Consider the following 57671-nt stretch of genomic DNA (forward strand, 5'->3'; position numbering starts at 1 on the left):
CTTCGCCGGATAGGGCGTGGTGGTGTAGAGGTTCTCGAGCGTCTCCTCGTTCGGATAGACCGCCGGATCGTCGATCACGTCCTCGACCAGGAATTCCTGCGAGGCCTTGTTGCCGTTGGCATAGTAGACATAGTTCGAGGCCGCAGCGATGTTCTCGGCATCCATGATGAAGTTCAGGAACGTGTGCGCCCCCTCGGGGTTCGGCGCATCGGCCGGGATCGCCATCATGTCGAACCACATCAGCGCGCCCTCGCTGGGCGCGTTATAGGCGATCTCGACACCGTTGCCGGCCTCCGCGGCACGGTCGCGCGCCTGCAGGATGTCACCCGACCAGCCGAAGGCCACGCAGATGTCGCCATTGGCCAGCGCGTTGATGTATTCCGAGCTGTGGAACTTCTGCACGTAGGGCCGCACGCCCATCAGCACCTCTTCGGTCTTGGCGATCACGTCGGGATCATGGCTGTCGGGGTCCTCGCCGATATATTGCAGCGCGGCGGGGATCAGCTCGACCGGCGCGTCCAGGAAATGCACGCCGCAGCTTTGCAGCTTTTCCATGTTCGCCGGGTCGAAGATCAGCGACAGCGAGTCCACGGGCGCATCCTCGCCCAGCACCTCGGCCACCTTCGCGGTGTTCACGCCGATGCCGGTGGTGCCCCACATGTAGTTGATGGCATATTCGTTGCCGGGGTCGTATTTCGCGGTCCGCTCTTCGATCACGTCCCACATGTTGTCCAGGTTCGGCAGCTGCGACTTGTCCAGCTTCTGGAATGCGCCCGCCGCGATCTGGCGTTGCAGGAAGGTGCCAGACGGCACCACCACGTCATAGCCCGAGCCGCCGGCCAGCATCTTGGTCTCCAGCACCTCGTTGCTGTCGAACACGTCATAGACCAGCTCCAGCCCGGTCTCTTCCTCGAACTTCGCCAGCAGGTCCTCGTCGATATAGTCGGACCAGTTGTAGACGCGCACTTCCTGCGCCATGGCGCTTGTCGCGCCCAGCGCCAGAACGGCGGTCATGGTCAGAAACTTCTGTGTCATTCGGTATCTCCCCTTGGTTCGATGCCTGTCGCATCTTGGCCCCGGATTTGATCAAACAAAACCGGACATGGCAATATGGTAATGCTTTCATGCAGCCGCTAAACTCGCAAGGTGATTGCGAGGATCACCGCGACGGAAAGCATACCCTATGAGCAAACCCGCCCAGAAAATCGGCACGGACAGCGCGGAAGCGGCCCGTGTTCCGGCGCACGAGTTGATCTATCGCGAGCTGCGCGCGCTGGTGCTGTTCGGAGACCTGGCGCCGGGGCAGGCGGTCACCATCCAGGGGCTGACCGACCGACTGGGCGCGGGCATGACCCCGGTGCGCGAGGCGATCCGCCGCCTGACCGCCGAGGGCGCGCTGGAGTTCCGCGGCAACCGCCGCGTGGTGGTGCCAACCCTGACCGCCGACAACATTTCCGAGCTTATCCTTGCCCGCCAATGGCTTGATCCGCACCTTACTTTACGGGCGACCGAGCGTGCGGGTCTGGAAGACCTCGACCACCTGACCGCGCTCGACCGCGATCTGGACGCCGCCATCGACGGGGGCGATCTGCGCGCCTATCTGGAGCTGAATTACGCCTTTCACGCGCATATCTACACCATCGCCGACGCCCCGATCCTGGCCGACTTGGCCGAGGGGCTGTGGCTGCGGTTCGGCCCTTCCCTGCGGGTCGTCTGCGGGCGGATGGGCACCCAGAACCTGCCGGACAAGCACAAGGACATGCTGGACGCCATGCACGCCCGCGATGCCGAAGGCGCGGCCCGCGCCATCCGCGAAGACGTGATCCAGGGAATGGAGCAGGTCCGCGTTTCCCTGGAGCAGAACGCGCGTCCGACCTGATTCGATTGACTCTGAATAATTTGATCATATTCTGGCACAAACGGACCGGCCCGCCCCGTCCGATCCTCCGATCACGAAAGGTACCGCCATGACCGCCATCACCAATCATATGCCCACCGCCGAGCTTCAGGCGCTGGATGCCGCGCATCACCTGCATCCCTTCACCCACGGTGACGCGCTCAACAAGAAGGGTGCGCGCGTCATCACCCGCGCCAGGGGTGTGACCCTGACAGACAGCGAAGGGCACGATTATCTCGACGCCATGGCGGGGCTCTGGTGCGTCAATATCGGCTATGGCCGCGACGAGCTGGCCGACGCCGCCGCCCGCCAGATGAAGGAACTGCCCTATTACAACACGTTCTTCCAGACGACCCACGTGCCCGCCATCGCGTTGGCCGACAAGCTGGCGCAGCTGACGCCGCACGACCTCAATCACGTCTTCTTCGCCTCCTCGGGGTCCGAGGCGAACGACACCAATATCCGCCTCGTGCGCACCTACTGGGAACAGAAGGGCCACCCGGAAAAGAAGGCGATCATCAGCCGCAAGAACGCCTATCACGGCTCTTCGATGGGCAGCGCCTCGCTTGGCGGCATGTCCGCGATGCACGCCCAGGGCGGGATGCCGATTCCCGACATCCACCACATCGACCAGCCCTATTGGTACGGCGAGGGAAAAGACACTGATCCAGCCGAATTCGGCCTGGAACGCGCCCGCCAACTCGAGCAGAAGATCCTTGAACTGGGCGAAGACAAGGTCGCCGCCTTCATCGGCGAGCCGGTGCAGGGCGCCGGTGGCGTGATCGTTCCGCCCGAAACCTACTGGCCGGAAATCCAGCGCATCTGCCGCAAGTACAACATCCTGCTGATCGCCGACGAGGTGATCTGCGGCTTCGGGCGCACCGGCAAGTGGTTCGGCTCGGAAACCTTCGACATCAAGCCCGACGTCATGACCATCGCCAAGGGCGTCAGCTCGGGCTACGCGCCCATCGGGGGCTCGCTGGTCAGCGACGAGGTGGCCGAGGTGCTGAACGGCTGCGAGTTTGCCCACGGCTACACCTATTCCGGCCATCCGGTGACTTGCGCCGTGGCGCTGGAAAACCTCCGCATCCTCGACGAGGAAGGCATCGTCACCCGCGTCGGGTCCGAGACCGCGCCTTATCTCAAGGAAAAGTGGAAAACCCTGGCCGATCACCCGCTGGTGGGCGAGGCGGCGATCTGCGGCATGATGGGCTCCATCGCGCTCAGCCCCGACAAGGCCAGCCGCGCCAGGTTCGCCGCCGAGGCCGGCACCGCCGGTCTTATCTGCCGCGAGCATTGTTTCTCGAACGGCCTGATCATGCGCCACGTGGGCGACCGCATGGTCATCTCGCCGCCGCTGGTCATCTCCAAGTCCGAGATCGACACCCTGGTCGAACGCGCGAACATCGCGCTCGACCTCGCGCACAAGCAACTGAAAGATGAAGGTCTGATGAAGGCGGCGAGCTGAGCCGTCCGAAATGCCGTGGCGCAGGTCAGCACCGTGCGCCACGGTAACGATCGGGTCCTCAAGCGGTCCACCGACGGCATACCACTCAAATACCGACGTGATACCGACGCGGTTTTTATAACCCCGCCGGCGTTAACCAAGGCTCTCGCCGGCCGAGTCGCGTCAGTCCTTGACGAACATCTGCCGGGGCATGTTGCACAGGCATTCCGCCGGGCCATCCTCGTTGATCAGGATCGTCTCGGTCGTCTCCAGCCCCCAGGTATCCATCCACAGCGCGGGCATGAAATGGAACACCATGCCGGGTTCCAGCACCGTCTCGTCCTCCAGCCGGATCGACGCCGTCCGCTCGCCCCAGTCGGGCGGATAGCTGACGCCGACGGGGTAGCCCATGCGCCCTTCTCGCTTGATCTCGTACTTGGCCAGCACGTCCAGAAGCGCCTGCGCGATGTCGCAGGTCCGGTTGCCGGGCCGCGCCGCGTCCAGCCCCGCCTCGATGCCTTCCAGCTGCGCCTTTTCGGCGTCGCGAATGTCCTGCGGCGGCTCGCCGCCAAGGAACACGGTGCGGCACAGAGGCGCGTGATAGCGGCGGTAACACCCTGAAAGCTCGAAGAAAGTCGCCTCGCCCGGCTGCATCGGGTTGCCGTTCCAGGTCAGGTGCGCCGCGGTGGCGTCAAGGCCCGAGGGCGTCAGCGGCATGATCGCCGGATAGTCGCCCCAGTCGTCATCCACGCCCTCGATCCCGGCCTTCAGAATGCTGGCCACAAGGTCGTTCTTGCGCAGTCCCGGCTCGGCCATGTCGATGGCGGTGCGCATGACCTTTTCCGAGATGCGCGCCGCCTTGCGGATCAGCACCAGTTCTTCCTCGGACTTCACGATCCGCTGCCAGTTCACCAGCGTGGTGGCGTCGACGATCTTTGCATTCGGCATCTCGGCGCAAAGCACGGCATGGGCCTTGGCGGAGTAGTAGTAGTTCTCCATCTCCACCCCGATCGTCGCCGTCTCCAGCCCGTACCGCTTGAGCACTTCTGCCAGGTCCTGCATCGGGTGCCGCTCGGTCGACTGCACGAAATGGTCGCCATATCCGAGGATGAAATCATTCTCCATCCAGCAGGTCCTGCGACCCCCCAGCATGTCCATGTGTCGGCCCCACCACAGGGGCGGGCCGTCCATCGTCAGGATCGCGCCTTGGTGCACGTAGAAGGACCAGCCGTCATAGCCGGTCAGCCAGTTCTGGTTGGACGGGTCCGTGATAAAGACCGCATCAAGCCCGCGTTCTTCCATCGCGGCCCGTGCCCGCTTGAGGCGGCGGTCGTACTCTACGGGGGTGAAGGGCAGGTCTTTCATGGTCTGATCGCTCCTCGTCTTGGTCGGGCCGGACAGCACGTGCCGGGATGCCCCGAAGGTGCCTGCTGAACGACAGGAATGCACGAAAAAAAACTTGATAGACAGAACCTTGGTGGGGTCCCGGAATGGCCGCTTGCGGGCGCCCTTGCCCGATGCAAGCACTGTGAACAGGGGACCAACAGGCCAGCGATGCGTCATCAGGCAGGAAATCTGACTTAAATCCCGGCGACCTTGGTTAATTTTCCTTCGGAGATGCCTGCTGTGGAAAAACTCAATGAGTTTGCTTGCATCGCCGGCGGAAACTGGCTTTATTTCCAGCTAAACGCGGAACAACCGCGACGAAAAAACATATGGGGAGACACTCTTGACCGAATCGCAAGCGAGCGATGCGTTTGTCGCATTTGATCGTGTTCAGAAAAGCTACGATGGCGAAACGCTGGTCGTGAAGGACCTGAACCTTTCCATGCCCAAGGGCGAGTTCCTGACGATGCTGGGGCCGTCGGGGTCCGGCAAGACCACCTGTCTGATGATGCTGGCGGGATTCGAAACCGCAACGCATGGCCGCATCCTGCTCGACGGGGTGTCGATCAACGATATCCCGCCGCACAAGCGCGGCATCGGCATGGTGTTCCAGAACTACGCCCTTTTCCCGCACATGACCGTGGCCGAGAACCTCAGCTTTCCGCTGGAGGTTCGCAAGATCGGCAAGTCCGATCGTGAAGCCAAGGTAAAGCGCGCGCTCGACATGGTGCAGATGGGTGCCTTTGGTGGCCGCCGCCCGGCACAGCTTTCGGGTGGTCAGCAACAGCGGATCGCACTGGCCCGCGCGCTGGTGTTCGAGCCGGAGCTGGTTCTGATGGACGAGCCCCTTGGTGCCCTCGACAAGCAGTTGCGCGAGCACATGCAGTTCGAGATCACCAAACTGGCGCATGATCTGGGCATCACCACGGTTTACGTGACGCACGACCAGACGGAGGCGCTGACCATGTCGGACCGCGTCGCGGTGTTCGACGATGGCCGTATCCAGCAGCTGGCGCCGCCGGACGAGCTGTACGAGAGCCCGCAAAACAGCTTTGTCGCGCAGTTCATCGGCGAGAACAACACGCTGGAGGGCACCGTAAAGCAGATTCAGGGCGGTCTCGCGCAGGTGCAACTGGACGATGGCGGAATCATCGATTGCAAGCCGGTCAACGTCAGCGAAGTGGGCGAGCGTACCCGCGTCTCGATCCGGCCGGAACGTGTAGAGTTCGACAAGAAACGTCTCAAGGAAGGCACCCACACGATCAAGGCCGAGGTGCTGGAATTCATCTACATGGGCGACATCTTCCGCACCCGTCTGAGCGTGGCGGGCAACGACAACTTCGTGATCAAGTCGCGGAACGCGCCGGACCAGACACGGCTGACACCGGGTGAAACAATCGAGATCGGCTGGCTGCCCGAGGATTGCCGCGCACTGGATGCGAACTAGGAGTTTTTAGGGATTCGGGCGGGCCATTGCGCCGGCCCGGATAGAACGAGGTCCGCATGTTGTTCCCGTGACATGGGGCCCGAAAGGTAAACGGGAGTACTTTTGGGAGTATGACATGAAACTGACGAAAACACTTATGGCGACGACCGCACTGACGGTTGCTGCCGCGTCGGCTCAGGCACAGGAAATGGCCGACTCGATGACCGTCGTGTCCTGGGGCGGCGCCTATCAGGCGAGCCAGCAGAACGCCTACACCGAGCCGTACAAGGAAATGAACGAAGGCCTGGAAGTGATCTGGGACGAAAGCTCGAACGAGGCCGTGGCCAAGCTGCGCGCCATGGACGAGGCCGGCAACATCACCTGGGATGTCGTCGACGTCGTGGCCGCTGACGCGCTGCGCCTGTGCGACGAAGGCCTGGCGATGGAAATCGACCCCGAGGAAGACCTGGCCGCCGCGCCCGATGGCACCTCGGCCGAGGAAGATTTCGGCGAACTGCTGGTGGGTGACTGCTTCATCCCGCAGATCGTCTATTCGACCACCTTCGGCTATCGCACCGACATGGTGCCGGAAGGCGTGGAAGCGCCCAACGACATCTGCGACGTGTTCGACCTGGAAACCTATCCGGGCAAGCGTGCGCTGGAAAAGCGCCCGATCAACAACGTCGAATGGGCGCTGCTGTGTGACGGCGTCGCCAAGGAAGAGGTCTATGACGTCCTGGCCACCGCCGAAGGTCAGCAACAGGCGCTGGACAAGCTGGCAACCATCAAGGACGAGGTGATCTGGTGGTCCGCCGGTGCCGACACGCCGCAGCTTCTGGCCGATGGCGAAGTGTTCATGGGTTCGACCTACAACGGTCGTCTGTTTGCCGCCATCGAAGAGCAGGATCAGCCGATCGGCATGATGTGGGACGCGCAGGTGTTCGACCTGGACGGCTGGATCATCCCCGAGGGCCTGCCCGAAGATCGCCTGGCACGCGCCAAGGACTTCATCATGTTCGCGACCGACACGCAGCGTCTGGCGGACCAGGCCAAGTACATCTCGTACGGTCCGGCCCGTGCCTCCTCGGCACCGCTGGTGGGTCAGCACGCGGAACTGGGCATCGACATGGCGCCGCACATGCCGACCGACCCGGAGAACGCGCAGAACACGTTCCTCTACAACTACGAGTTCTGGGCTGACTACCGCGACGACATCGACGCCAAATTCCAGGCGTGGCTGGCGCAATAAGCGGTTCGCTTAGAGATACCTGGAAGGGCCGTCCGCGGCCCTTCCACACGGACAATAAACAAAACAACAAACTGCCGACGGGGACTTTATGAGCGATGTGACTGACGCCACGACCGGCAAGGCGGCGCCCACGCCCGATGACGGGCTGCGCATTGCGGACAGCAACGAGGGCGGGCCTGTTCTGGCTGCCGACGGTACGCCGCTGAAGAAAAGCCTTTCGCGGACCTTGCGCCGCCAGAAGATGCGGGCGTTGCTGCTGATCGCTCCGCTGCTGATCTTCGTCCTCGTAACCTTTATCGTTCCCATTGTCTCGATGCTGCTGCGGTCGGTCGACAACACGATCGTGCCCGATACCCTGCCGCAGACGGTCAGCGCGATTGCAGAGTGGGACCCGACCGCAAGCGACCTGCCGGACGAGCCTGTCTACGAGGCGCTTTACTACGATCTGTTCCTGGCCTCCGAGGCCAAGGAGCACACCAAGCTGGGCACGCGCCTGAACTACGAACTAACGGGCTTGTCCTCGCAGTTCCGGTCTGTCGGACGCGACCTTGACGAGATCGGCGAAGACCAGATCGACGCGCTGGAAGACCTGGCCGAGGACACCTGGGACAACGAGACGTTCTGGTTCGACCTGATGCGGGGCGGAGAGAACGCCGAGGAGAGCGACCAGTCCGTTCTGGATGACGCCCGGAAGCGGCTTCAGGTCCTGACAGGCGACAGCTATTCTGGCGGAACCGGCTTCCTGCCGGGGGCGGAGATTTCCGCGCTTCTGCCGCGCACCGCCTATGAATACGCCAGTTTTGCCGTCTATACCGCCATCGCGGAAGAGGATGTCGTCGCCGAGGAAGAACCCTGGGAAGCGGTCAAGATCGCTCTGATTCAAGAGTTGCAGGCCGGTGCCGATGTGGCCTCCTACAGCGGCTTCGGAGCAGAGCAGCTTGTTGCGGCGCAGGAGATGCTGGCGGAACAGCCGCAGCCGAATTTCAAGGACGCGTTTCTGGAGATCGACAAGGGTTGGGGCAACCCGCTCACCTGGAAAACGCTGAGCGTTTACAAGGCGTCCTACACGCCGGGGTATTTCCTGAATGCGGCGGATTACCAGCTGGGCTTTGACGGTGTCGAGGCGCGGCCCGCGAACCAGCAGATCTACATCAAGCTGTTCATGCGCACGCTCTACATGTCGCTGATCATCACCGGCAGCTGCATCCTCTTGGGCTATCCGGTGGCGTGGATCCTGGCCAACCTGCCGCTGCGCACGGCGAACGTGCTGATGATCCTCGTGCTGCTGCCGTTCTGGACCTCGCTTCTGGTGCGGACTTCGGCCTGGAAGGTACTGTTGCAGCAGCAGGGGGTGATAAACGAGATCCTCGTGTGGCTGGGCTTCGTCGATGACGCGAACCGATTGATATTGATGAACAACGCGACCGGCACGATCATCGCCATGACGCATATCCTGCTGCCGTTCATGATCCTGCCGCTCTATTCGGTGATGAAGACGATCCCGCCGTCCTACCTGCGCGCGGCGAAGTCGCTGGGCGCGACGAACGTCACGGCCTTCCGGCGGGTCTATTTTCCGCAATCGGTGCCGGGTATCGGGGCGGGGTCGATCCTCGTGTTCATCCTGTCGATCGGGTACTACATCACGCCAGAGATCGTGGGCGGCACCGACGGTGTCTTCATCTCGAACCGGATCGCCTATCATATCTCCAGCTCGCTGAACTGGGGTCTGGCGGCCGCGCTGGGAACGATCCTGCTGGTCGTCGTTCTGGTGCTCTACTGGTGCTACGACAGGATCGTTGGCATCGATAACGTCAAGTTGGGGGGCTAGGTCATGACCGATCAAGACGATGGCTACACAGTCACCATTCCGCGCCCGCCGCTGACCGGGTTCACCTTGCCGCTGACGGCGGTTCTGGGCGCCATGTTCGGCTTTGTCGCGGGCAACGTCTATGGCCAGCCCTGGCTTGGCGCACTTGTCGGCGCGGTCATCGGCGCCGGCATTGCGGCACTGGCGCACCAGATGTCGGGCCAGCGCACGCAGACCCGGTGGGGTATCATCGCCGCCTTCGCCATTGCGGGCTTTTTTGCAGGCGGTCTGGGTGCGGCGATATCCGGTGTCATCATCGGAGCCGTGCTCAGCTGGTTCGCGTATTGGCTCGACACCGGCGATTACCGCAAGAACGTGCCAATCTATTACACGCCGGGCCAGGTGTTGTGGCACAACACGTTCCTCTTCATCTGCGGATTCGTGTTCTTCTTCCTGATCGCTCCGCTCATTCCGGTGATGTGGCTGAGCTTCAACGCCGAGAACTTCTTTACCTTCACGCCCGAGATGCTGAACTTCCAGGCCGAGGGCTATTCGCTGAAGCACTACCGCGACTTCCTGGGCACCGACGAGTGGATGACGCCGCTGAAGAACTCGCTGATCATCGCGCCCTTCGCGACGTTCATCTCGGTCAGCCTCGGCACGCTGGCGGCCATCGGCCTGTCGCAAAGCCATGTGCCCGGGCGGCAGGCGATCATGGCAATCCTGATCTCGCCGATGATCGTTCCGTTGATCATTTCGGCCACCGGGATGTTCTTTTTCTATGCACCTCTGGGCAACTGGCTGGAAGCGAACCTGGGGCTGGACCAGGCTTTTGTCGGGTATGTGAAGGTGATCCTGGCACACGCGGCGCTGGGCGTGCCGTTCGTGATCATCACGGTGACGGCCACGCTGGTCGGCTTCGACCGCTCGTTGACGCGGGCGTCGGCCAACATGGGGGCGAACCCGGTCACGACCTTCTTCCGGGTTCAGATGCCGCTGATCCTGCCGGGGGTGATCTCGGGCGGGCTCTTTGCCTTCATCACATCGTTTGACGAGGTGGTGGTGGTGTTGTTCGTCGGTTCGGCGCAGCAACAGACCCTGCCGTGGCAGATGTTCACAGGCCTGCGCGAGCAGATCTCGCCGACGATCCTTGCGGCGGCCACGATTCTCGTGACGATCTCGATCCTGTTGTTGACGACGGTAGAGCTGTTGCGCCGCCGGTCGGAGCGCCTGCGCGGGCTGAGTCCGGGCTGAACCTGACGATAGCTTTACGGAAAGCCGGGCCTGCCTGCCCGGCTTTTCTTTTGCTCAAGGTACAAGAGCGCGCACGTGATCGATTACCGTGCCGTCTGGCGCTTCGCATTCGGCAATAACGCGTTCAGCGAATCTCGGCGTTGCACGTTGCGTCGCCTGCGCTTCGGCCTTACGGCGCAGATCGTCGAGCGATGAAAGCGGCAACCCGGCGTTCTTCGCGGCCCGGGCCAGCTCTGGGGCAGCGGAGGAAATGGCGATCCCCTCTTCCGTGACCACGGCGCCGACCGTGTCGCCCGGCGTGGTGAGACAGGTCAGCCGTTCGATCAGCTTGGGAAATCCGCCGGCGCACAGCGGGGTCGTCACGATGGCCAGTTTCGCGCCCGCCGCGGTGTCGGCATGGCCGCCAGAGCCACCGATGATACGCCCGTCGCTGGCGCAAGTGACGTTGACGTTGAAATTCATGTCGACTTCTGCCGCGCCGAGGATCATCACGTCAAGCCGGGAGGCCGCACTGTCGGGGTTGGCTGGGCTCGCGTAATCCCACGCGGACATCGCGTGATGCGCGGTGTCATTGGCATAGGAGGCCACGGCGGCTCCGTCGAAAGCCTGAACGTCGAGCAGGTGTCGGAAGAGACCGGAATGCAGCATCTCCACAAGTGGCCCGGTGATGCCGCCCGCCGCGAAATCGCCAACCACGCCGCGTTCGGCCATGACGGGCGCCAAGCTGCGGGCGACGGCAAGAGATGTCGCGCCGGCCCCGGTCTGGAAACTGAAACCGTCCCGCAGAAGGCCGCTGCAGGCAATGAGGCGGGCGGTCAGGTCGGCGATGGCCTGACCCTTGGCAGACGGCGCACGGGCGGTCGTTCCGGAGGCCACCTGTCGCGCGTCACCGATGCTGTCCACGGTGACCACGAGATCGACCTGCTCGGCCGGGATGCAGATACGCGGCAGGTCATAGACGTAATGATCGGTGACAGCCGTGACGAAGCGGGCATGGGCGGCATCCACCATCGCATATCCCAAAGGGCCGCAGGCGTTCGGGCCCGTAGCGCCGCCGAGGTTGCGTTCGGTATCCACCGCCGGTGTGGCGATGAAGGCCGTGTCGATTTTCAGTCGGCCTGAGGCAATGGCCTCGGCTCTGCCACCATGGGTTTGCAGGCGGACTGGATGAGGCAGAAGACCGCGCTGCACCGCCTCGGCGAGGGGCCCGTTGATGTAGGACGTGGTGATCCGCGTGACGATCCCGTCTTCAAGGAACGGGATCAGGGCCGCATGGCAGGGAAAGAGCGAGGATGGCGCGATGTGTAGGTCGCGCAGGCCCTCTTCGGTGCAGGTCTGCAAGACCTCGCGCATCACGTCGTCGCCGTTCCGCAGGTGATGGTGAAACGACAGCGTCGCACCGTCCCGCAGGCCAGCGGCCCCGATTGCGGTACGCACGCTCACGCGCCGTCATGCCACGCGAAGGCCAAGACCTACGCGCGCACCAGTTTCTCGTAGCTCTCCGCGATGTCGCGGGTCAGCGCGCCGACCTCGAAATTGTAGTCGCCGATCTGGCCAACGGGCGTCACCTCGGCGGCGGTTCCGGTCAGCCAGCACTGCTCGAAGCCTTCCAGCTCCTCGGGCATGATATGACGTTCGTGCACCTTGACCTGACGGTCCTTCAACATGCCGATGACGGTCTGCCGGGTGATGCCGTTGAGGAAACAGTCGGGGTCGGGCGTATGCACCTCGCCGTCCTTGACGAAGAAGATGTTGGCGCCGGTCGCCTCGGCCACGTAGCCGCGATAGTCGAACATCATCGCGTCGGAACAGCCTTTCGCCTCGGCGGCGTGCTTGGAAAGGGTGCAGATCATGTAAAGACCGGCGGCCTTGGCATGGCTGGGGATGGTTTCGGGGCTGGGACGTTTCCACTTGGAGATGTCGAGCTTGGCGCCCTTCATCTTGGCGTCGCCGTAATAGGCGCCCCATTCCCAGGCGGCAATGGCCAGGCGCACGGGGTTGCGGGCCGATGCGACGCCCATGTCCTCGCCGGCACCGCGCCACGCGACCGCGCGGACATAGGCGTTGTCGAACCCGTTGGCCTGAAGGACCTCCATCTTGGCAGCCTCGATCTCGTCGACGGTGTAGGGGATCTCGAAATCAAGCTGGCCGGCGGAATAGTGCAGGCGTTCCGAGTGCTTGCGGCTCTCGAAGATCTTGCCGTTGTAGCACCGCTCGCCTTCGAAGACGGAACTGGCGTAGTGCAGGCCGTGGGTCAGGATATGCACGTTCGCGTCCCGCCATTCGACCAGTTTGCCGTCCATCCAAATCTTGCCGTCGCGATCATCATACGCTGCCATTTCCGCCTCCTCAGCCTGGCCTCTTTCCATTTATTGCGCTGGAAACGTCCGAAGTGGACATAAAATTGCGCAGAAACTGCGATTCGCTACCAGTTTGATCTTGGAATGTCAACAAGGCTGACTTATCTTGGCGTCGTATGTGACGGGAGGGCGAAGATGGCCGAAGCGCATGGCGGCGAAAATCTGTTGTTCCTGACCGACGAACAGTTGCGACAGGGCATCGAGGCGATGTTCTTTGCCTATCGCGGTTTCACCGCCGATCCCGACCGTATCCTGGCCACGATGGCGTATGGCCGCGCGCATCACCGCGCGCTTCATTTCATCGCACGCCGTCCCGGCACGACGGTGAACAATCTTCTGGGTATTCTGGGGGTTACCAAACAGTCTCTGAATCGGGTCTTGCGTACACTGATCGAGGATGGACTGGTCGAAAGCCAGCAGGGCAAGACGGACAGGCGTGAGCGTCATCTGACGCTGACGGACAAGGGGCGCGGACTGGAACAGACGCTGTCCGATGCACAAAGAGCCCGGATGCGGGCGGCCTATCGCAAGGCGGGACCGGAGGCCGTGGCGGGTTTCCGGCAGGTGCTCGAAGCGATGATGGACCCGGATATGCGGCGGAAGTATCATGCGATCCGGGAGGCTGACTCATGAACGATCCGGCGCCGCACCTTCTGATCGTCGATGACGACGAGCGCATCCGCGACCTGTTGCGCAAGTTTCTTGCGCGAAACGGGTTCCTGGTGTCCGTGGCGCGTGATGCGGATCATGCGCGCCGCGTGCTGTCGGGGCTGGAGTTCGACCTGATCGTGATGGACGTGATGATGCCGGGCGAGGACGGCGTTTCCCTGACGCGATCGTTGCGCGAAACGATCGACACGCCGATCCTTCTGCTGACTGCAAAGGGAGAGACGGAGGAGCGCATCGCCGGACTGGAGGCCGGTGCGGACGACTATCTGCCCAAGCCCTTCGAGCCGAAGGAACTACTGCTGCGGATCAACGCGATCCTGCGCCGGATGCCGGAGGCCGAGCCCGAACATGCAGCCCCCAAGGTTCTGAGCATGGGGCCTGTGCGGTTCGACATAGAGCGGTCCGAGCTGATGCGCGGCGAGGACATGATCCGGCTGACGGCGACGGAGGTCCAGCTGATGCGGATCTTTGCAGAGAACCTGCGCGAGCCGGTGAGCCGCACCAAGCTGGTCGAAGACCTGGGCCGCGACAGGGGCCAGGCGCAGGAGCGGGCCGTGGACGTCCAGATCACGCGCCTGCGGCGCAAGATCGAGTCCGATCCGAAACAGCCGCGATACCTGCAAACCGTGCGTGGCGAAGGCTATATGCTGGCGCCGGACTGAGACGTGATCTGGTTGTGCGGCTGCGCCGCGCAGGTTTGATGAATTGGGGGCCAGCCCCCAGGGTTGAAGCGCAGCTTCAACCGAACCCCCGGGATATTGACGGCCAGAGGAAGAAGCGGTTCGGTCCGCGGGCCCGTTGTGCTCTTGATAGACTCGGGGCGGGGTTGTATCTGACACTCATGATACGGGTTTTCGACATGGACGATCGTGCGCGCCTGCCCTGGCGGTTTTTTGGCGCGGCACGCACGGTTCTGGCGCGTCTATAGGGCGGTGCCCTTCGACGAATTGTTATGAATTTCCACTGACACGACGGGAGAGGACCGATGTCCCCCAAGACACTCTATGACAAGATATGGGATGCCCACCTTGCGCACGAGGCCGAGGATGGCACCAGCCTGCTTTATATCGACCGGCATCTCGTGCACGAGGTGACGAGCCCGCAGGCCTTTGAAGGGCTGCGCATGGCGAACCGCAAGGTGCGCGCGCCGGACAAGACCATTGCCGTGCCGGACCACAACGTGCCGACCACCGAGGGGCGCGAGAATCCCGAGGCGATGCCCGAGGACAGCCGCACCCAAGTGGCCGCGTTGGACAAGAACGCCAAGGATTTCGGCATCCATTATTACCCGGTCAGCGACGTGCGGCAGGGCATCGTCCACATCGTCGGCCCCGAGCAGGGCTGGACACTGCCGGGCATGACCGTGGTCTGCGGCGACAGCCATACGGCCACACATGGTGCTTTCGGTGCGCTGGCCCACGGCATCGGGACGTCCGAGGTGGAGCATGTGCTGGCCACCCAGACGCTGATCCAGACCAAGTCAAAGAACATGAAGGTCGAGATCACCGGCAAGCTGCGCCCCGGAGTGACCGCCAAGGACATCACCCTGTCGGTCATTGGCCGCACCGGCACCGCGGGCGGTACGGGTTATGTCATCGAGTATTGCGGCGAGGCCATTCGCGACCTTTCGATGGAAGGGCGGATGACCGTCTGCAACATGGCGATCGAAGGCGGCGCACGCGCAGGCCTGATCGCGCCCGATGAAAAGACCTTCGAGTACATCAAGGGCCGGCCCCATGCGCCGAAGGGCGCACAGTGGGAAGCCGCCATGGACTGGTGGAAGACGCTCTATTCCGATGACGATGCGCATTGGGACAAGGTGATCACGATCAAGGGCGAGGATATCGCGCCGGTGGTCACCTGGGGCACCAGCCCCGAGGACGTGCTGCCGATCGACGGAGAGGTGCCTGCCCCCGAAAGCTTTACCGGCGGCAAGACCGACGCGGCCCGGCGTGCGCTGGAATACATGGGCCTTACGCCCGGTCAAAAGCTGAAGGATATCGAGATCGACACGGTCTTTATCGGGTCCTGCACCAATGGCCGGATCGAGGATCTGCGTGCGGCAGCCGAGATCCTGAAAGGCAAGAAGATCAAGGTGAAGCGGGCAATGGTCGTGCCCGGATCGGGGCTTGTGCGCGCCCAGGCCGAGGAAGAAGGGCTGGCCGAGATCTTTACCGAGGCCGGTTTCGAGTGGCGGCTTGCAGGCTGTTCGATGTGCCTGGCGATGAACCCCGACCAGTTGCAGCCGGGTGAACGGTGCGCGGCCACGTCGAACCGCAATTTCGAGGGCCGGCAAGGCCGTGGCGGGCGCACCCACCTGATGAGCCCGGCGATGGCCGCGGCGGCGGCGGTGACCGGCAAACTGACCGACATCCGGGAGATCGTGTGATGGAAAAATTCGTGAAACTGACCGGCGTCGCGGCGCCGATGCCGCTGGTCAATATCGACACCGACATGATCATTCCCAAGCAGTTTCTGAAGACGATCAAGCGGTCGGGCCTGGGCGTGAACCTGTTTGACGAGATGCGGTACGACGACGATGGAAACGAGATTCCGGAATTCGTGCTGAACCAACCGGCCTATCGCGAGGCAAAGATCATCGTGGCCGGGGACAATTTCGGCTGCGGGTCGAGCCGCGAGCATGCGCCCTGGGCGCTGCTGGATTTCGGCATCCGCTGCGTGATCTCCACCAGCTTCGCCGACATCTTCTACAACAACTGCTTCAAGAACGGCATTCTGCCCATCGTTCTTCCGCAGGAAGAGGTCGACAAGCTGATGGACGATGCGGAGCGCGGATCGAACGCGGTGCTAACCGTGGACCTGGAGCGCCAGGAAATCACCGGCCCGGATGGCGGCACAATCGGCTTCGACGTCGACCCCTGGCGCAAGCACTGCCTGCTGAACGGGCTCGACGATATCGGACTGACGATGGAAAAAGCCGCGTCGATCGACGCGTTCGAGGCCAAGGCCGCGACGCAACGCCCCTGGGTTTGACCCCGCAAGGAAAGCGATGTACCGGCTGCCATGCGCGGCCGGTGCAATCTTGAGATTAAGAGGTTAATCAAAAGCACATCTAATATTAATGAATTATTGTGGGGGCTTAGCTTGAACCCCCCACATCTTGCGTGTGAACACAACGGCGCCTCAAATCCGTCAGCTTATTGATGCAAACCGGCACCACCCTCACCATCAAATCGCCGAAAATTCTAAGTCTAACGAACTGGTGTCTTGAGCCGGATGGTGAAAGAAGGCAGAAATTGGGCAAGAATGAGGCAAGCCGTCATAATCGACGGACCCGAATTGGAACAATGTCGCGGCATCGAACCGTGGCAGGCCAGTTGTAAGGGAACCGGGCAGTGGTTTCGCAGATCATCAGCGCGCTGACGCGTGCAATACTCGTGGCCTTGCTGGTGGCAACACCGGCGCTTGTGCTGCCGTCGGTCGCGACGGACACCGCACAGATTGTCGTGGTGATCGCGCTGCTGTTCTCGTTGCTCACCTTCATCGAGTATTTCGGCCGCTATCCGAGCATTGTCGAATTCCGGTTCGCTCCACCCTTCAATCGTTTGAAGTTCCTCGCACTGGCGCTTGTCGTGGTGGTGCTTTCGTTGATCGCGCGCGGCAAGATCGAGCCCAGCCCGATCACCCTGATCCTCACCTACTTCGCGCAGACCCTCGGCAATGCGATGGATTTCCCGTTCTCGCCGGTGCGATTGGTCGTGCTGATGCTGCCGCCGGATGCCAGCCTGGACCTTGCCAATTCCGTGCGGATCGCGGCCGCCGTGGCCTATAGCGTGTCACTGGTCATGGTGCTGGTCTTCGTTATCTTGGTGCGGCTTCTTGGATGGCCCATGCGCAACGGCGCGTTCAATGTGTGGGTCAACCTGCCCTTGTTCGATCCGACGCGCGGCGGCGACATCGTTGACAGGCTGCGACGCGACTCGGGTCTTAACATTGTGTTAGGAGCTTTGCTGCCATTCTTGATTCCGGCAATCGTGAAGGCGGCGTCCCTGGTGATCGAGCCGGTGTCGTTTCAGAGCGAACAAACATTGATCTGGATGATGACCGTATGGGCTCTTCTTCCCGCAAGCATTCTCATGCGTGGTATCGCATTGATGCGCGTGGCCGAGCTGATCGAGGAAAAGCGCCGCCGGGTCTATGCAAAGGCGGAAGGGTTGCAGAACGCCTGAGCGCTGGGCTTCTGGCCCTGATTGCGGCGATCTCACCCGCGGCGGCCGAAACCACCGTTCGTATCGCGACGTTCAACACCGAACTCGCCCGCGAGGGCCCGGGATTGCTGTTGCGCGATATCCTGTCCGAGGACGACCCGCAGGTCGAGAGCGTGGCCCGGCTGATTGCACGGGCAACGCCGGACGTCATCGCGTTGCAAGGTATCGACTACGACCACGATCTGATTGCAGCACGCGCCCTAGTGCGGCGGATCTCGGCGCACGGGCACGATTTGCCGCATGTTTTCGCGCTGCGGCCCAATACGGGCATGACGACCGGACTGGATCTCGATGGCGATGGACGAAAGGGCCGGCATAGGGATGCGCAGGGTTACGGAACATTCGCGGGGCAGGGCGGGATGGCGGTTCTGTCACGGTTTCCCGTCGTCGCCGAGGATGTGCGCGACTTCAGTGACATCCTGTGGCGCGACATGCCGGAAGCGCTTTTGCGACTTGAGGACGGTACGACACTCTTGCCGGATCGTGTAAAGAAGGTTCAGCACCTCTCGACCGTGGGACACTGGGTCGTGCCGGTTCGGATCGAGGACCAAACGCTGCGTCTCTTGACCTTTCATGCCAGCCCGCCGGTGTTCGACGGGCCGGAAGATCGCAACGGGCGGCGCAATCATGACGAAATTGTCTTTTGGCTGAAATATCTCGATGGCGCTTTCGGTGCCCGACCCCAGCCGCCCTTCGTGCTGGCAGGGGATGCCAATCTCGACCCGGTCGATGGGGCGGGACGCAAAGCAGCGATCCGGCGGTTACTTGCAGACGACCGGATGGTCGACCCCAAGCCGATGCGACCGGCCGGTGTGGCGCAGGGCAACGGACATGACGGCGACCCACGACTTGATACGGTGGACTGGCCAGGTCCCGATCCGGGGTCTTTGAGGGTCAGCTATGTTTTGCCTTCGGCGGATCTGGAGGTCCTGAAGGCGGGGATCGTCACTGACGCTACGAATGGGTCCGTGGAGGACGCCAGTCGTCACGGACTTGTCTGGGTCGATCTCTTGCTGAAGTGACACGAGCGGCATCGTGTAGGTCGGGCTGTTCTGCGCCAAGGCGCGACGACCTGGGTGAGCGCCTCGTCCAAGGGTGTATCCCGATAGTCCGGACATAGTTCGGCGAGGCGTTCGGATTGCAGGCTGTGCGGCAGGTCCCAGAGATATCGCATCTCGAGCAACCCGCGCGCCAGCGGCCAGAACGGCGCGGCCAACCGCAGGGGAAGCCAGCTCATCCGGTGTACCTTGATATCGTAGTGGAGAGCCTGCGATATGTGCTGCGCGAACTGATGGCCGGTTATCGCGTAGCCGGGGAATACGACCTCCTCGAACTGGCCGAGACTGGTCTTGCGACGGGCAAGTTGTTCCGCGGCGCGGGCCAGATCGGGCAGGAAGGCCCATGCGTGCAAGGCGTCCGAGTCACCCGGATAAAGCAGCTGACCCCGGCTTGTGCGTGACATCAAGACCTTGTCGAGCCATCCGCCGTCACGCTCGATGTCGAGGAAATCCCCGGAACGCAGAAGAATCGTCTGTACGCCGCTGTCGCGGTAGCTTTGCTCGACCTGTTTGCGAATACGCCCCAGCGCTGTAGGAGGCGCCTGACGCGTCGTTTCGGACCATGGTTTTGCGGTGTCGCGCCCGTAGACATACACGTTCCCGGGAAGAAGCACGGCAGCCCCGCTGGAACGGGCGGCGGCCTGAATCCTCGCGTGAAGACTTGGAAGCTCCCGCTCCCAGAGATGATAGGGCGGGTTCCAGGCGGCGACGATGATATCGGTGCCCTGCGCCTGCGTCATCAGGTCGTCATGGGCGCGATCAAACAGCCGCACGGTCCAGCCCGCGTTCCAGAACGCTTCGGCCGCGTGACGCCCGAACCGTCCGGTGGCGCCGAGAACAAGAACGGTCTTCTGCATCAGATCGCACCTCGTGCTGCTTGGATTGACCCAAGGTTAGATAAATACCCAGGAATAGGAATTGCCAAAATTTGCGCATTCGCTATTCATTCGTGAATGGTAAGTCGCATATCAGATATCGATTGGTCGCTTGTCCGGGCCTTCCTTGCGGTGGCCGAAAAGGGATCGCTCTCGGCGGCCGGGCGCCTTTTGGGGACGAGCCAGCCCACCTTGGGCCGCCAGGTCCGTCAATTGGAGGACCTGCTGGGCCAGGTCCTGTTTCATCGAAAACCCAAAGGGCTGGAATTGACGGCAAACGGGCAATCCCTGCTGGAGCCCGCACGGAACATGCATCGCGCCATGATCGAGATCGAATTGACCGCTGCCGGCCAGCAGACCGAGGCAACCGGGACCGTACGGATTACGGCGAGCGATACGGTTTCGGTCTACATTCTGCCGCCGATCCTTGCCGCGCTTCATGCAGATCATCCCGGAATCCGCATCGACGTCGTGCCGTCTGACAGCAGCGAGAACCTGCTTTTCCGCGAGGCCGATATCGCGGTGCGGATGTATCGGCCCGAGCAACTCGAACTTGTTGCCCGGCATCTGGGGGACTTCCCGCTCGGTCTTTTCGCCTCGGGCAGCTACCTGCGAAAGGCCGGGCGCCCGCGCACGATCGCGGACGTCTTCGATCACCCGGTCATCGGGTACGACCGGAACGAGGAGATCATTCGTGGCATGCAGGAGCGCAACATGCCGGCCTCGCGCGATATGTTCGCCTTTCGCTGCGACAGCCACACGGTCGGCTGGGAAATGGTGCGCGCCGGATGTGGCGTCGGGTTTGGGATGAAGGCGCTGGGCGCATTGCACGACGATGTAGAGGACCTGGATTTCGACATCGACCTGCCAAGCCTCCCGGTCTGGCTCGCCACCCACCAGGCGCTTCGGCACACGCCCCGTATCGCCGTGGTCTGGGAGGCGCTGGCCAAGGGATTGAAGCCCCACCTTTCTTGACCCTTCCCGCGCGTCAGGCTACGCGGTGGCAACAGTCAGGATTTGGAAAGGATTCCGCATGAGCACTCCCTCGCTTCTCATTCTGCCCGGCGACGGGATCGGCCCCGAGGTCATGACCGAAGTGCGCAAGGTCATTGACTGGTTCGGGTCCAACCGCGGGATGGCCTTTGACGTGAGCGAGGATCTGGTCGGCGGCGCGGCCTATGACAAGCATGGCAGCCCTTTGCATGACGACACGATGGCCAAGGCGCAGGAGGTGGACGCCGTTCTGCTGGGCGCCGTGGGCGGGCCGAAATACGACAACCTCGATTTCTCGGTCAAGCCGGAGCGTGGCCTTCTGCGTCTGCGCAAGGAGATGGACCTGTACTCGAACCTGCGCCCGGCGCAGTGCTTCGACGCGCTGGCGGATTTCTCGAGCCTCAAGCGCGACGTGGTCGCGGGCCTCGACATCGTCATCGTGCGCGAACTGACCAGCGGCATCTATTTCGGCGAGCCGCGGGGGATCATCCAGGAAGGCAACGAGCGGGTCGGCATCAATACGCAGCGCTACACCGAGTCCGAGATCGACCGGGTTGCACGCTCGGCCTTTGAACTGGCGCGGCGGCGCTCTAACAAGGTCTGCTCGATGGAAAAGGCCAACGTGATGGAATCGGGCATCCTGTGGCGCGAAGTGGTTCAGAAGGTGCATGACGAGGATTACCCCGATGTCGAGCTGACCCACATGTACGCCGATGCCGGCGCGATGCAGCTCTGCCGCTGGCCCAAGCAATTCGACGTGATCGTCACCGACAACCTGTTTGGCGACATGCTGTCGGATGCCGCCGCGATGCTGACCGGTAGCCTTGGCATGTTGCCCTCAGCCAGCCTGGGTGCGCCGATGGCCAACGGACGGCCCAAGGCGCTGTACGAGCCCGTGCACGGCTCGGCACCGGATATCGCGGGGCAGGGCAAGGCCAATCCGATCGCGTGTATCCTCAGCTTCGCAATGGCGCTGCGCTACAGCTTCGACCAGGGGGACGAGGCCAAGCGCCTTGAAACGGCGGTCGAGAAGGTGCTGGCCGACGGCCTGCGCACGGCGGACCTGCTGGGCGAAGAGGGGGTTCAACCCGTCACCACCAGCGAAATGGGCGACGCGATCGTCTCGGCACTGTCCGATAGTCTCTAGGCGGTCGGGTGTGGTTCGCGCAAAGCCAGGCTGAAGCGACGCTCTGGCTGGCGCGACTTTTCTCCGTGGGGTGATTCCGTCCTTGCAAATGAAAGGGCGCTTATGTAATCGGCTGTCTCACGGACGGAGTGTAGCTCAGCCTGGTAGAGCACTGTCTTCGGGAGGCAGGGGCCGGAGGTTCGAATCCTCTCACTCCGACCAGTGAACAAAGGCGCCCGTGGGCGCCTTTGTTGTTTTAAATACAGTGATCCTCGGTTCACTGAACCTGATATCTACCCGAACTCTAACGCACTGGCGACCTTGCGAAGGTGCTCTGGGCTGTAGCGTGCGTAGGTAGAAGCAGTGATCCGCGAGTCCGAATGACCCAGATACTGAGCGATCTCGTCCATTGGGATGCCTGCTTCTGCCATATGGACTGCTGCCGTGTGGCGCAGCACGTGTGGTGATACTTCGGACAGTCCAGCATCACCTGCAGCTACTTTGAAGCTCTTCTTGATGGACTTCACGGGGCCACCTGCCCATTCCACAACGTAGTCCGACAACGCGGCATTACGCGCTTCCAAGAGCGCCACACGTAAGCTCTCAGTCATGGGCACGATAGCTCTACCTTTCCGCTGACCTTCGCCGGTGCGAAGGTTAATCTGACCGCGCTCGAAGTCGACCCGATCCCACGTGAGCTCCAGAACTGCGGTCACCCTTGCCGCCGTCGACAACACCAGCCGTATAGCGAGCTTGGTATGCGGTGCACAATCAACCGATAGTAACTGGCCTGTCTATCGGCGCGTCAGATACCTCTCCTTCGGGGCTGGCTTGCTGGGACGTTCGATGTAGGGCGCCCTATCGATCAGCCCGGTTTTGACCGCCCAGTTCAGACAGGTCCGCAGCTTGCCGAGCTGAGTCCAGATCGTGCCATCCTTGATTCCTGCCTGTCACCTTCGACGTGTTCGAACATGAGGGCGGGCGTGCGACACGCTGGGCCCGGACGGCGCGTCCCGGCGATATCGTCGGCATCAGCGGCCCCGGCAGCGGTGGATTTCCGCGCGCGCGACATCTTCTGATCGCCGGAGACGAGACGGCCCTTCCGGCGATCCGACGTATCCTCGAGACCTCAGAACCCGACCGGCGAGGTCACGCCATTCTCGAGGTGGGCACGGACGCCGACATCTGCGACCTGCCGCGTCCCGACGGAATCGCCCTGACCTGATGCGTGCGACAGCGGCAGAAGAGGCTGTGGGATCATCTGTCGCAAGCGCCCTTGCCCCCGGGACCCGACCGTTACGTCTGGGTTGCCGCCGAAAAAGCCCTTGTCCGAGATGCGAAAGCAAGGTTTCGACACACGCTCGGGCTTGATGCGGACAAGGGATATTGCGCGTATTGCTGGGAGGCCTGATCCAGTGTTGCAAGGATGGAGCGGCAAGGACCAGTTACCTAATAAAGATCTCTCCAGAAACTTGGACTCGCCAGTGAATTAGGGCCATTGAATCCGAAACCGACGACCTGTCTCGTCGGCGCGCGAAGGGTTACATCAATGACATTCGTAACATGCGCACGAGCAAACGACGCTACATGAGATGAGCCCGCCGACATGCGCATCGGATCGCTCGCGGCGTTCAGCCAGCTTTGAGCCACCATGAACATTGAGTAGAGCAAGTATTTTTGCCGCAACCGAATTGGGCAGCCGCGCGTCTACCTAATTCGGGTTTGTTCGCGCCACGTTTCTAGCCAGTGCCGCGACAAGGTCTGTTCGTGTCACGATGCCAATGATCTTGTCTTTTTCCAGAACCGGAACGGCATCCGTATCCCCATCGGCCATCATCGGCAGCAACGCCCCGATTGGCGTATCGGCCATCGCACGGGGACCGGCGACACTCATGATGTCCCCGGCCCTTGTCGGGTTTTCGCGGTTTCGGTCCAGCAGTCGCCGCAAGGCGGCAGCGTATCCGCGGTCAAAACGCAAGGCATCCTCTCTTGCCTGGCGGATCAGATGGATCTGGAAAATGACCCCCAGGAACTTTGCATCCCGTTCGACGACGGGAAGGGAAGTGAATCGATGCCTCCGGAAAATGTCTGCGACTTCGCTCAGGGACGTTTCGGGGCGGATCGTGGCAAGGTCCCGGGACATGATGTCCTGCGCCGTCACCGGAACGGAGTGATGTGCCGCGGCCTGCATCTCCGCTGCCCCGATCAGGCGCGCCAGGTCCTCGACGCCAAGGTTGAAAGACTGGCTGTAGCGCTCCAGGATCTCTGTCAGCTGTTCCTCGGACAGCCCCAGCCGTTCGGTCGGATTTCGGTCGCCAGTCCCGTGTCTGCTTGGATCATCGAACTGACGAAAGGGGTAGTGCCGCCCCGTCAAACGCGCATAGACCGTCGCAAGAACCACAAGCGCGACGGTACCCACGCCAATCGGTGCAATCGCGAACCAGAACCCCAGATGCGCGGTGGCATCGGGCGACAGGGCCGCCGTCATGGCCACTGCACCCGCCGGCGGATGGACCGCGCGACACAGCATCGTCGCGGTTACGGCCAACCCCACGGCAAGGCCGACTCTCAAGGCGGGATCGTCGACCCATAGGCAAACGGCGACTCCGACCAGTGCGGCTATCGTATTGCCGACAATCGCGGACCAGGGTTGCGCGAGCGGGCTGTTCGGGACCGCGAACAACAGAACGGATGTGGCGCCGAAGGGTGCGACAAGGTACAGCCCCAGTTCCAGGTCGACAGTCGGCGACAGCACGAACAGTCCGGTCAGCCCGAGCCCGATCAGGGCACCAAGCCCTGCCCGAAAGGCCTCGATGCCGGAAACATGCGCAACCGCAGGTCCAAGTGATTTCAGAATGTGCAACGACACGCCTCCCGGCAAGTTGCGCACAAACTTTCACCGCTTGGCGAAAGGTTCAACAGAGCAAATGACCGAACGGGACTGTTGCATTGATCAACTGCGCGCGACAGGTTTCTGTCGGAGAAGCACCAGCGCCGTGCGAGCGTCGATAGGCATGCAGATGAGACCTACATTCGCGTCGGTGGCAAGTGGCGGTATCTGTGGCGCGCCATTGATGCGAAGGGACAGATGCACCCTGGAACTACTAGCGCAACAGCCCCCTCGGTCATTGAATGAACTCCCTGAGGTTACGGTAGGCAATCGTAAAGAATCTTGGCGAGATGGGCGGCTCGTTCCCCGATGATGGAACGTGTTTTTGAATCAGGCTGAAAGAGGTGATTGCAGACGTAGCCAAAGCCGATTCCGGTATCCGGGTCAGCATCGCATTCGAGGTCAGCTCGGTGCCGTTGTCGCTGACCACCATGCAAGGGTAGCCGCGCAGTTCTGCGATACGGTCCAGCTCGCGGGCGACACGTGCACCGCCGATTGATGTGTCGACGACAGCTGCCAGGCATTCCCGGGTGAAGTCGTCAATGACGTTCAGCACCCGGAACCTGCGACCGTCCTCAAGCGCGTCGGACATGAAGTCGAGTGACCACCGCTGGTTCGGTCCCTGCGGTATCGCCATCGGCGTTCTGGTGCCCACCGCACGCTTGCGACCGCCCCGTTTACGAACGGTTAACCCTTCTTCGCGGTAGACACGATAGAGCTTCTTCCAATTGAGCTCCCAGCCTTCGCGCCTTAGCAGAATATGCAGCCGACGATACCCGAACCGCCGCCGTTCAGAAGCCAGTTCCTTCATCCGAGCGCGCAGCTCTGTGTCCTGCGGTCGCTTCGTCTTGCGCCGATACACACGCGGTTCGATCCCGGCCAGCGCACAGGCGCGTCGCTGATTGTAGCCCTTGGTCTTCATAGCCCAGTCCACGGCATTCCTCCTCGAACCGGGCTTCAGAAGTTTTTTCCGAGCATCTCTTTCAGGGTGGCAACGTCGAGCATCTGCTCCGCCAGCATCTTCTTCAGCTTCGCGTTCTCAGCCTCCAATGCCTTCAGACGCCGGGCGTCAGACACCTCCATGCCGCCATACCTCGACCGCCACTTGTAGAACGTGGCGTCGCTGATCCCGTGCTTGCGACACAGCTCCTTCGCACCGAAACCAGCCTGGTGCTCCTTCAGGATGCCTATGATCTGCTCTTCGCTGAAACGGCTTCTCTTCATCATCTGTCTCCTTCGTTGGAGAACAGGCTAACCTTAAATCGAGGACTTTTCAGAGGAGCAGGTCAGTGTAAACTTTATCGTATCCACCAAAGAAAATTTCCCTACAAGGATTGTAAGAGAAGTCGTTAGTGAAACGCCAATTATCTTTTGGGATGCTGAATGCTAAGGTCATAGCGCACCATGAATTTCTGACTATTTTACTCGGAAAATATTCGGTCAGCAAGGGTGTTTGTTGACTCACGCAGCGCGGTCGGTCTGGAACCGCATCCCGGACAAGGTGCGCGAGGATGTCGTCGGTTTTGCGCTGGAGTACGAAGACCTGACGCCCTGGAAACTGGCGGTCAAATACACCGAGGAGCAGCGCTGCTTCATCTCGGAATCTTCCGTGTACCGCATCCTCGGCCCCGAAGAACTGATCACCGCCCCGGCTCACGTGGTGATCCGGGTTGCCCCCTCTCGGCAGATTGCTTTGCAATTGCCTGCCGGGCAATGGATGAGTTCCGCGACAAGACCAGCCGGCCGAACGAGATGTGGCAGACCGACTTCACCTATCTTGAGGTGATCGGCTGGGGCTAGTTTTACCTCAGTACGATCCTCGACGACTACAGCCGCTACATCATCGCCTGGAAGCTCTGCAAGACGATGAAGGCCGGTGACGTGACCGACACGCTGTAACTGGCGCTGGACGCTTCGGGTTGCAGCCACGCGATCGTGATGTACAAGCCGAGGCTGCTCAGCGATAACGGCGCATCCTGTGTAGCGGCCGAACTGGCAGAATACCTCGACGGGAAAGGCATGGATCACGTCCGTGGTGCCCCGTAACATCCCCAAACGCAGGGCAAGATCAAGCGCTGGCACCAGACCATGAAGAACCGGGTTCTGCTGGAAAACTACGTCCTACCCGGCGACCTGGAACGCCAGATTGGCGCCTTCGTCGACCACGACAACAACCTCCGCTATCATGAGAGCCTGGCAAATCAGACCCCAGCCGACGTCTACCACAGTCGCGGCGCGAAGATCCTGAAGATGAGAGAGGAGATCAAGAAGCAGACAATCCGACAACGACGGTTGTAGCACCAAGCCGCAGCTGCATAAACTCAAACAGCAACCGAACCAGAGCCTCCGTTAAAAAACGGCCCGCGAAGCCCGAAACAGCCTGACGACGGACACTCTCGGCAATGCCCTCACGGCGGCAAAGCACGGCGATGCTATCTTCGCCCCGAAGACCGGCCAAGACGATCCTGATCTTCTCGTCGGCCGAGTACTGCTTGCGGGTCTTTCGTTTGATGCCCCTGACCAGCCTGTCAGCGGCGTCTTTCGATGTTCCGGATTTCCTGTTCCTCTTCGCGCCATAATGGCTTCGATTAACCAGAAATCCTCCGTTGCTCAAACCCCTAAATCTGTTCGGTGGGGGCTGACGTTAGACAGATGGCTGATTTCGGCACGGTGTTGAGGCCTTTGTGCGACCAGTGATGCAGGCCGGGCGCGACCTCTCGCTTCGCAGCGCTGGGAATGCCCGCCGGGCAGCGGGCATTCCGTTCAGTCTGGTTCAGGCGGTCAGCCTGCGCAGTCTTGCAGTGCAGCCACGTCCGGACCGTTGGGTGTGCGCCCGAGGTTGAACGGCGCGGAGGCATCGCGCCACTGGGCGTAGTCCTCCAGGTACTGGACCATGCTGAGATAGACCTTGGCCGAGTTCGGGTTCTCGCACGCGGTTTCGACGATGACCTCGTTGGCCATCTCCTGGACTTTCTCCAGGGTCGCGTCGTCGTAGCGGTTGATCTCAACCGCGTCGTCGAATTTGGCATAGGCTTCGGTTGCACGCTTTTCGGTGAAGGCCAGCGACCACAGCAGGGTGGCGTCCGCCGCGATCTGCAGTTTCTCCTGGGTCTCGGGGCTAAGCGCGTCCCAGGCCGACTTGTTGATCATCACGCCGAAGACCGAGGCAGACTGGTGCCAACCGGGCGTCGCCCAGTACTGGGTCACCTGTTGAAAGCCGCCGGACCAATCGACGTTGGGTGTCGAGAATTCAGCACCGTCGATCACGCCGCGCTCGAGCGACTGGTAGATTTCGCCACCGGCCATCGAAACCTGGTTGCCGCCCAGACGCTCCAGCAGTTTGCCCTGCTCGAGGCCGGAAAGCCGCAGACGCTTGCCTTGCAGGTCTTCCAGCGTGACGATCGGCTCGTTGGTACGGAAGCCGGATTCGTTGTTGGTCACGCCGTAGGGCAGGTAGACCATGTTAAACTGGCCGTAGATCTCGTTATAGAGCTCGGCGCCACCCCATTGCTGGATCCAGTTCACGTAGTCCACCGCGTTGAACAGGCTGGGCGTGGTGGCCAGCGGAGAGAATGCCGCATCGCGGCCCGCCCAGTAGCCCGGCCAGTCGGCGCCGGCCTGAATCGTTCCCGATTCCACCGCGCCGAACACCTCGCCCGACGGCACAAGCGCGCCGCCGTCGAAGAACTCGATCGTCAGTTCCCCTTGGGTCAGCTTGTTGGCGAGATCGACAAAATGCTTGTCGGTCTCTATCAGTTCCAGGGAGGACGGCCAGGTGGTGGTCATCGTCCAGTTTTCCTGCGCCGTGGCCTGTCCGGCCAGCGCCGTCGCGACTGCGGCCGCAAGTGCGAATGCCTTGGTAGTCATGGTATCTCCCTTTTCCATGGTTTGGTTTACTGAGTGTAAATGACGTCGGGCAGCCACGTGACCAGTGCCGGGAACACGGCCACCAGCAAGCACATCACGACGATCAGGGCGATGAACGGCAAGACGCCGCTGATGATCGAGCCGGTGCGAAGCTCCGGTGGCGCAATGGCCCTGAGGTAGAACAGCGCATATCCGAATGGCGGGGTCAGGAACGAGGTCTGCAGAACGACCGCCATCAGGACGACGAACCAAAGCAGGTTCACATCGGGCATTTCCTGGATGATCGGCAGAAAGATCGGAAAGGACAGAAGCACGATCCCGGTCCAGTCGAGGAATGCGCCAAGGATGAACACGATCACCATCATCATGGTGATCAGCATCCAGGGTTCCATGTCGAGGGTGCGAATGATCTCCTGCGTCGCGCGCAAGCCGCCGGTGATGTTGAAGACGCCGGTGAACGCCGTCGCCCCGACTACGATGAACAGGATCATTGCAGAGGTACGCCCGGTTTCAAGCATCGCGCCGTAGAAGCTGCCAAGCTGGAACCGGCCCCGCGCGATCACGATGAGAAGGGCCAGGGCGGCACCGATTGCCGACGCCTCGGTCGCCGTGGCGATCCCCGCCAGAAGCGAGCCGAGGATGCCGAAGATCAGGACCAGAGGCGGCAGCGCCTCGACCAGCAGCATCCGCAGAAGGGTCGAGCGCTCGACCTTCTCGTCGGACTCTACCGCCGGGGCGAGATCCGGTCGTAGGACGGAAATGATATAGACGTAGACCGCATAGCTCAGCCCGAGAAGGACCCCGGGAACCATGGAGCCTGCGAACAGCTCGCCAACGGAAAGGGGCGAATAGCTGGCCATGAGGATGAGCATGATAGACGGCGGAATGAGGATGCCGAGACAGCCCGAGGCGGCAATAACCCCGGCTGTCAGCGAAGGCGCATAGCCGTATTGAAGCATCGGACGCAGGGCCATGACGCCCATCACCGTGATCGAGGCCCCGATGATGCCCGTCGTGGCGGCCAGAAGAATCGAGATGAAAACGACCGCCAAGGCAAGCCCGCCCCGGACCTGGCTGAGCAGCAGGCGCAGGGTTTCGAACATTCGGTCCGTCACGCCGGAATCCGAAAGAAACCGAGCCATCAGGACGAACAGCGGAATGGCGATAAGCGTGTAGTTGTCCAGGACATCACCGAAAATGCGGTTGATGACGATGCCCAGAACCATGGGCTTGCCGGCTATGATCGCAGTCAGCACGGCCGTCCCGCCCAGTACGAAAGCCAGAGGATGACCAAGGAACAGGCCCGCCAGCAGCAGGCCGAACATCAATACCGCGATGTACTCGGGATTCATTGATGGCCCTCCTGCCGGTCGAACATGATCTTGAGGACTTCCGAGATGCCCTGCAGCAACAAGAGGCCTGCCGCTGCGCACATCGCCAGCTTCAGCGGATAAACCGGCATCTGGATGGCGCCATATGTAACTTCTCCCTGCGCGAAAGAGCGCATCGCAAACTCCCACGAGCGGGTCAGAAAGACCCAGGCGAACGGGAAGAAAAAGACAACGTAGCCCACAAGGCTGATGATGCGTTGCGCACCGTGGCCAAACCGTTCCGTCAGGATATCGACCCGGACATGCGCGTTGTGCCGCAAGGCGTAGCCCCCAAGCAGAACGAAGTAGAAGCCGAACAACTGTTTCGAGACATCGAAGGCCCAGCGGGTCGGTTCGCTGAACACGTAGCGCAAAACCACGTCGTAGATGATGATTGCGGCGAAGACGATGGCCAGAACCGAAACGATCCTCCCGACGATTTCATTCAAGCTATCAATGGCACGCACCAAGAACACAGAATTGTCTCCTCCCGAGTGATCCGCGAATGTCATGGTGCCTGGAAACCATGATCCCCGTGTCGGGTCAGACCATCGGATAAACCACATAGAAGTGCAAGCAATCGCGTCAAGTTATATAAGATCATGTTTTCACTTCAAAAATCTTATTGGCCTTGCGCCGCAATGGCTTTGGCCAGCAAGGCGCACAGGTTGTCACCTGGGGAGTCGCGCCTGTCGAGGGGCGCCGGCCGCGGCGGGCAGAGATCAGAATTCAGTGATCACCGTGGCGCCGACGCCGGGAAAGCTGTCCATTTCCGTGAGGGCATCGATGGAGGCTTCGAGCGTGATGAGATCGCCGATCAGTTTTTCCGGGTTCAAGACGCCCGATTGGATCATTGCCAGCATCGCGTCATAGCGGTGTGCCTGCATGCCGTGACTGCCCAGGATTTCCAGCTCGTCGCCGATGACCCGGGCCATGGGGGCGGCGGGCGTGGCCTGATCCGCCAGAAGCAACCCGACCTGCACGTGCCGTCCGCGCTTCCTCAGGTTCATGACGGAGTTGAAGAAGGTCGTGGGATGGCCGAGCGCGTCGAGCGAAACATGCGCGCCGCCGCCGCTGATGTCGCGGACGGCGCTCACCACATCCTGAACCTTGGTGGCATTGACGGTGTGGGTCGCGCCGCAAGCCTTGGCCTGCGACAGTTTCTCGTCCGAAATGTCGATGGCAACGGTTTGCGCGCCGATCGCGCGCGCGATCATCAATGCGGACAGCCCGACGCCGCCGCATCCATGCACCGCAACCCATTCGCCCGCACGCGTGCGTCCCTGGTCGACGACCGCGCGAAAGGCTGTCGCGAAACGGCATCCCAGGCTCGCCGCGGTCTCGAAGGACAGGGTATCGGGCAGGGCGACGAGGTTCAGATCGGCCTGGGCAATGGCAACGTACTGAGCGAACGAGCCCCAATGAGTGAACCCCGGCTGGAACTGTTGGTGGCAGACCTGCTGGTGGCCCGCATGGCATTCGGGGCAAGCGCCGCAACCGCCGACGAAGGGAACAGTCACCCGGTCTCCTACCTTCCAGCGGGTGACGTCAGGCCCGGTGGCGGCGACGCGCCCTGCAAGTTCATGGCCGGGCACATGCGGCAGGACGATATCGGGATCATGGCCCATCCAGCCGTGCCAATCGCTGCGGCAGACGCCGGTTGCGCCGACCTCGATCACCACGCCTTTCGCGTCGGGTTCCGGGTCCGGAACCGTCACGATTTCCGGTCGCGCCCCGAAGGCCTCGAACATCACGGCTTTCATGCTGTTTTCCCTTCTGCGCAGGAGTGATCTATACTCGCGGTCTAGCAGCTCGCATTCGCCTGCAACAGCCGATATAGACATCTTCGATGCCACGTTTTTCCGCCAACCTGGGGTTCCTGTGGACGGGTCTGGACCTGCCGCGAGCGGTTCATGCCGCGGCGAAGGCCGGGTTCGACGCGGTCGAGTGCCATTGGCCCCATGAGACGCCGCCCAAGAGCCTGCGTGCTGCGCTGGATGCCACTGGGTTGCCGCTCCTGGGGCTGAATACAACGCGCGGCGACCACGAGAAGGGCGATTTCGGTCTAACCGCCATTCCCGGCCGCGAGGCCGAGGCGCGCGACGCGATCGACGCGGCCCTGGACTACGCCGAGATCGCAGGCGCCGAGTCCGTTCATGTCATGGCGGGCACGGCAGAGGGTCGGGCGGCGGAAAAGACGTTTCGTGACAACCTGGAATATGCATGTGATCGGGCACGCGACCGAATGATCCTGATCGAGCCGATCAACCCGTTCGACGCCCCGGGCTATTTTCTTCAATCGCCGGACCACGCGCGGCGTGTGATTGCGGATGTGCACGCGCCGAACCTCCGGATGATGTTCGATTGCTACCACGTGGGCAGGCTCGGACAGGATGTTCTGATGCAGTTGAACGACGTGCTCGAGCATGTCGGACACATCCAAGTGGCCGCGGTGCCCGACCGCGGCCCGCCTGACCATGGCACGCTCGACTACGCGGCGCTGTTCCGTGAGATAGATGCGCTGGGCTGGCAGCGTCCGCTTGGCGCGGAATACAAGCCGGAGGGCGAAACGGAGGCGACCCTTGGCTGGCTGGCCCGCACCAAGGGGCTGTAACATCTCATCATACCAGGCGGCTCGCCCATGACAGGTGACAGAACGCGGCGTATTATGGATGCAATCAGCGAGGATGAAATGATGCCCGGAACGCCCAAGCGGACCATGTCGCGACGGACCGTCATTGGCGCGGGCCTGATTACGGCGGCCGCTGTCGGCGCGGGATACCGCGTTGCGTCACATCAGCGCTTCGACGGGTCGGAGCTTTCCGTACGAGACGCCTTCGAAGCGGCACGGGCCGGAGATGTCGTTCTGGTCGACATTCGCACGCCCGAGGAATGGCGTCAGACCGGCGTCGGGCAGGGCGCGCACCCGATTGACATGCGCCGCAGCGATTTTATTGCAGCTCTCGACCGTTTGACGGGCGCGCGGAAACACGCGCCGATCGCCTTGATCTGTGCACGCGGTGTGCGGTCCGCCAGGTTGGCAAGCGCCCTGGTGAATGCAGGTTACACGAATATCGTGAACGTGCCGGAAGGTATGCTCGGCTCCCGCGCCGGGCCCGGTTGGATTGCCAGCGGACTTCCGGTCACGAGCTACGACGGGTAAGCCGCGCTATTCCGCGGCCTGTTGACTCGATGCCTTGCCCTCCAGCGCCAGTTTCAGTTCCGCGCGGTAATGCCGCGCCGCCTGCGTGATCGGCGGTTCGCGCCACAGTTCCTTTGTGCCCATCCACTTGGACACTAGACCTTTCAGCGACACGCCACTCAGCGCCGAAAGCGGCACTGCAAGCAAGAGGCTGACGGCGATCGGAAGCAGCCAGAGCGACACCACACCGGCCGCCATGCCCGCCACCAGAAGTACACCGCTGACCGTTTCCAGGGCATGGCAGATCACCAGAGTACCAAGACCATAGCGACCGCCTTCGCGTTGCTGTGGGCTCCACCCGCTTTGCAGGCCGAAGACGGTACGGAACACGGCGATCATCTGCTGCACCATAAGGATCGGGGCATAGGCCACCGAAAGCGCCAGTTCCGAGAGGAACGACAGGGCGAAGCGCCAGGTGCCGCCATACTCGGCGAAGCGCGAGCGGGTCAAAGGTACCACGAGAATCCCCAAAAGCTTGGGCGCCAGCAGGAGTGAGTACATCAGCGCGATGATCAGCACGTGCCGCGCCTCGGTCATCTCGGGCCAGGTCGGCATCAGCGGGTTGTCGGGGCGGAAATAGGTCAGCACGGACTTGTCGCCGCCTTGCCCCATCAAAGCCCACATGACCAACAGAGCGAACCAGATCGGCGAGGCGAGATAGCTCATCGCGCCATGGAACATGTGAAAGCGCGAGGCGGTGCGCAGCCCGCGCGTAGACAAGAGGCGCAAGTGTTGCAGGTTGCCCTGGCACCAGCGGCGGTCGCGCTGGATATGGTCGATCAGCGTCGGAGGAGTTTCCTCGTACGAACCACGGATGCGCGGCAGCACCCGCACGCCCCAGCCGGCGCGGCGCAGCAGGCCCGCCTCGACGAAATCATGGCTCATGATCAGTTGATCGCGCCCGGTGAAGGACCGCAGATGCGGCAAGCCCGCGCTGGCCGCAAAGGCCTCGGTTCGAATGATCGCGTTATGACCCCAGTAGTTGCCTTCCTGCCCGGTCCAGCGCGCCAGGCCTTCGGCGAGGGCGGTTCCGTACACGCCATTGGCGAATTGCTGCATCCGGGAAAACACGGTGTTGGCGCCGATAAGCTGCGGACAGCTTTGGATCAATCCTGCGCCGGGATCTTGCGCCAACGCGTCGGTCAGCCGACCGATGGCGCGACCGGACATCAGGCTGTCCGCGTCGAGAACCAGCATCGCGGGCCAGTCCGCGCCCCAGTTCTGCACCCAGTCCGTGATGTTGCCGACCTTACGATCAGTGTTTTCAGCCCTGCGCCGGTAGTAAATCTTCAGCCCCGGCGACAGCGTGGCCTGCAACGCGCGGATACTGTCCTGTTCCGCCTCGGCAATCGCGTCGTCGCGCGTGTCGCTGAGGATGAACATGGCAAAGTCGTGCGGGCCGCCGCGCGCGCGCAACTCTTCAAGCATGGACCGCGCGTTGCCCAGAACGTACCACGGCACCTCGTTGTAGATCGGCATCAACAGCGCAACCTTGAGCGGCCGGGGATGGCCCGGTCGCTTCAGCGCCTGGGTCAGGGACCCCAGGCCCAGCGTCACGGTCGTCACCGTCAGGCAAAGCCAAAAGACATTGAACGACATGAGGCCCAGAAGCGTCGCTTCGATCAGCGTCAGACCGGCATCTCCGAGCCAGTCCCACATGATCCAGATAAATCCGATTGTCGCGAAAATCGCGGGTATGAAGACGACGCAGCGCCACAGCGTAACGTTTTCCCCGGGCTGGGCGGGGGGCGCCTTGGGGTCGGCATAGATCGCGTCAAGGTCCTGTTCAGGCATCTCCAGGGGCGCACGCGGCGGCATTATCCGAAGATCGTTCATTATGCAGTCCACCTGTAAAGCCACACTTCGGAGGCGTTTTGCCCGTCCTTGCGCAATTGAGCGCGCAACTCGACGTGCCGCCGTTCGCCCGGTTCGAAGTTGAACGCGAGGCGAAGCCCGCCTGTCGACGGGTTGCGTTGCAGAACGCCCTCACTGACCTCGACATGCGGTGAAAACGTATGAACGTCGATCGCATCCGGTCCTTCGTCAAATAGGGGGCTGTCCTCGAAATCAATGACGACGACGCGGCCTTCGGCGAAGGCCCGCTTACCCATCGCGGTATTCAGAACCCTTGGAAGATCGCGATGCACCGGGGCGTCGGCGCTCCAGGTCAACCGATAGGCCAGGTCAACCTGCGACCCTGCCGTCATCGGATTTGCAGGCCGCCAATAGGCCACGATGTTGTCGTAGATCTCTTCTTCGGTCGGGATCTCTACCAGGGTGACGGCACCGGGCCCCCAGTCGCCCTTCGGTTCGACCCAAAGACCGGGCCTGTTGTGGTAAAGCGCTTCGAGGTCCGCGAAATCGGACAGCTTGCGCGCCCTCTGCATCAGCCCGAAACCGCGCGGGTTCGTGTCGCCGAAGCTGGACACCTGAAGCTGCAAGGGGTTGGCGAGGGGCCGCCAGATCATCTCTCCATTGCCGTTCAGCATCAGCAGCCCGTCGGTGTCGTGCACGGCGGGGCGGAAATCGTCAAAGCGGCTGCGGTTGGTCTGGTCGTAGAGGAACATGGACGTCAACGGCCCAACGCCGACATTGTTCAATTCGACACGCGGAAAAAGCGTGGCCTCGACTTCCATCACGCTGGCCGGTCCGGGCGTGATATCGAAACGATAGGCGCCCGACACGCTGGGGCTGTCCATCAGCGCATGTACGACCATGTTTGCCTGGTCCGGTCCGGGCGCTTCCAGCCAGAACTGGATGAACTCGGGGAATTCCTCGCCTTCGGGGTCGGCCGTGTTCACCGCCAGGCCACGACCGGACAATCCGTAGGTCTGCCCGATGCCGATGGCTCGGAAGTAGCTGGCGCCCTGAAAGACGCAGAACTCGGTCTTGTACTCGGGGTGCCCCAAGTCGGTGCGCAGGCGGATGCCGGAAAACCCCAGGCTTTCGCCCGTCTTGGTCAGGTCCGGCACCAGCTCGCCCTTGTCGAACATCGCAAGGTCGAACGGCACCGGGTGCGCCATACCGTCTTCGACCGTGAAGACCTTGACGGCGCGCGGGAAATAAAGGCCCGGCGCGAAGAAATCTATGTTGTAGGACCGACCCGTGTCCGCCCAGAGCGCATGGTCGCGGGGAAAGCGGATGTCGCGATACTGATCGTAGGTCAGGGCGCGCCAATCCTCGGGCACCGTTTCACGCGGTGTGTAATCCTGCTGCGACCTCTGGCGCGCCAGCTCGATCACCATCTCGCGGCTGAATGGCACGGGTTCGTCGGTGGCGGCAGCTTGACGTGCCGCGACGGGCCACAGGGCCGACGCCGCAACTCCGCCCAGAAGCTGGCGACGCGAAAACGAGAGAAGTCGGTTCATATCGGCGACCTTGTGGGTTTGCGGGGTTTCCACGGCGTCGACTTGAACCACGCCGCCGTGTAGGCGCAGGCAACGAGCAAGCCGAAACCAACCAGATTGATGAACGCATTGGTCCAGGGGTTGCGGACAAGATCATCTCCGTCCAGCGTCGACGTCTCGTCGAGCCACACCCCCAGGAACCGGGCGAGCAGCATCGAGAACACGAACACGGCAAGCGATTGCTGGCCGACCTTCATGATGATGTTGTTGACCACCCAGGACCAAACCTGACCGACCCGCAGGTACTTGCCGCCTTCGCCGACGGCGACCCATCCCAGATAGCCAAGCGCAAGCATGTGCAGATAGCGAAACAAGCCGAACTCCGTCTTGCTGCGCAGGACGCCGAAGTCGCGGTAAGTATCCCATTGCCAACTGCGGATCGTATCCGCCCACCAGGCCGGCTGCCAGTCGTAGGCGCGCATCCCGACGGATGAAAAGACGAAGGAAAAAAGCACATACGCAAGCGCGATGCCGATCAGGGTCATGTTGACCGGCGGGCGCGGCAACCAGCCGATCATCAAGGCAAACCCGGTGAAGAAACACAGCTGCCAGCCGAACGGGTTGAAGAACCACGGGCGTTCATCCTGGCCCTCCGGAAACCAGAGCTGTGCGGGAAGTTGCAGCGGCGTGACATCCGTGTCGCTGAAAAGCTCGAGCATCTCGACATTCGCGGTGCACCAGATCAGGACGCTTGCGCCCAGAACTGCCATCGGGTGCAGACGCGACAGGGCCATCATGAACGGGATCATCGCAAGGATTGCGAGGTACATCGGCAGGATGTCGAAGTAGTTGGGCACATAGGTCAGCGTCATGAGGCCGATCATGTTGCCTTCGATGTTGTCCAGGAACGGCGGCAGGTTCAGCTGACTTACGTAGTCGCGCAGGGTAAAGCCCAGATACGGCAGCGCCAACATGCAGGTCAGGACGACGAAGAAAAGACCTATGTGGGCCCAGTAGACCTGCCAGACGCGAAAGGCGATCCGGGCGCTTCCCAGCGCCAGCCCCTTGGTCTGGAACAATTTGCCGAAGGCGATGGCCGACGCCATACCAGAGCAGAACACGAACATCTCGGTCGCGTCGGAAAACCCCCAGCGTGCCGGGATCCACTTTGTCCAAAGGTTGCCAGGGGTGTGCGCCAGAAGGATGATGAACATCGCTATGCCGCGGAAGAAGTCCAGCCGCGGGTCACGCACCGTGGCCGCAGGTGTCGCACTGACAGCTGGGGCCTCGACAGTTTCTTGATAATCGGATGATGGCGAAATTGCCGCCATGGCTTTGGTCTTTCTGTTCTGATCCGGGAATCGATTTTGGTCTATTCGGCCGGTACGGAGGTTGAGTCATACGCAGTTCGGCCTGACGCGATAAGCGCGCGACGGTTGGCGGCGTATCCGTCTTCGCGCCCCGCGCGCTTGGATTGACGATCATCTAGGATTGCTTCCGCCTGATCCAAGTACCCGGCGCGGATTCCGGCATCTATTGTCATGCGTTCGAACACGTCGCGCTGGGCATGGCTGCCTCCGGCGCGGTGCATCCCGTCGCGGGCCTGGGCGAGATTGGCAAACGCCTCGTCGAACCGCGCCTCGCCGAAAGCCTCAAGCCCCTGTGCCGCGGCCATGCCCGGGTCGCTCATGCGGCTGCCCATCTCGCAATTCGACTTGGCGTCCTTCGCGATACGTTGCACCAGGCGTGCGGTTGCGTCGGGTTTCCTGTCGCCGGTCAGGGCCATCAGGTAATGCAGATCGGCGAAAATCAGGCAGCCATCCTCTGTCCGGGTCGCGCAGATATCGGACAGCTCTTCCCACCTGTCGCCGACATTCACGCCTTCCAGTTCCAACCGCATCAACAGAGACGTCGCATTCGAGATGTCGCGGTAATCGTCCGTCTGATCGTTGCGTATCTGGGTGTCATAGAGATCGAGCACCGTATCCAACTGCCCGAGGTCGAGATGCATCAAGGCCTTGTGCCACCACACATGGTACCGAAAGTTGTTGCAATGCGACCAGGCAGCCTCGCGCCCCGTCAACCAGTCGAGCCCTTTTCGGGAATTCGCAGTCATATCGTGAACATGGGCCACCGCGTGCAGGCCCCAGGCGTCGTCCGGCGCCATCCAGAGCGCCTGTCGTCCCGCGATCTCGGCCTTTTCGTAGTCGCCGGTTTCCTCAAGCGCGAAGGCATGACAGCCCAGCAGGTAACCCCGGGCGGCATGGTCGGTGCCGTAGGCGGGCAAGACCCGCTCGATCGAGCGCCGCATCCCGGCGGCGTCGCCAAGTACGAAGCGCACCGCGTGGCTGAGTTTCATCGCCAAGGCGTCCTGGGGATGGGTCTGCAGGATATCTTCGAAAAGCGCCACAGCGCCACTGGGGCTGCCGTCCAGCCAGGCGCCCAGCGCATCGACATACTTGCGCTCCCGGGCGGTGGCGTCGTTCTGGGCAAGCTCGCCCCGTGCGGTCACGTAGCTGTCCGTCGCGGTTTCAAGCATTTCCCGCCGGCCCAACAGAACGTAGAACAGACCTTTCAGCGCGTGGGCGTGCGCAAAGCCTGGCTCGACCTCCAGAACCTTCCCAAGGTGTTCGGGCGTCACGGCGGCATGGGCGAGGAAGCCCAGCATCGTGTCGTTCCACGCGAGCAACGCCTTTTCGTTAATCAGGCTGGTCGGAGTTCCGAAGATATCGAATTTCATTGCCACTTCCGTTGTTGCCGCGAGTCCAACCCGCTGCACTTGCTTAACAAAAAGGTAAGTCAGTCACATAACGGTATCGGTTGCGCTAACGTATTGGTGAAGCTTCGTGTAGAGTGTCTGATGGGCCCATGCGGAATTTCGCCTAAAAAACGAACCATTCGGCGGATTTACCCCGAAAGGTGGGTCTTGGCGCCGGATTCTTCAGCAAATGTTACACGGCAAAGGTGCCGAAGCGCCTAGATTCGGCCGTCATAGCCCCCCGGCTCGATCTCGGCAGCGATCACGCTGAACGTATCGCAGTGCAGCGCCGCTTGAAGAGCCGTGCGCAATTCGGCTCGTGTGCGCACCGTATGGCCCGCCCCGCCAAACGCGCGGCCCATCGCCGCGAAATCGTGTCGCGCGAAGTCGACACCCTTGTTGGCCAACTGCCGCTGGCGCTGCTTCAGCTCGATCAGCGCCAGGCTTGCATCCACGAAAACAAGAAAGATGGGCGTCAGTCGCAGTTCGGCGGCGGTTGCCAGTTCCCCGGCAACCATAAGAAATCCGGCATCGCCGGAAAAGCTGACGACAGGTCTGTTGGGCTCGGCAATCTTCAGGCCCATCGCCATCGGAACGGCGCACCCCATGGTGCAAAGCGCCGAGGACTGGATCAGTCCGCGCGGCTCTGTGCAGCGCCACATCTGGCTGAGAAGGATGCGATGCGCGCCGCTATCGGCGGTGGCCAGGGTGTCGTCGGGCATCACTGCGCGGGTTTCGGCGATGACACCGGCAGGGCCCCATTCGTCGGTGTCCGGGAAGGCGCTGGCCAGGGCCTTTCGCGCAGCCGCGGGTTCGTCGTCGGGCCAGGTCGTGCCGACGGGCGTGCCCTGGGCCAGCATCTCCAGCGTCTCGCCGGTATGCCCGACGAAGTTCAACGAGGCCTGGTGCATGTAATGCGTGTTCGGCACGGCGGCGATGTCGATCACCGTCTGGCGGGCGGGATCAAAGGCGTTGCGCCAGCCCGTGCGCATCTCGATCGGGTCGTACCCGATACAGAGCACAAGGTCGGCCTTTGCGATCAACGGCAGCAGGTGCGTGTCCGCAAGCGGCGACAGGCCCGCACCGCCAAGGCAAAGCGGGTGGTCCTCGGGCAGCACGCCCTTTGCCTTGTAGGTCGTGACGAAAGGTATGCCGAACTGTTCCAGAAACGCGCGCAGGACGGTGTGCGACCCGTCTTGCAGGACATCGAGACCGACCACGGCGATAGGGCGGGATGCCGTGGCAAGCGCCTCGCGGGCACGGGCCGCGTCGGCGCCGGAGGGCGCGGCCGGCGACGCTGGCACACGCACCGGACGCGGCGCGTCGGCGGGTACCTGGGTGTCCGCCACGCTGATCGGGACGTCGATATGCACCGGGCCGCAGCGCGGCTCGGTCGCGAGGGCGACGGCCTTGTCGGCGATGATACCGGCGCCTGCGGCGGTCAGCTCGAACGTGGCCTTTGTGATGGGCCGGAAGACCGCGCGATGATCGAGGATCTGGTGGGTATAGGTCAGTGCCTCGTCGGCATCGACACAGCCGGAAAGCACGATCATCGGCACGCGATCCTGCTCTGCGTTGGCGACCACGTTGACCCCGTTCATCGCGCCGGGCCCGACGGTGGCCACCAGGATTGCGGGTGCGCCGTCGCGGTGATGCACGGCTTCGGCAATGAACCCACCGGCATTCTCGTGCTTGACCAGGGTGAAACGAATACCGGCCTTTTCCAGCGCGTCGACGAGCGTCAGCACTTCGCCCCCGGGCATACCGAACGCATGGCGGCACCCGGCCTGATACAGGCGCTGGGCCAGGACGTCGGCGGCGCGTAGCGGTGAGTTGGTCATGGTCTGTCCCCGAGGTCTGTCGTCGTTGACACGGACCCTAGCCACATTCGCAACACCGTGTCCCGCTGCTTTTGCGCAAATTGCATCACAGCTGCGTCAGTCTTTCCCGTTTGCAAAAGAAAACGGCCCCCGCGATGTCGGAGGCCGTTCTTGGGAGCATCAAGAGATGTCAGTCTTCGATCATTTCCGCCGATTTGACGATAACCTCGGCCTGCTTGATCGAGGCGATGTCGATCAGGCGGCCCTTGTAGGTGGTGGCGCCCAGGCCCTTTTTCTTGGCTTCTTCCATGGCCTCGAGGATCTCGCGCGCCTCGGTGACGGCTTCCTCGGTCGGGGTGAAGATCTCGTTGCACGCCTCGACCTGGCTGGGGTGGATCGCCCATTTACCGACCATGCCCTGCGTCAGCACGCGCAGCGCCTGCGCGCGGAAGCCTTCGGGGTCGGAAAAATCGCCGAACGGGCCGTCGACGGGCAACAGGCCGTGGGTGCGGCAGCAGGCGACGATCTTGGCGGTGGCCCAGTGCCACGGATCGACCCAGTAATTCTCGCCCTTGCGGTGCATGTAGTAGTTTTCCTGCGTGCCGCCGATGCCTGTGGTCTGCATACCCATGTAGGCGGCGAAGTCGGCGGCGCCGAGGCTCATCGCCTCCATCCGGGGGCTGCCTTGCGCGATATCCTCGACGTGGCAGATGCCCATCGCGGTTTCGATGATGCATTCGAACGCGATGCGCTTCTTGTGGCCCATGGCCATCTCGATCGAGCTGACCAGCGCGTCGACGGCGTAGATATCATCGCCCGAACCGGCCTTTGGGATCATGATCATGTCGAGACGACCGTTGGTCTGTTCCAGCAGGTCGACCACATCCTTGTACCAGTACTGGGTGTCGAGGCCGTTGATGCGCACGCTGAGGGTCTTCTTGCCCCAGTCGATGTCGTTGATCGCCTCGATCGCGTTCTTGCGGGCCTGGTCCTTGTCCGACGGCGCGACGGCATCTTCGAGGTCGAGGTTGACGACGTCGGCCTTGGACTTGGCCATCTTCTCGAACAGGCTGGTGTTCGAGGCCGGTCCGAAGAGTTGGCAACGGTTGGGACGCGCGGGCGCCGGAGGTTGCGGGCGGAAACTCATATTGTGATCCTTTGGTCAGATTGTTGCGAAACCACGTCGCAGACCAGCTATAAAATTGCGCGGACAATGGCAAGCAGATGACAACGACCTGCATGCGTCGCAAACGCGCGGTCACGGCATCGCCCACCGATTAGCATGGCCGCATGAGACGCGCGTTGGTGGAAAACTGGGCCCTATTCATGGGCATGACGATGCTGATGGTGGCGAACGGGCTGCTGGTGACGTTGCTGACCATTCGCGGGGCGGGAATCGGGTTCTCGGATTTTTCCATCGCGATGATGCAGGCCTGCTATCCCTTGGGGGCGCTGGCCGGGACGATCATCACGCCGCGACTGATCGAGAAGGTGGGCCATATCCGCGTGTTTTCGGCGCTGGCCTCGATGGTGTCCGTGGCCGCGATTGCACATCTTCTGACCAGTGATCCGGTCAGCTGGAGTGTCATGCGCCTGTTGGCGGGGTTCTGTTTTCCGGGTCTCTACGTGATTACCGAAAGCTGGTTGAACGCCAAGGCCGAGAACCGGCTTCGGGCGCAGATCTTGTCGGTCTATTTCATCATCCAGACGGCCGGACCGGCGCTGGGCACAGCCATGGTGGCCTTGCCGGACCCGACGGGAAACATGCTTTTCGGGTTGGCCTCGATCCTGCTGTCGGTGGGGTTCGTGCCGCTGCTCCTGTCGAACAATCGCGCCCCGGAGTACACCGCGCCCGAACGGATGCCGGTGGCCAGACTTTACCGTGTGTCGCCGATGGCGGTGCTGGGAATCGTGATCATGGGTGCGGGCGTGGTTTCGTGGTTCATCGCTCTGCCGCTCTATGCCTTGCGCAGCGGGTTTTCCGACGCGCAAGCGTCGGGGGCGCTCGTTGTCGCGATGATCGTGGCGGCGTTCGTGCAATATCCGGTCGGCTGGATTGCGGACCACGTGGACCGGCGCTTCGTGGTCATGGGGTTGGCCTTGGTCACCGCGGCGGCGGCGCTTTGGATGGCGGTGGATACGGCGCCCTCGCGGATCGTGCTGGGCTTTTCGGTGATCGCGGCGGTGTCCTTGCCGGTGTATTCCGTGCTGGCGGCGCACGCCAATGACCACCTGAGCCCCGGGCAGATCGTGGCCGCAAGCGGAACGATGGCGTTTCTGCTGCAACTGGGACAATTTGGTGGCATGTTGGTGGGTCCGAACCTGATTTCGATGATCGACGGGCGGGGACTGCAACTGTTTATCCTGGCGACAAGCCTTGTGGTCGCCGCAATCGCGGTTGTCCGCAGGGTTTCGTCCGAGCCGCCGGAAGAAACCGGGTCGGTGCAGGCGATGGGCGTGCTCGGGGTGCCGCAACCGGGCCTGTTGCAGGCCGAGGCCGTGTCGGAGGAAATGGAAGAGAGGGCGGAGGCGCCCGACCCTCCGGCGCAAGAATCTGCTGAAAAATTCGCAAGATGACAGGGAATCTTGCCGCTGTTCCCTGGAGGCTCGTCAATTCGGTATGAATTTTCGGGGAACTCGGTGCACCATTCCGCAGAACCGATTCTGGAAAGGACCAAAATATGATCGAGACCCCGTACCTGTTGTTTCTGGGCGATGCCCCCGACATGCTGGCCGCGAAAGTGGCTATCGGCATAAGGGACTGGCGACCGGAATACGCGGTGGGGCAGATCCGGCTGCCGGGGTGCGGCGCCGACCTGGGCCTGACGGACATGACCCTGGCCGAGGCGAGGGACGCTGGCGCCAAGACGCTGGTGATCGGGGTGGCGAACCGCGGTGGCGTGATCTCAGACAAATGGAAGGCTGTGCTGCTGGAGGCGCTGGCGATGGGCTATGACATCGCGTCTGGCCTGCATAACCTGCTGAAACACGAGGAAGACCTCGTGGCAAAGGCCGAAGCGCATGGCCGCACGCTGCACGACGTGCGGGTGCCGTCGGTGCGCTATCCGATCGCGGATGGCAAGAAGCGCAGCGGCAAGCGCTGCCTGGCGGTGGGCACCGATTGCTCGGTCGGCAAGATGTACACGGCGATGGCGATGGAGCGCGACATGCACGAGCGCGGCATGAAGGCCTCGTTCCGTGCCACCGGGCAGACCGGCATTCTGATTACGGGCGACGGCGTGCCGCTGGACGCGGTGATTGCCGATTTCATGGCCGGGTCGATCGAATACCTGACGCCGGACAACGACGAGGATCACTGGGACCTGATCGAGGGGCAGGGGAGCCTGTTTCACGTGTCCTATTCCGGCGTGACCCTGGCGCTGATCCATGGTGGCCAGCCCGACGCGCTGATCCTGTGCCACGAGCCGACACGCACGCATATGCGGGGCCTGCCGGATTACAGCTTGCCCAGCCTGCAGACCCTGCGGGACACCGCGCTGCCGCTGGCGCAGATCGCGAACCCGGCGTGCCGCGTTGTCGGCGTTTCGGTCAACACCCAGCATATGAGCGAGGACGACGCCAAGGCGTATCTCGCCAAGGTCGAGGACGAGATGGGGCTGCCCGCGACGGACCCGTATCGCTTTGGCTCGGCCAAGCTGGTGGACGCGCTGGAAGCGCTCTGATCCAACTGCGAGGGCCGGTGGCGAGTGACGGATGCCTCCGGCGGGGATATTTATGGCCAGAAGAAGAGAGGGCGATCCTTCATGCAGATTTCCGTGACGCGCGATGTGTTCAAGCTGGCGCAGGTGTTCACCATCAGCCGGGGCTCGCGCACCGAGGCGAAGGTTCTGACCGTGTGCGTGACCGAAGGCGGCGTCACCGGGTGGGGCGAATGCGTGCCCTATGCGCGGTATGACGAGACATTGGACAGCGTGACGGCGCAGATCGAGAGCCTGCCCGAGGAAGTTTCCCGCGAAAAGCTTTACGATTTGTTACCGGCGGGCGCGGCACGGAACGCGGTGGATTGCGCGCTGTGGGATCTGCAGGCGAAACAGGCCGGAAAGCGGGTCTGGGACCTGGCCGGATTGCACGCGCCGGGGCCCGAGATCACGGCCTATACGCTGTCGCTGGACGACCCCGAGAAGATGCGGGAGCAGGCAGCGAAGAATGCCCATCGGCCCTTGCTGAAGATCAAGCTGGGCACGCCCGATGACATGCCGCGGCTGGAGGCCGTGCGCGCCGGCGCGCCCGAGGCCAAGATCATCGTCGACGCCAACGAGGGTTGGAGCGCCGAGGTCTATGCCGACCTTGCGCCGCACCTTCAACGCCTGGGCGTGGCGCTGGTGGAACAGCCCTTGCCGGCGGCGGAGGATGACGCGCTCCTGGGTGTGGAGCGGCCCGTGCCGGTTTGCGCCGACGAGAGCTGTCACGACCGCGCCAGCCTGCCAGGGTTGAAGGGCAAGTACGACATGGTGAACATCAAGCTGGACAAGACCGGCGGGCTGACCGAGGCGCTGGCGCTGCGCGCGGCGGCGCTGGCCGAAGGGTACGACGTGATGGTGGGCTGCATGATCGGATCGAGCCTTGCGATGGCGCCCGCGGTGCTGGTGGCGCAGGGTGCGACGGTGACCGACCTTGACGGGCCGCTGCTGTTGGCCGAAGACCGGGACGAACCTTTGATTTTCGACGCGGCCGGGGTGCATCCGCCCTCGGCCAAGCTATGGGGATGACGATGCGAACCGTGTATGTGAACGGCGATTACCTGCCTGAGAACGAAGCCAAAATCTCGATTTTCGACCGGGCGTTCCTGATGGGCGACGGGGTCTACGAGGTGACCAGCGTGCTGGACGGAAAGCTGATCGATTTCGAGGGGCACAATCGCCGGCTGCAACGGTCGCTGGACGAGCTGGACATGCCGCACCCGGCGGTGATGGGCGATCTGCTGGAGATCCACCGCGAGCTGGTGCGGGTGAACGAGATCGAGGACGGGCTGGTTTACCTTCAGATCACGCGGGGCGCGCCGGGCGACCGCGACTTTGCCTACCCGGACCCCGACACGCCGCCGACCGTGGTTCTGTTCACCCAGTCGAAGCCCGGGCTGGCCGACAATCCGGTGGCGAAAAAAGGCATCAAGATCATCACCTTGGAAGATCTGCGCTGGGGCCGTCGGGACATCAAGACGACGCAGCTTCTGTATCCGTCGATGGGCAAGATGATGGCCAAGAAGGCGGGGTGCGACGATGCCTGGATGGTGCAGGACGGGTGTGTGACCGAAGGCACGTCGAACAACGCCTATATCGTCAAGGACGGCAAGATCATCACCCGGGCGCTGTCGAACGACATCCTGCACGGAATCACCCGCGCCGCCGTGCTGCGCTTTGCCGAAGAGGCGCAAATGCAGGTGGAGGAACGGAATTTCAGCGTCGAGGAAGCCAAGGACGCCGACGAGGCGTTCGTCACCTCGGCCAGTGCTTTCGTGATGCCGGTGGTCGAGATCGACGGGGCCAGCCTGGGGGAAGGGACGCCGGGAGCGGTGGCGACGCGGTTGCGCGAAATCTACATCGAGGAAAGCCGGAAGGTCGCTGTCTGAGCGAATCGCGGGTTAACGCTGGAATCGCACGTCAGTATTGCGTCGGTATTCGAGTGGTATCGCGTCGGTACCATCCGCAAATCGCGTTCGTTGACCGGCCGTCCGGTGCTTCGGGGTCAGAGCGCGGCGACGGCGGCTGCGAAGCGCGTGATCTCGTCCTCGGTGTTGTAGGCGTGAACCGAGGCGCGGGCGAGATGGTCGAGACCGCGGGCGCCAAGATCGAGCTGGGCGCTGGTGCGGTTGGAAACGGAAATGTTGATATTTCGTGCCCGCAACGCGCTGGTCATGTCTTGGGGCGTGTGGGCGTCATGGGTGAAGGTGACGATGCCGCATTTGCGCTGGCCCAGATCGTGGACCGTCACGCCGGGAATGTGGCGCAGCGCGGCGCGCAGGGTTTCACCGAGGTCGGCCACGCGCGCCTCGATCGCGGGCAGGCCGGTGTCGCGAGCGTAGCGCACGGCGGTGCCTAGGGCGATCTGTCCGGCGACATAGCGCTCCCAGTTCTCGAACCGCTTGGCGTCTGGCTGAAGCTCGAACGTATCGGGGCCCGTCCAGGTGGCGGAGAAGAGATCTATGAAGGGTGGGTCGAGACTTTCGATCAAGCCTTCGCGGACATAGAGAAACCCGGTGCCGCGCGGACCGCGAAGGTATTTCCGGCCCGTGCCAGAGAGCATGTCGCAGCCCAGTTTGCCCACGTCGAGGTTGATCTGGCCGGCAGACTGGCAAGCGTCAAGCAGATAGAAAAGACCGTGATCTTTCGCGATGCGCCCAACCTCCTCTGCCGGGTTCACGAGACCGCCTTGCGTCGGGACATGCGTGAGGGCGATGAGACGTGTATTGGGCTGGATCAGAGCCTTAATTGCGTCGACATCGACCTGCCCGTTGTCATCCGACGGGATAAGGTCAATCTTCAGCCCGCGGCGCTGGGCCTGAAGCAGCAGGCCGAGATAGTTCGACACGTATTCCGAGGCATGGGTCAGGATGCGGTCGCCGGGTTGCAAGGGCAGGCTGAAGAACGCCATGTCCCAGGCACGGGTGGCGTTCTCGATATAGGCGATTTCGGATGGCTTGGCGTTCAGCAGCGCCGCCATCTCGGTGTAGAAGGCGTCGGCCTGTGCCTTGGCTTCGGCGTGCGCCTCGTACCCGCCGATGCGCGCCTCGAGCGCGAGGTGATCCGACAGGGCCTGTTGCACCGGCAAGGGCATCAGGCCCGCCCCCGCGTTGTTGAAATGCAGGAGGCTTTCACAAGCGGGGGTGTCGGCGCGCAGGCGGGCGATGTCGAGTGTCATGGGTTCAGGTCTTGGGGCCCACGTTTTCGGCGAAGGACTTGTCGAAGGCCGCTTTCTTGTCCTCCGAGGCGTCGGTCTGGTAGTTCGCCTTCCACTCGTCCATCGTCATGCCATAGAAGATCTCGCGCGCCTCGTCCTTGGTCATGTCGATGCCGCGTTCGTTGGCGGCCTCCTGGTACCATCGGCTGAGGCAGTTGCGGCAGAAGCCGGCGAGGTTCATCATGTCGATGTTCTGCACGTCGGTGCGCTTTTCCATCAGGTGCTCGCGCAGGGTGCGGAACGCGGCGGCCTCGAGTTCGATGCGGGTCTGGTCGTCCATCTTCGGGTCTCCCTTATTCGGTCAGAGCATACGTTTCATATAGGGCTGTTGGATATCATCCAAGCGGACGGTCAGGCTGCCGACGTCCGGCAGGTGCGCCTGAAGCGTGTCCAGCACCAGTTGGGCGAGTTCCGTGCGAACCTCGTCACTGCGGCCGGGCAGGAGAAGGAGGGTGGCGTGGGCGAAGCTTTGCGGCTCGACGCCGATGCGCGAGGCGGTGGCGGCGAGGGTGCGGGTGCGCACAGTGTCGGGGCTGGTGACGCTGTGGTGATCCGCAAATTTCTGCCACAACGCGTCGCAGAGGGCCTGAAGGTCGTGGCTGTCTTCCAGGCCGCTGGAATGTTCGATGGCGATGTGCGGCACGCGCGTCTCCTCTCAGTCGGTGATAGTGGCGGTTTCTTGATGAAATTACCCGGATTGCAGTGAAACAGTCTCTGAATCGACCCCGGCATGACCCGCCGCCTCGACCAGCATGGGGGCGAGGCGCTGGGCCCAGGCGGTTTGCTGGTCTTCGGTGACGATGAGGTCGTTGCGCAGTTCGATCAGGGCATTCAGGCGCTGGTAGGCGATGCCGTGCCGGGCGATGGCGTCGCCGGGCAGATGGCCGCCATAGGGCTCGTTCTCGCCGACGCAGATGTCGGGTTCCTGCGCCATGCGGTTGATCAGCGGGCGGGTCAGGCGTTCGTCGGTCGCATAGAGCACCCCGATGTGCCAGGGCCGGGGCGGGCGGTTGTGGAGTTGGCGAGTGAAGGAGTGGATCGAGACGATGATCGTGTCGTCCTGCCGCGCGGCCAATCGAGCCAATTCGCTGTGATAGGGTCTGTAGAGCGCGTTCAGGCGCTGTTCGATATCGGCCGGGCCGACATGGCGGTTGGCGGGAATGATGGTGCCGTCATAGAGCTTCATCACCAGGGTCGGATCATCCTCGCCCCGGTTGGGGTCGATCACCAGGCGGGAAAAGTTGGTCATGATGCAGGGCGCGTCCAGCGCATGGGCCAGCGCCCGCGCCACCCCGGCGGCGCCGGGATCGTAGGCGATGTGGCGGGCCATGTCCGCCGGGTCGAGCCCGAGCGAGCCGCCGTTCACGAAGGGCGGCACGGTGTTGGCGGCGTGGTCGCAGGTGACGAGCCAGCGGGTGGGGCGATCTGCCCCTTCGGTGAAAAACGGTCGATATGTCATGGTGATGTCATCTCTTGCCCGCCACTTTTATGTCAGTTGTCAGGGAATGGGAATTAAGTAATAACCCTGCGTAAGTTTAGCGCTAACGCCGGCTGGACAATAAGGTAAGGACAGACATGAGACGCTATCGCAATGTGAAGATCGTGGCCACGCTGGGCCCGGCATCGGACACCTATGAGACGATCCGGGCTCTGCATGAGGCGGGGGCGGATGTGTTCAGGCTGAACATGAGCCACGGCACGCAGGACGATATCCGCGCCAAGCACGAGATCATTCGAAAGGTCGAGCAGGACTTGGACAGTCCGATCGCCATCCTGGCGGACCTGCAGGGGCCGAAGCTGCGGGTCGGGCCATTCAAGAACGGTTCGGAAGAGCTGGAAGAGGGCGCGTCGTTCCGGCTGGACCTGGATGATGCCGAAGGCACGATCGACCGTGTGAACCTGCCGCATCCCGAGATTTTCCAGGCGCTGAAACCCGGCGCGCGATTGTTGGTCAATGACGGCAAGATCCGCCTGAAGGTCACCAAATGCGGCAATGACTATGCCGAAACCGAGGTTGTCACCGGCGGCACGATTTCGGATCGCAAGGGCGTGAACGTGCCTGACGTCGTGCTGCCGCTGGCCGCGCTGACCGATAAGGACCGCGCCGACCTGGAGTTCGCCTGCGAGCTGGGCGTGGATTGGCTGGCGCTGAGCTTCGTGCAGCGGGCGCGGGACGTGATCGAGGCAAGCGCGCTGGTGCGCGGGCGCGCGGCGATCATGGTGAAGGTGGAAAAACCGTCGGCGGTGACGGATTTCGACGCCATCCTGAAAGAGGTCGACGGGATCATGGTGGCCCGCGGCGACCTGGGCGTGGAACTGCCGGTGCAGAACGTGCCGCCCTTGCAAAAGCGGATGGTGCGCAAGTGCCGCGCGGCGGCCAAGCCGGTGATCATCGCCACGCAGATGCTGGAATCGATGATCTCGAGCCCGATGCCCACCCGCGCCGAGGTCAGCGACGTGGCCACGGCGATTTACGAAGGCGCGGACGCGATCATGCTGTCGGCGGAATCGGCGGCGGGCGAGTACCCGATCGAGGCGGTGCAGACGATGGACAACGTGGCCCGCGAGGTCGAGGAGGATCCGACCTATACCGAGATCATCGAAGCCTCGCGCAAGGCCGACCGCACCACGGTGGCCGACGGGATCGTCGCCGCGGCGCGGGAAATCGCGGAAACCACCGATGTGGCGGCGATCTGTTGCTTTACGCAAAGCGGCACGACCGCGCTGCTGACCGCGCGCGAGCGGCCGCGCGTGCCGATCATCGCCATGACGAACGTGCGCGACACGGCGCGGCGGCTGTCGCTGAACTGGGGCACCGACTGCGTCATGACGCCGGAACTGTCGCGGTTCAAGATGGCGGTGCAGAACGCCACGCGCGCCGCGCTGAAGCAGGGATACGCCACCGAGGACGACCTGGTGATCGTCACCGCGGGCGTGCCGTTCAACGTGCCGGGTACGACCAATATCCTGCGAGTAGCGCCCTGTAATCAAAAGGAACTTTCTTCGACTGACCAAGACTGAACTGCGCTATACTATTCCGCAGAGCAGTTAACGGAGGATCTTTTGAATGGATCCCGATCTTCTTTTCGTCATTGGTCTGGTGCTGGGTGTCTTCTCTATCCCGTCGATCCTGTCGGCGCTGTCGGACGGGCATGCGCCGCGGGTTGCGGCGCTGACGATAATCGCATCCGCTGTGATGATCTTTTGGGCAGTGCAGAACAAGCCGGGCGGGTATGATTTCAGCGAGATACCCGACGTCTTTGTCCAGGTGGTGGCAAGGTACCTGACCTGAGGCCGCTTGGACGGCCCTGGCGTGAAAAAGGGGCGACACATCGTGCCGCCCCGATCCGATCCTAGAAGAAACCCAGCTTGTTGGGGTTGTAGCTGACCAGCATGTTCTTGGTCTGCTGGTAGTGGTCGAGCATCATCTTGTGGTTCTCGCGCCCGATGCCGGACTGCTTGTAGCCGCCGAAAGCCGCGTGGGCCGGGTAGGCGTGGTAGTTGTTGACCCAGACGCGCCCGGCCTGGATGCCGCGCCCGAAGCGGTAGCAGGTGTTGGCGTCGCGCGACCAGACCCCGGCGCCAAGGCCGTAGATCGTGTCGTTGGCGAGCTCCAGCGCCTCGGCCTCGTCCTTGAAGGTGGTGACCGAGACGACGGGGCCGAAGATTTCCTCCTGGAAGACGCGCATCTTGTTGTGGCCTTTGAGGATGGTGGGCTGGATGTAGTAGCCGCTGGACAGCTCGCCCTCCATCTGGGCCGCCGCACCGCCGGCCAGCACCTCGGCGCCTTCCTCGACACCGATCTGCAGGTAGCTGAGGATCTTGTCCTGCTGTGCGCGGCTGGCCTGTGCGCCCACCATCGTGTCCATCAGGCGGGGGTCGCCCTGCTTGATGGCCTTCACGCGTTCGATGGCGCGGGCGATGAACTCTTCATAGATGTCTTCCTGGATCAGCGCGCGGCTGGGGCAGGTGCAGACCTCGCCCTGGTTGAAGGCGAAGAGCACGAAACCCTCGATCGCCTTGTCGAGAAAGGCGTCGTCCTTGGCCATCACGTCGGAGAAGAAGATGTTGGGGGACTTGCCGCCCAGTTCCAGCGTGACCGGAATGAGGTTCTCGGTCGCGTATTGCATGATCGTGCGGCCGGTCTGGGTGGAGCCGGTGAAGGCGATCTTGGCGATGCGGTTGGATTTCGCCAGCGCCGCGCCGACCTCGGCGCCGTAGCCGTTGACGATGTTCAGAACGCCGTCGGGGAGAAGGTCGGCGATGACCTCCATCAGCACCATGATCGCGGCGGGGGTCTGTTCCGCCGGTTTCAGGACGATGCAGTTGCCGGCGGCCAGCGCCGGGGCGAGCTTCCACGCGGCCATCAGCACCGAGAAGTTCCACGGGATGATCTGGCCAACGACACCAAGCGGCTCGTGGTAGTGATAGGCGACGGTGTCGGCGTCGATTTCGGACATCGCGCCTTCCTGGCCGCGCAGGACGCTGGCGAAGTAGCGGAAATGGTCGACGGCGAGCGGGATATCGGCATTGACGGTCTCGCGGATCGGTTTGCCGTTGTCCCATGTCTCGGCCACGGCGATCAGGTCGAGGTTTTCCTCGATCCGGTCGGCGAGTTTGAGCAGGATGTTGGCGCGTTCGGTGGCCGAGGTGCGGCCCCACGCGTCTTTGGCGGCGTGGGCGGCGTCGAGCGCCAGCTCCACGTCGGCGGCATCCGAGCGGGCGATTTCGCAGACCGGCTGGCCGGTGATCGGGGTCACGTTGTCGAAATACTTGCCGTTCACGGGCGGGGTGAATTTGCCGCCGATGAAGTTGTCGTAACGGGTCTTGAACGGCGATTGGAATTCCGCCGAGAGTTGCGTCTGTTCGTTCATGTTGGTTCCTCCTGGTCGCCTCGGGTCCTCCGCCCGAAGTCGTGACGACAGGGGTGACGTGCGAAGAGCGATTCGTCAGGAGGGGGGCAAGCGGTGGTGGCGCGGGGGTGTCTCAGAACTGAGACAGGTCGGGTCAGGTGTCGTCCAGACCCAGCCGTTTCATGCGCCGATAGAGCGTGGCGCGGCCTATTCCCAGCGCGCGGGCGGCCTCGGACACGTTGCCGCCAGCGCGGGTGAGGGCGCGCACGACGGCGGCGCGCTCGGCCTTCTCGAAGCCGCGGGGGCCGTCCTCGCGCCCGAAGATGTCCGAGGCGGGGCGGGGCGTGAAGGTGCCGCTGGGCGACAGGCCGAGCGCCTTGCGGGCCTCGCGGGTGGCGCCCACCACGATGTCGTCGCCATCCACGGCCAAGAGCGTCGCCGCGCCGCCTTCGGCGGAATCGGCCACCACGATGCGGGCCTTCGGATAGGAGGCGCGAAAGAAATCTGCCTCGATCGCGTGGGCGGTCTGATCGACCATCGCGGCGATGAGGCGGTTATAGGCCTCGGTCTGGTCGACACGGGCCGAGGAGACGTCGAGCGCGGCCAGAAGCCCGCCATCGGGGCCGAAAATGGGCGCGTCCATGCAACTCATGCCGATGTTGCGGGCAAGGAAATGGTCGTCGCGGTGAATGGTGATACGGCGTTTCTCGGTCAGGCAGGTGCCGATGCCATTGGTGCCCTCCGCGGCCTCGGACCAGTCGGCGCCGACGGCGAGGCCCCAGTCCTCGAACGTGGTGCGGTCGCCGTCGGAACAGCGCTGGTCGAGGATGACGCCGCTTTCGTCGGTCAAGAGGACGCCGCAGCCCGACAGGCCCACGAGACCGAAGAGCTGGTCAAGCTTGGGGGCGGCGATGGTCATGAAGCGGTCGAGGCGGGCGCGGCTTTCGTCGGCCACGCTGTGATCGACGCGCTGGCCCTGTGCCGGGGCGGCGGGATCGAGCCCGTGCCGTTCCATCGAGCGGTGCCAGGACGCGGCCAGTGCCGAGCGCGCGGCGGCGCTGGGCGAATTCACCGCGTTCACGACCTTGTCGATATGGCGCTTCCTGTCCAGCCTGCCGATCCTCCCTGGGCCGGATGTTACCGGCAATCGGATTTCCGCGCAAATGGCGCTTTGACGCGAGGCGGGGTCGGGGGTCAGTCCAGCACGACGATACCGGAATGCTTCTGCTTGTGCTCGGGCTCCACGTGGATGGTGATCCGCGCGCCCTCGACCGCCTGTTTCAGGGCGGCTTCGACCCGGTCGCAGATCTCGTGCGCGTCGAAGACCGTGGTGTCGCCGGGCACGACGAGGTGAAAGTCGATGAAGATCGCCGGCCCGGCGTGGCGGGTGCGCAGGTCGTGCGCCTCGACCGCGCCGCCGGCCTCGGTCGCGATGATCTCGCGCACGGTGTCGAGCGTTTCGTCGGATACGGCCTCGTCCATCAGGCCGCTGAGCGATTCGCGCACGACGCGCGAGCCGGACCAGAGGATGTTGACCGCGACGATGGCGGCCATGATCGGGTCGAGCATCCACCAGCCGGTGATCATCGCCAGAAGGACGCCAAGCGCAACGCCCGCCGAGGTGACGACATCGGTCCACAGGTGGCGTCCGTCGGCGACGAGCGCGGGCGACGAATTGGCCCGGCCGCGGGTGACCAGGACCCAGGCCCAGAGCGCGTTGATGACCGTGGCGGCGCCGTTGATAAGAAGCCCCTCGATCGGCATGTCGAGTGCTGCGGGATCGAGAAAGCCGCGATAGGCCTCGCGCAGGATGACGAGTGCGGCGATGATGATCATCACGCCTTCGAGCACGGCGCTGAAGAACTCGGCCTTGTGGTGGCCGTAGGGGTGCGAGGAATCCGCCGGTATGGCGGCGATGCGGATCGCGATGAGCGCCGCGATGGCCGTGGCCACGTTGACGGTGCTTTCCAGGGCATCCGACAGAAGGGCCACCGAGCCTGTCAGCCACCACGCCAGGCTTTTGATCGCGAGCACGATCGCACCGACCAAGATGCTTGCCATGGCGAGCCGGAGGGTGGTGGACACTGGCGCCTCCCGTGGGTTGGGGAAAATCCGGTCTAGCCCTGCGTTTGCGTGTTGGCAAGCGCCCGGGGCACGTCACCTTTGCCGGGCGGTCGCAAACCGGGGCAAACCCCCTTGCTTTACGCACGCTGTCGTCCTATACGGCGCTCTCATTCGCGCGGCCGGCCGAAGTGGCATGCCGAGTCGCGCATAAGACCGACCATCAAGAGGAGCCGGAAATGCCCAAGATGAAGACGAAATCGAGCTGCAAGAAGCGGTTCAAGGTGACGGCCAAGGGCCGCGTGGTGGCTGGCCAGGCCGGAAAGCGCCACGGCATGATCAAACGGACCAACAAATTCGTCCGCAACGCGCGTGGCACCACGACGCTTTGCAAAGCTGATGAAGGTATCATCAAGCCGATGATGCCCTACGCACGCTGAGGAGGTTCGAGACATGTCGAGAGTCAAAGGTGGGACCGTTACCCACGCCCGTCACAAGAAAATCACCAACGCCGCAAAAGGCTATTACGGCCGTCGCAAGAACACCTTCAAGGTGGCGGCACAGGCCGTGGACAAGGCCAACCAGTACGCCACGCGCGACCGCAAGAACCGCAAGCGGAACTTCCGCGCGCTGTGGATCCAGCGGATCAACGCCGCCGTGCGCGCCCATGACGAATCGCTGACCTATTCGCGGTTCATCAACGGCCTGTCGCTGGCCGGTGTCGAAGTGGACCGCAAGGTCCTGGCCGATCTGGCCGTGCACGAACCCGCCGCATTCGGCGCCATCGTGGAACAGGCAAAAGGCGCGCTGACCGCGTAAGCCTGCCGTTCGAGGGACAAGAAACGAGCGCCGTCGGGTCACCCCGGCGGCGTTTTTCTTTGTGCCGGGATCGTTAACAATTTTCTAAAATCAGACATACTTTCTCCGCAAAGTTGTGCGATGCCTTTTGACACAACGGCCCGAAAAGGGCGGCAACCCAGGAGGCAGAGACATGGTTCGCGTGATCGTGCAGACCCGCGACGGGCAATCCGAACTGAGTGAAAAGGCCAAGCGGCTGCTGGCGGCGCATGACCGCGAAGTGCGCGAAATGCGCAGCACGTCAGCGGCCTGAGTTCCATTGGCCCGGTCCGGGGCGGGCGCGTGGATGCGGCTCAGGCCGCGTCTGGCCGTCCGAACGTCCCGGTGTTGGCCGGCGCAAGAAAGATCGACGTGGTCAGCAGGCTGAAGACGAATTCGTACACCTCCCACTGCCGGGGGATCTCGACCACCAGCATCACCACGCTGGCGACAATGCCCATGATTCCGTGACGCCATGACGGCACCGGCCAGGCCAGGCGGTCCGCGATGCGCGTGACAAGACGGGATCTGCCGTAAAGCGCCGGCAACGCCAGCAGGTAGAGCAGGATCGCGACAGTCAGCCCGCTGCCGAACACCGTCTTGGTCAGCTGCTTGCCGCCCACGACGATGTTGTGCAGCGTGATTTCCTCCTGGAAGTTGACCTCCCGGAGGGCATCGGGCGTTTCCAGCCCCAGGATGCGCTGCCCCCAGGAAATCTCTTCGCCCGCGCCGAAGATGAAGATCAGGGCGTAGATCGACAGGCAGATCCCGGCCAGCGCCTGGCCTTTGCGGAACTGGCGCGCGGAGTGCCATGCCAGCACCAGCGCCGACACGAACAGCATGACGGCGGTGCCGTACTCGACGGGGCCGTCCTCGATGGCGAAGCCGGTGGCGAACTGAGTGTCGAAGCCCAGGATCCAGTAGACCAACGTGAAGAGGAGACTGGCGTTCATCAGCCCGAAGAGGAACTGGTCCACGGGGGAAAGGTTGCGCATAGGGACCTGCTATTGTTGATTAAAAAGCCTGCCCGGCTGCGCTATGGTCCGTCGTTGGGGGTGTCAAGTAACCCGTGCGTGAGCGGGGGCCGGCGATCTCCCCTTGCCGGAGCGCGAGGGGCTGCCTGAAGCGTTCCGCCTTTGACCTGAGGCCTCAGCAAAAGGCGGAACGCGTTTAACGATTGAGCGGAGCACTGCATTTCTTGAAAATCCGTGATTCAGGTTTTTCGCGAAACGCTTTAGGCTTTCCGCATGGATCACCGGGAGTTCATCGCCACCTTGCCTCGGGACGTATTGGCCGGGCTGACCGAGGCCGAGAATGCGCCCGGCGTATTCCGGCTGGCGGTGCATTTCGGGCTGATCGGGCTGTTCGGTGTCTGGATCGGGCTGGGCTGGCCTTTGTGGTGGGCGCTGCTGATTCCGCAGGGTATCGCCATCTGTTTCCTGTTCACGCTGGAGCACGAGGCGACGCACAAGACGCCGTTCCGGTCGCCCTGGCTGAATGAAGCGGTGGGGCGGGTGTGTGGCCTGCTGATCGTGCAGCCGTTCGAGTGGTTCCGGTATTTTCACCTTGCGCATCACCGGCACACCAACATCCCCGGCAAGGACCCCGAACTGCTGGCCGGGGCGAAACCCGAAGGCTGGCGCGCCTATCTTTGGCATGTGACCGGCCTGCCGTTCTGGGCGGCCATGCTGACCCGGACCCTGGGGAATGCGGCGGGGGTCGACCCGGGCGATTACGTGCCCGAGCGCGCGCGGCCGCGCATGGTGAGGGAGGCGCGGGCGATGCTGGCGCTCTATGCCGTGGCGCTGGCGAGCCTCGTGGTGACGCCCTTGCTGTTCTGGGTGTGGATCCTGCCGGCGCTTCTGGGGCAGCCGTTTCTGCGGCTGTACCTGCTGGCGGAACACGGGCGCTGTGCCTTCGTGGCGGATATGTTCCGGAACACGCGCACCACCCATACCAACCGGATCGTGCG

The 57671-nt window shown here is 62.8% G+C and carries 51 protein-coding genes, 1 tRNA gene and 4 pseudogenes (2 of these 56 cut by a window edge); 29 read left to right on the forward strand and 27 right to left on the reverse strand.

Going from position 1 to position 57671, the window contains the following annotated elements:
* Nucleotides 1-1035, reverse strand: partial view of a polyamine ABC transporter substrate-binding protein gene (locus tag FIU85_RS11855; protein ID WP_152497035.1) — the 5' portion only. Its footprint begins 51 nt before the window's first position; the window shows 1035 of its 1086 coding nt (coding positions 1-1035); it begins with the start codon at nt 1033-1035; its stop codon lies off the left edge, out of view.
* Between the two features lie 148 nt (nt 1036-1183).
* Between FIU85_RS11855 and FIU85_RS11860 the strand changes: the two genes are divergently transcribed.
* The gene (locus tag FIU85_RS11860) at nt 1184-1879 is read left to right on the forward strand and encodes a GntR family transcriptional regulator (RefSeq protein WP_152497036.1); all 696 of its coding nucleotides are present in this window, start codon (nt 1184-1186) and stop codon (nt 1877-1879) included.
* An 88-nt stretch (nt 1880-1967) separates the two neighbouring features.
* Nucleotides 1968-3365 (forward strand): aspartate aminotransferase family protein, encoded by a 1398-nt coding sequence (locus FIU85_RS11865; RefSeq protein ID WP_152497037.1) that lies wholly within the window; start codon nt 1968-1970, stop codon nt 3363-3365.
* A gap of 162 nt (nt 3366-3527) precedes the next feature.
* Here FIU85_RS11865 and FIU85_RS11870 read toward each other — a convergent pair whose 3' ends face one another.
* On the reverse strand, nt 3528-4709 hold the full coding sequence (locus FIU85_RS11870; RefSeq protein WP_152494203.1) for a M24 family metallopeptidase: 1182 nt from the start codon (nt 4707-4709) through the stop codon (nt 3528-3530).
* Nucleotides 4710-5073: 364 nt separating this feature from the next.
* Between FIU85_RS11870 and FIU85_RS11875 the strand changes: the two genes are divergently transcribed.
* The 4 genes from FIU85_RS11875 (at nt 5074) to FIU85_RS11890 (ending at nt 10466) form a co-directional block, all read left to right on the forward strand.
* Nucleotides 5074-6177 carry an ABC transporter ATP-binding protein gene (locus tag FIU85_RS11875; RefSeq protein WP_152494202.1) on the forward strand — a complete coding sequence of 368 codons (1104 nt, stop codon included), beginning with the start codon at nt 5074-5076 and terminating at the stop codon, nt 6175-6177.
* A 115-nt stretch (nt 6178-6292) separates the two neighbouring features.
* Nucleotides 6293-7405 carry an extracellular solute-binding protein gene (locus FIU85_RS11880; protein ID WP_152497038.1) on the forward strand — a complete coding sequence of 371 codons (1113 nt, stop codon included), beginning with the start codon at nt 6293-6295 and terminating at the stop codon, nt 7403-7405.
* Nucleotides 7406-7493: 88 nt separating this feature from the next.
* Nucleotides 7494-9233 carry an ABC transporter permease gene (locus tag FIU85_RS11885; protein ID WP_172978874.1) on the forward strand — a complete coding sequence of 580 codons (1740 nt, stop codon included), beginning with the start codon at nt 7494-7496 and terminating at the stop codon, nt 9231-9233.
* 3 nt (nt 9234-9236) lie between these two features.
* The gene (locus tag FIU85_RS11890) at nt 9237-10466 is read left to right on the forward strand and encodes an ABC transporter permease (RefSeq protein WP_152494200.1); all 1230 of its coding nucleotides are present in this window, start codon (nt 9237-9239) and stop codon (nt 10464-10466) included.
* Nucleotides 10467-10520: 54 nt separating this feature from the next.
* Here the strand turns inward: FIU85_RS11890 and FIU85_RS11895 are convergent, their stop codons facing one another.
* Nucleotides 10521-11903: a citrate lyase subunit alpha gene (locus tag FIU85_RS11895; protein ID WP_172978875.1), complete on the reverse strand. Its 1383-nt coding sequence runs from the start codon at nt 11901-11903 to the stop codon at nt 10521-10523.
* Between the two features lie 35 nt (nt 11904-11938).
* Entirely contained in the window at nt 11939-12805 is an 867-nt protein-coding gene (locus FIU85_RS11900; RefSeq protein WP_152494198.1) for a branched-chain amino acid aminotransferase, read from the reverse strand.
* 156 nt (nt 12806-12961) lie between these two features.
* Here FIU85_RS11900 and FIU85_RS11905 point away from each other — a divergent pair, with 156 nt between their 5' ends.
* From FIU85_RS11905 to FIU85_RS11935, 6 genes are all read left to right on the forward strand, one after another.
* A complete protein-coding gene (locus FIU85_RS11905) occupies nt 12962-13459 on the forward strand; it encodes a MarR family winged helix-turn-helix transcriptional regulator (RefSeq protein WP_152494197.1) in 498 nt (165 codons plus the stop codon).
* Entirely contained in the window at nt 13456-14157 is a 702-nt protein-coding gene (locus FIU85_RS11910; RefSeq protein ID WP_152494196.1) for a response regulator, read from the forward strand. Before FIU85_RS11905 ends, FIU85_RS11910 begins: the two co-directional genes overlap by 4 nt.
* 323 nt (nt 14158-14480) lie before the next feature.
* On the forward strand, nt 14481-15884 hold the full coding sequence (gene leuC / locus FIU85_RS11920; RefSeq protein ID WP_152497040.1) for a 3-isopropylmalate dehydratase large subunit: 1404 nt from the start codon (nt 14481-14483) through the stop codon (nt 15882-15884).
* Nucleotides 15884-16489, forward strand: coding sequence for a 3-isopropylmalate dehydratase small subunit (gene leuD, locus FIU85_RS11925; protein WP_152494194.1), 606 nt, complete (start codon nt 15884-15886; stop codon nt 16487-16489). The genes leuC and leuD overlap by 1 nt, the downstream gene beginning before the upstream one ends.
* A 362-nt stretch (nt 16490-16851) precedes the next feature.
* Entirely contained in the window at nt 16852-17685 is an 834-nt protein-coding gene (locus FIU85_RS11930; RefSeq protein WP_152494193.1) for a hypothetical protein, read from the forward strand.
* 104 nt (nt 17686-17789) lie between these two features.
* A complete protein-coding gene (locus tag FIU85_RS11935) occupies nt 17790-18746 on the forward strand; it encodes an endonuclease/exonuclease/phosphatase family protein (protein ID WP_172978754.1) in 957 nt (318 codons plus the stop codon).
* On the opposite strand, the gene FIU85_RS11940 is transcribed toward FIU85_RS11935, so the two are convergent.
* Complete coding sequence (locus tag FIU85_RS11940; RefSeq protein ID WP_152497042.1) at nt 18710-19639, reverse strand: epimerase; 930 nt, start codon at nt 19637-19639, stop codon at nt 18710-18712. The genes FIU85_RS11935 and FIU85_RS11940 overlap by 37 nt on opposite strands.
* Nucleotides 19640-19735: 96 nt before the next feature.
* Between FIU85_RS11940 and FIU85_RS11945 the strand changes: the two genes are divergently transcribed.
* The 3 genes from FIU85_RS11945 (at nt 19736) to FIU85_RS11955 (ending at nt 21998) form a co-directional block, all read left to right on the forward strand.
* Complete coding sequence (locus FIU85_RS11945; protein ID WP_152497043.1) at nt 19736-20632, forward strand: LysR family transcriptional regulator; 897 nt, start codon at nt 19736-19738, stop codon at nt 20630-20632.
* Between the two features lie 58 nt (nt 20633-20690).
* Entirely contained in the window at nt 20691-21797 is a 1107-nt protein-coding gene (gene leuB, locus FIU85_RS11950) for a 3-isopropylmalate dehydrogenase (RefSeq protein ID WP_152494189.1), read from the forward strand.
* Between the two features lie 124 nt (nt 21798-21921).
* Nucleotides 21922-21998 (forward strand) — tRNA-Pro (locus FIU85_RS11955).
* A gap of 71 nt (nt 21999-22069) precedes the next feature.
* Here the strand turns inward: FIU85_RS11955 and FIU85_RS11960 are convergent.
* Entirely contained in the window at nt 22070-22492 is a 423-nt protein-coding gene (locus tag FIU85_RS11960; protein WP_254702887.1) for a site-specific integrase, read from the reverse strand.
* Between the two features lie 245 nt (nt 22493-22737).
* Here FIU85_RS11960 and FIU85_RS22335 point away from each other — a divergent pair.
* A pseudogene (locus FIU85_RS22335) lies at nt 22738-23187 on the forward strand (siderophore-interacting protein).
* Nucleotides 23188-23487: 300 nt separating this feature from the next.
* Here FIU85_RS22335 and FIU85_RS11975 read toward each other — a convergent pair.
* Complete coding sequence (locus tag FIU85_RS11975) at nt 23488-24639, reverse strand: HPP family protein (protein WP_152494187.1); 1152 nt, start codon at nt 24637-24639, stop codon at nt 23488-23490.
* Nucleotides 24640-24807: 168 nt separating this feature from the next.
* On the opposite strand from FIU85_RS11975, the gene FIU85_RS22340 reads away from it, so the two are divergent.
* Nucleotides 24808-24912: a hypothetical protein gene (locus tag FIU85_RS22340; protein ID WP_254703055.1), complete on the forward strand. Its 105-nt coding sequence runs from the start codon at nt 24808-24810 to the stop codon at nt 24910-24912.
* Nucleotides 24913-25051: 139 nt separating this feature from the next.
* Here FIU85_RS22340 and FIU85_RS11985 read toward each other — a convergent pair.
* Nucleotides 25052-25890, reverse strand: a pseudogene (locus FIU85_RS11985) (IS3 family transposase); the annotation flags it as partial.
* Between the two features lie 253 nt (nt 25891-26143).
* Between FIU85_RS11985 and FIU85_RS22345 the strand changes: the two are divergent.
* Nucleotides 26144-26964: pseudogene (locus tag FIU85_RS22345) on the forward strand (DDE-type integrase/transposase/recombinase); the annotation flags it as partial.
* 91 nt (nt 26965-27055) lie between these two features.
* Here the strand turns inward: FIU85_RS22345 and FIU85_RS22350 are convergent.
* The 5 genes and pseudogenes from FIU85_RS22350 to FIU85_RS12025 form a co-directional block, all read right to left on the reverse strand.
* Nucleotides 27056-27190 (reverse strand): annotated as a pseudogene (locus tag FIU85_RS22350) (IS3 family transposase); the annotation flags it as partial.
* Between the two features lie 257 nt (nt 27191-27447).
* Entirely contained in the window at nt 27448-28533 is a 1086-nt protein-coding gene (gene dctP / locus FIU85_RS12010) for a TRAP transporter substrate-binding protein DctP (RefSeq protein ID WP_152494182.1), read from the reverse strand.
* Nucleotides 28534-28559: 26 nt separating this feature from the next.
* Nucleotides 28560-29885: a TRAP transporter large permease subunit gene (locus FIU85_RS12015; protein ID WP_172978877.1), complete on the reverse strand. Its 1326-nt coding sequence runs from the start codon at nt 29883-29885 to the stop codon at nt 28560-28562.
* A complete protein-coding gene (locus FIU85_RS12020) occupies nt 29882-30415 on the reverse strand; it encodes a TRAP transporter small permease subunit (protein WP_152497049.1) in 534 nt (177 codons plus the stop codon). Before FIU85_RS12020 ends, FIU85_RS12015 begins: the two co-directional genes overlap by 4 nt.
* 210 nt (nt 30416-30625) lie before the next feature.
* Nucleotides 30626-31666 carry a zinc-dependent alcohol dehydrogenase family protein gene (locus tag FIU85_RS12025; protein WP_152498241.1) on the reverse strand — a complete coding sequence of 347 codons (1041 nt, stop codon included), beginning with the start codon at nt 31664-31666 and terminating at the stop codon, nt 30626-30628.
* An 86-nt stretch (nt 31667-31752) separates the two neighbouring features.
* Here FIU85_RS12025 and FIU85_RS12030 point away from each other — a divergent pair, with 86 nt between their 5' ends.
* Entirely contained in the window at nt 31753-32517 is a 765-nt protein-coding gene (locus tag FIU85_RS12030) for a hydroxypyruvate isomerase family protein (protein WP_152497050.1), read from the forward strand.
* A 54-nt stretch (nt 32518-32571) separates the two neighbouring features.
* A complete protein-coding gene (locus FIU85_RS12035; RefSeq protein WP_254702888.1) occupies nt 32572-33066 on the forward strand; it encodes a rhodanese-like domain-containing protein in 495 nt (164 codons plus the stop codon).
* Nucleotides 33067-33072: 6 nt separating this feature from the next.
* Here FIU85_RS12035 and mdoH read toward each other — a convergent pair whose 3' ends face one another.
* The 6 genes from mdoH to FIU85_RS12065 form a co-directional block, all read right to left on the reverse strand.
* Nucleotides 33073-34923 carry a glucans biosynthesis glucosyltransferase MdoH gene (mdoH, locus tag FIU85_RS12040; protein WP_254702889.1) on the reverse strand — a complete coding sequence of 617 codons (1851 nt, stop codon included), beginning with the start codon at nt 34921-34923 and terminating at the stop codon, nt 33073-33075.
* A 17-nt stretch (nt 34924-34940) separates the two neighbouring features.
* Nucleotides 34941-36473, reverse strand: a complete 1533-nt coding sequence (locus tag FIU85_RS12045; protein WP_152497052.1) for a glucan biosynthesis protein — start codon at nt 36471-36473, stop codon at nt 34941-34943.
* Nucleotides 36470-37666 carry an OpgC family protein gene (locus FIU85_RS12050; protein WP_254702890.1) on the reverse strand — a complete coding sequence of 399 codons (1197 nt, stop codon included), beginning with the start codon at nt 37664-37666 and terminating at the stop codon, nt 36470-36472. The genes FIU85_RS12045 and FIU85_RS12050 overlap by 4 nt, the downstream gene beginning before the upstream one ends.
* 158 nt (nt 37667-37824) lie before the next feature.
* On the reverse strand, nt 37825-39192 hold the full coding sequence (locus FIU85_RS12055) for a tetratricopeptide repeat protein (protein WP_152497053.1): 1368 nt from the start codon (nt 39190-39192) through the stop codon (nt 37825-37827).
* Nucleotides 39193-39428: 236 nt separating this feature from the next.
* Nucleotides 39429-41051 (reverse strand): thiamine pyrophosphate-binding protein, encoded by a 1623-nt coding sequence (locus FIU85_RS12060; protein ID WP_152497054.1) that lies wholly within the window; start codon nt 41049-41051, stop codon nt 39429-39431.
* A 169-nt stretch (nt 41052-41220) separates the two neighbouring features.
* Entirely contained in the window at nt 41221-42177 is a 957-nt protein-coding gene (locus tag FIU85_RS12065) for a CoA ester lyase (RefSeq protein ID WP_152494174.1), read from the reverse strand.
* Between the two features lie 143 nt (nt 42178-42320).
* Here FIU85_RS12065 and FIU85_RS12070 point away from each other — a divergent pair, with 143 nt between their 5' ends.
* From FIU85_RS12070 to FIU85_RS12085, 4 genes are all read left to right on the forward strand, one after another.
* Entirely contained in the window at nt 42321-43607 is a 1287-nt protein-coding gene (locus FIU85_RS12070) for an MFS transporter (protein ID WP_152497055.1), read from the forward strand.
* A 104-nt stretch (nt 43608-43711) separates the two neighbouring features.
* Nucleotides 43712-44713, forward strand: a complete 1002-nt coding sequence (dgcN, locus tag FIU85_RS12075; protein WP_152497056.1) for an N-acetyltransferase DgcN — start codon at nt 43712-43714, stop codon at nt 44711-44713.
* Nucleotides 44714-44794: 81 nt separating this feature from the next.
* Complete coding sequence (gene dgcA, locus FIU85_RS12080) at nt 44795-45760, forward strand: N-acetyl-D-Glu racemase DgcA (protein ID WP_152494171.1); 966 nt, start codon at nt 44795-44797, stop codon at nt 45758-45760.
* Nucleotides 45757-46620: a D-amino-acid transaminase gene (locus FIU85_RS12085; RefSeq protein WP_152494170.1), complete on the forward strand. Its 864-nt coding sequence runs from the start codon at nt 45757-45759 to the stop codon at nt 46618-46620. The genes dgcA and FIU85_RS12085 overlap by 4 nt, the downstream gene beginning before the upstream one ends.
* A gap of 116 nt (nt 46621-46736) precedes the next feature.
* Here FIU85_RS12085 and FIU85_RS12090 read toward each other — a convergent pair whose 3' ends face one another.
* Genes FIU85_RS12090 through FIU85_RS12105 form a run of 4 tightly spaced genes read right to left on the reverse strand, consistent with a single transcriptional unit; the run spans nt 46737 to nt 49407 of the window.
* Complete coding sequence (locus tag FIU85_RS12090; RefSeq protein ID WP_152497057.1) at nt 46737-47909, reverse strand: aminotransferase class V-fold PLP-dependent enzyme; 1173 nt, start codon at nt 47907-47909, stop codon at nt 46737-46739.
* A 4-nt stretch (nt 47910-47913) separates the two neighbouring features.
* Nucleotides 47914-48228, reverse strand: coding sequence for a DUF1244 domain-containing protein (locus FIU85_RS12095; RefSeq protein WP_152497058.1), 315 nt, complete (start codon nt 48226-48228; stop codon nt 47914-47916).
* Between the two features lie 21 nt (nt 48229-48249).
* Entirely contained in the window at nt 48250-48591 is a 342-nt protein-coding gene (locus tag FIU85_RS12100) for a 5-carboxymethyl-2-hydroxymuconate Delta-isomerase (protein WP_152497059.1), read from the reverse strand.
* A gap of 45 nt (nt 48592-48636) precedes the next feature.
* Nucleotides 48637-49407, reverse strand: a complete 771-nt coding sequence (locus FIU85_RS12105; protein WP_152497060.1) for an N-formylglutamate amidohydrolase — start codon at nt 49405-49407, stop codon at nt 48637-48639.
* Nucleotides 49408-49523: 116 nt separating this feature from the next.
* Here FIU85_RS12105 and pyk point away from each other — a divergent pair, with 116 nt between their 5' ends.
* Together pyk and FIU85_RS12115 are read left to right on the forward strand one after the other, a co-directional pair.
* Complete coding sequence (gene pyk, locus FIU85_RS12110) at nt 49524-50969, forward strand: pyruvate kinase (protein WP_152494166.1); 1446 nt, start codon at nt 49524-49526, stop codon at nt 50967-50969.
* Nucleotides 50970-51015: 46 nt separating this feature from the next.
* Nucleotides 51016-51240 carry a hypothetical protein gene (locus tag FIU85_RS12115; RefSeq protein ID WP_152494165.1) on the forward strand — a complete coding sequence of 75 codons (225 nt, stop codon included), beginning with the start codon at nt 51016-51018 and terminating at the stop codon, nt 51238-51240.
* 61 nt (nt 51241-51301) lie between these two features.
* Here FIU85_RS12115 and adh read toward each other — a convergent pair whose 3' ends face one another.
* From adh to FIU85_RS12130, 3 genes are all read right to left on the reverse strand, one after another.
* Nucleotides 51302-52822: an aldehyde dehydrogenase gene (gene adh / locus FIU85_RS12120; RefSeq protein ID WP_152497061.1), complete on the reverse strand. Its 1521-nt coding sequence runs from the start codon at nt 52820-52822 to the stop codon at nt 51302-51304.
* A gap of 133 nt (nt 52823-52955) precedes the next feature.
* On the reverse strand, nt 52956-53816 hold the full coding sequence (locus FIU85_RS12125; RefSeq protein ID WP_152498243.1) for a helix-turn-helix domain-containing protein: 861 nt from the start codon (nt 53814-53816) through the stop codon (nt 52956-52958).
* Between the two features lie 179 nt (nt 53817-53995).
* Entirely contained in the window at nt 53996-54886 is an 891-nt protein-coding gene (locus tag FIU85_RS12130) for a cation diffusion facilitator family transporter (protein WP_152497062.1), read from the reverse strand.
* 215 nt (nt 54887-55101) lie between these two features.
* Between FIU85_RS12130 and rpmI the strand changes: the two genes are divergently transcribed.
* Nucleotides 55102-55302, forward strand: a complete 201-nt coding sequence (rpmI, locus tag FIU85_RS12135) for a 50S ribosomal protein L35 (RefSeq protein WP_057790554.1) — start codon at nt 55102-55104, stop codon at nt 55300-55302.
* Nucleotides 55303-55315: 13 nt separating this feature from the next.
* Nucleotides 55316-55681, forward strand: coding sequence for a 50S ribosomal protein L20 (rplT, locus tag FIU85_RS12140; RefSeq protein ID WP_152494161.1), 366 nt, complete (start codon nt 55316-55318; stop codon nt 55679-55681).
* A 332-nt stretch (nt 55682-56013) separates the two neighbouring features.
* On the opposite strand, the gene FIU85_RS12145 is transcribed toward rplT, so the two are convergent.
* Nucleotides 56014-56694 (reverse strand): hypothetical protein, encoded by a 681-nt coding sequence (locus FIU85_RS12145; protein WP_152497063.1) that lies wholly within the window; start codon nt 56692-56694, stop codon nt 56014-56016.
* Between the two features lie 252 nt (nt 56695-56946).
* Here FIU85_RS12145 and FIU85_RS12150 point away from each other — a divergent pair, with 252 nt between their 5' ends.
* Nucleotides 56947-57671, forward strand: partial view of a fatty acid desaturase family protein gene (locus tag FIU85_RS12150; RefSeq protein ID WP_152497064.1) — the 5' portion only. 163 nt of this gene lie beyond the right edge of the window; 725 of the gene's 888 nt are visible here — the first part of the coding sequence; the start codon lies at nt 56947-56949; its stop codon lies off the right edge, out of view.

It is taken from the genome of Roseovarius sp. THAF8, assembly GCF_009363735.1.
In the GTDB taxonomy this organism is placed as follows: Bacteria; Pseudomonadota; Alphaproteobacteria; order Rhodobacterales; family Rhodobacteraceae; genus Roseovarius.

Bases quoted from the DNA above. Each gene is read 5' to 3' on its own strand.
- FIU85_RS11860 (WP_152497036.1), top strand. From the start codon at position 1,184: ATGAGCAAACCCGCCCAGAAAATCGGCACGGACAGCGCGGAAGCGGCC.
- FIU85_RS11865 (WP_152497037.1), top strand. From the start codon at position 1,968: ATGACCGCCATCACCAATCATATGCCCACCGCCGAGCTTCAGGCGCTG.
- FIU85_RS11870 (WP_152494203.1), bottom strand. From the start codon at position 4,709: ATGAAAGACCTGCCCTTCACCCCCGTAGAGTACGACCGCCGCCTCAAG.
- FIU85_RS11880 (WP_152497038.1), top strand. From the start codon at position 6,293: ATGAAACTGACGAAAACACTTATGGCGACGACCGCACTGACGGTTGCT.
- FIU85_RS11885 (WP_172978874.1), top strand. From the start codon at position 7,494: ATGAGCGATGTGACTGACGCCACGACCGGCAAGGCGGCGCCCACGCCC.
- FIU85_RS11890 (WP_152494200.1), top strand. From the start codon at position 9,237: ATGACCGATCAAGACGATGGCTACACAGTCACCATTCCGCGCCCGCCG.
- FIU85_RS11900 (WP_152494198.1), bottom strand. From the start codon at position 12,805: ATGGCAGCGTATGATGATCGCGACGGCAAGATTTGGATGGACGGCAAA.
- FIU85_RS11905 (WP_152494197.1), top strand. From the start codon at position 12,962: ATGGCCGAAGCGCATGGCGGCGAAAATCTGTTGTTCCTGACCGACGAA.
- FIU85_RS11910 (WP_152494196.1), top strand. From the start codon at position 13,456: ATGAACGATCCGGCGCCGCACCTTCTGATCGTCGATGACGACGAGCGC.
- leuC (WP_152497040.1), top strand. From the start codon at position 14,481: ATGTCCCCCAAGACACTCTATGACAAGATATGGGATGCCCACCTTGCG.
- leuD (WP_152494194.1), top strand. From the start codon at position 15,884: ATGGAAAAATTCGTGAAACTGACCGGCGTCGCGGCGCCGATGCCGCTG.
- FIU85_RS11940 (WP_152497042.1), bottom strand. From the start codon at position 19,639: ATGCAGAAGACCGTTCTTGTTCTCGGCGCCACCGGACGGTTCGGGCGT.
- FIU85_RS11945 (WP_152497043.1), top strand. From the start codon at position 19,736: ATGGTAAGTCGCATATCAGATATCGATTGGTCGCTTGTCCGGGCCTTC.
- leuB (WP_152494189.1), top strand. From the start codon at position 20,691: ATGAGCACTCCCTCGCTTCTCATTCTGCCCGGCGACGGGATCGGCCCC.
- dctP (WP_152494182.1), bottom strand. From the start codon at position 28,533: ATGACTACCAAGGCATTCGCACTTGCGGCCGCAGTCGCGACGGCGCTG.
- FIU85_RS12015 (WP_172978877.1), bottom strand. From the start codon at position 29,885: ATGAATCCCGAGTACATCGCGGTATTGATGTTCGGCCTGCTGCTGGCG.
- FIU85_RS12020 (WP_152497049.1), bottom strand. From the start codon at position 30,415: ATGACATTCGCGGATCACTCGGGAGGAGACAATTCTGTGTTCTTGGTG.
- FIU85_RS12025 (WP_152498241.1), bottom strand. From the start codon at position 31,666: ATGAAAGCCGTGATGTTCGAGGCCTTCGGGGCGCGACCGGAAATCGTG.
- FIU85_RS12030 (WP_152497050.1), top strand. From the start codon at position 31,753: ATGCCACGTTTTTCCGCCAACCTGGGGTTCCTGTGGACGGGTCTGGAC.
- FIU85_RS12035 (WP_254702888.1), top strand. From the start codon at position 32,572: ATGGATGCAATCAGCGAGGATGAAATGATGCCCGGAACGCCCAAGCGG.
- mdoH (WP_254702889.1), bottom strand. From the start codon at position 34,923: ATGCCGCCGCGTGCGCCCCTGGAGATGCCTGAACAGGACCTTGACGCG.
- FIU85_RS12045 (WP_152497052.1), bottom strand. From the start codon at position 36,473: ATGAACCGACTTCTCTCGTTTTCGCGTCGCCAGCTTCTGGGCGGAGTT.
- FIU85_RS12050 (WP_254702890.1), bottom strand. From the start codon at position 37,666: ATGTTCATCATCCTTCTGGCGCACACCCCTGGCAACCTTTGGACAAAG.
- FIU85_RS12055 (WP_152497053.1), bottom strand. From the start codon at position 39,192: ATGAAATTCGATATCTTCGGAACTCCGACCAGCCTGATTAACGAAAAG.
- FIU85_RS12060 (WP_152497054.1), bottom strand. From the start codon at position 41,051: ATGACCAACTCACCGCTACGCGCCGCCGACGTCCTGGCCCAGCGCCTG.
- FIU85_RS12065 (WP_152494174.1), bottom strand. From the start codon at position 42,177: ATGAGTTTCCGCCCGCAACCTCCGGCGCCCGCGCGTCCCAACCGTTGC.
- FIU85_RS12070 (WP_152497055.1), top strand. From the start codon at position 42,321: ATGAGACGCGCGTTGGTGGAAAACTGGGCCCTATTCATGGGCATGACG.
- dgcN (WP_152497056.1), top strand. From the start codon at position 43,712: ATGATCGAGACCCCGTACCTGTTGTTTCTGGGCGATGCCCCCGACATG.
- dgcA (WP_152494171.1), top strand. From the start codon at position 44,795: ATGCAGATTTCCGTGACGCGCGATGTGTTCAAGCTGGCGCAGGTGTTC.
- FIU85_RS12085 (WP_152494170.1), top strand. From the start codon at position 45,757: ATGACGATGCGAACCGTGTATGTGAACGGCGATTACCTGCCTGAGAAC.
- FIU85_RS12090 (WP_152497057.1), bottom strand. From the start codon at position 47,909: ATGACACTCGACATCGCCCGCCTGCGCGCCGACACCCCCGCTTGTGAA.
- FIU85_RS12095 (WP_152497058.1), bottom strand. From the start codon at position 48,228: ATGGACGACCAGACCCGCATCGAACTCGAGGCCGCCGCGTTCCGCACC.
- FIU85_RS12105 (WP_152497060.1), bottom strand. From the start codon at position 49,407: ATGACATATCGACCGTTTTTCACCGAAGGGGCAGATCGCCCCACCCGC.
- pyk (WP_152494166.1), top strand. From the start codon at position 49,524: ATGAGACGCTATCGCAATGTGAAGATCGTGGCCACGCTGGGCCCGGCA.
- FIU85_RS12115 (WP_152494165.1), top strand. From the start codon at position 51,016: ATGGATCCCGATCTTCTTTTCGTCATTGGTCTGGTGCTGGGTGTCTTC.
- adh (WP_152497061.1), bottom strand. From the start codon at position 52,822: ATGAACGAACAGACGCAACTCTCGGCGGAATTCCAATCGCCGTTCAAG.
- FIU85_RS12125 (WP_152498243.1), bottom strand. From the start codon at position 53,816: ATGGAACGGCACGGGCTCGATCCCGCCGCCCCGGCACAGGGCCAGCGC.
- rpmI (WP_057790554.1), top strand. From the start codon at position 55,102: ATGCCCAAGATGAAGACGAAATCGAGCTGCAAGAAGCGGTTCAAGGTG.
- rplT (WP_152494161.1), top strand. From the start codon at position 55,316: ATGTCGAGAGTCAAAGGTGGGACCGTTACCCACGCCCGTCACAAGAAA.
- FIU85_RS12145 (WP_152497063.1), bottom strand. From the start codon at position 56,694: ATGCGCAACCTTTCCCCCGTGGACCAGTTCCTCTTCGGGCTGATGAAC.